Source organism: Pseudomonas sp. IB20 (assembly GCF_009707325.1).
Taxonomy (GTDB): Bacteria; Pseudomonadota; Gammaproteobacteria; order Pseudomonadales; family Pseudomonadaceae; genus Aquipseudomonas.
Genome location: NZ_CP046103.1, coordinates 2,868,115 through 2,925,785, shown reverse-complemented (window position 1 = coordinate 2,925,785; position 57,671 = coordinate 2,868,115). Strand labels below are relative to the sequence as shown.

Here is a 57,671-nt window from a genome sequence, read left to right as displayed (position 1 = left end):
GGCTGCGCCGCGTATCACCTTCAACTACCTGGGGCAGTTCGACCGCCAGTTCAACGAGTCGGCGTTGTTCGTGCCCGCCGCGCAAGGCAGTGGCCAGGCCCAGGACCCGGAAGCGCCGTTGGCCAACTGGCTGACGGTGGAAGGGCAGGTGTATGGCGGTGAGCTGTCGCTGCAATGGGGCTTCAGCCGCGAGATGTTCAACGCCGCCACTATTCAGCGCCTGGCCGATGACTACGCCACGGAACTCAAGGCCTTGATCGAGCATTGCTGCGCAACGCCTGCTGGGCAGGTGACACCATCGGACTTCCCGCTGGCATGCCTGACCCAGCAGCAGCTGGATGCACTGCCCGTGGCCGGGCCGGACATCGCCGACCTCTACCCGCTGTCGCCGATGCAACAGGGCATGCTGTTTCACACCTTGTACGAACCCGAGGCCCAGGCCTATATCAACCAGCTGCGCCTGGACATTGAAGGCCTGGACCTGCTGACCTTTGGCCGTGCTTGGCAAGCGGCGCTGGACCGCCATGACATCTTGCGTAGCAGCTTCCACTGGCTGGGCCTGGACAGTGCTCATCAGGTGATCAAGCGTCAGGTCGACGTGCAGTTGCAGGTGATCGAAGACGTGAATGCCGACCTTGATGCCCTTGCCGATGCCGAGCGCTCACGCGGCTTTGAATTGAATGCCGCACCGCTGTTTCGTCTGATGCTGGTGCGCGGCGTCGGGTCTGCCTGGCACTTCATCTTCACCAGCCACCACATCCTCATGGATGGCTGGAGTAATGCGCAGTTGCTCGGCGAAGTGATTGCCCACTATGCAGGCCAGGCCTTGGAGGCGCCGCTGGGGCAGTTCCGCGATTACCTGGGCTGGCTGCAACAGCAACCTTCGGGAGAGGCGTTCTGGAAAGCGGCCATGGCGCCGTTGCAAGCGCCAACGTTGCTGGCCCAAGCACTGCGTGCGCCGGTCGACGGCGTGGGCATGGCTGACCATCAAGTGACACTGGACGACGGCTTTACCCACGCGCTTGGCGAGTTTGCCCGCCAACAAAAAATCACGCTCAATACCGTGCTGCAAGCCGCCTGGGGCCTCTTGCTGCAACGCTACACCGGCCAGGATTGCGTGGCGTTCGGCGCCACCGTTGCCGGGCGTTCGGCGCCATTGCCGGGGATCGAGCAGCAACTGGGCTTGTTCATCAACACTTTGCCGATCATCAGTGCGGCCTCACCCGCTCAGTCGGCCAGCGCTTGGCTCGGTGAGCTGCAAGCCCTGAACCTGAGCTTGCGCGACCATGAACACGTGCCGCTCTACGACATCCAGGCGTGGGCCGGTCAACAAGGTGCGTTGTTCGACACCTTGCTGGTGTTCGAAAACTTCCCGGTGGCCGAAGCGTTGAAGCAAGGCGCGCCCGCCGGCCTGACCTTCGGCCGGATGCACAACCACGAACGCACTCACTACCCGCTGACCCTGGGCGTTGAGTTGGGCGCCAGCCTGCGTCTGGAATTCAGCTACGACCGTGCCCACTTCAGCGAGCAACAGGTCACGCAACTGGGCGCTAACCTGCGTCACCTGTTGACGCAGCTGGTGGCGGATGCGGGTGTGGCACTGGGCAACCTGCAACTGCTGGACGCCGCCGCGCAGCACCAAGTACTCAGCCTCAGCCAATCCGTTGGTGCTGCGCCGCGTCATCAGCGTGTGCACGAGCGCATCGCTGCCCAGGCCCATGCTACGCCTGACGCGCTGGCGGTACAGGCGGGCAGTGAGCGCCTGAGCTACGCCCAGCTCAATCAGCGCGCCAACCGCCTGGCCCACCGCTTGCTGGCGCTCGGCGCAGGGCCGGGCCAGCGCGTCGGCCTGGCCAGTCGGCGTGGCCCGCAGTTGATCGTCAGCCTGCTGGCGGTGCTCAAAAGCGGCGCTGCCTATGTGCCGCTGGACCCGAAATACCCAGCCGAGCGCCTGGCCTACATGCTCGCGGACAGTCGCCTGGACCTGCTGCTCAGCGAAACCGGGTTGCTCGCCGATCTACCGCTGCCGCAAGGGTTGATCCGCGTGGATTTCAGCGCCTGCGGTGAAGAACTGGACAGCTACCCGGCAACCAATCCACCCAGCCATGCGGCGGCCGCCGACCTGGCGTATGTGATCTACACCTCCGGCTCCACCGGCCTGCCCAAAGGCGTGGCCATCGACCATGCCGCCCTCGGTCAGTTCTGTGACAGCGCCGAGGCGTATAGCCGCCTGTGTGCCGAAGACCGCGTGCTGCAATTTGCCACCTTCAGCTTTGACGGCTTTGTGGAGCAGTGCTACCCGCCGCTGTGCGTGGGTGCTGCCTTGATCATGCGTGGCGATGAGCTGTGGGACGCCGGGCAACTGGCGCGCGAGATCGTCGAGCAAGACGTGACCCTGGCCGACTTGCCCGCCGCTTACTGGTATTTGTTGGCCAAGGAGTGCGCGGCCGACCGCCGCAGCTTGGGTAACCTGCGCCAAGTGCATGTGGGCGGCGAGGCCATGTCGGTGGAAGGCGTGCGTGCCTGGCATGCCGCCGGGCTGGGCGGCGTAAGACTGGTCAATACTTATGGGCCGACCGAGGCGACGGTGGTGTCCAGCGTGCACGACTGCCAACTGGCGGATGCCAGTGATGCGTTCGGTGTGCCGATCGGGCGGGCCATCGCTGGCCGCTCGCTGTATGTGCTCGACAGCGGTTTCGAGCTGCTGGCCACCGACGGCGTCGGTGAGCTATGCATCGGCGCCGAGGCGGGTCTGGCCCAGCGTTATTTCGACCGCCCGGCCTTGACCGCCGAGCGCTTCCTGCCCGACCCGTTCTCCAGCGAGCCGGGTGCGCGGCTGTACCGCAGCGGCGACTTGGCCCGTTACAACGCGGCGGGGGTGCTGGAGTACGTCGGTCGTATCGACCATCAGGTCAAAATTCGCGGCTACCGCATCGAAATGGGCGAGATCGAGGCCTGCCTGCAAGCCTTGCCGGCGGTGCGTGAAGCCGCCGTCATCGCCCAGCCGAGTGCGGTGGGCATGCAATTGGTCGCCTATGTGGTGCCCGCCCACGGTCAAACCCTGGACGGGCAAGCCCTGGCGGCAACCTTGCGCCAGTCGCTGCCGGACTACATGGTGCCCGCGCACTGGCTGGTGCTTGACGCCTTGCCGCTGAACAACAACGGCAAGCTTGACCGCCGTGCGCTGCCGGGGCCTGACCTGAGTGTGCGTCAACACGCCTATGTAGCGCCACAAACCCCGCTGCAAGTGCAGTTGGCGGTGATCTGGCAGGCGGTGTTGCAGGTCGAGCAGGTGGGCCTCACGGATCATTTCTTCGAGCTGGGCGGGCATTCGTTGTTGGCCACCCAGGTGGTTTCCCGCGTGCGGCATGAACTGCGCCTCGAAGTGCCCCTGCGGGCGCTCTTTGAACACCCGACGTTGCAAGGGTTTGCGACGGCGTGCGCAGCGTTGCAGGTGCAAACCTCGCAACCTTTGGTCGCGGTGGAGCGTGGGCAACCGCTCGCACTGTCCTACGCCCAAGAGCGCCAGTGGTTTCTCTGGCAGCTGGACCCCGCCAGCGCTGCCTATCATGTGCCCAGCGTGCTGCGCCTTAAGGGGGTTCTGGATAAGGCCGCGTTGCAGCGTGCCTTCGATACGCTGGTGGCGCGCCATGAAAGCTTGCGCACCCATCTGCAACAAGAGGCCGGGCGTACCGTACAAGTGATCAGCCCGCGCCCATCCCGTGCGTTGACGTGCAAGAACCCGACGTGCAGGCGCACGTTGAAGCCGAAATCGCGCGGCCGTTCGACTTGCAAGCAGGGCCGTTGCTGCGTGTGACGTTGCTGCGCGTGGCAGCGGACGAGCATGTACTGGTGCTGGTGCAACATCACATCGTCTGCGACGGTTGGTCGATGCAGGTGATGATCGACGAGCTGGTGCAGCTCTACCAGGCGTTCAGCCAGGGCCAGTTGTTGCAATTGCCGGTGATGCCGATCCAGTACGCTGACTTTGCCGTATGGCAGCGTACTTGGATGGAAGCCGGGAGAAGGCGCCACTGGTACTGGCGGACGTTGGGCGGTGAGCAACCAGTGCTGGAGTTGCCGTTGGACCACCCACGGCCGGCGGTTCAGAGCTACCGTGGCGCACGCCTGGATGTCAGCGTGGAGGCAGCGCTGGTCAATGGTCTCAAGGCATTGGCGCAGCGTGAGGGCGTGACCCTGTTCATGCTGTTACTGGCGTCGTTCCAGACGCTGTTGTATCGCTACAGCGGCCAGTCGGATATCCGCGTCGGCGTGCCGATTGCCAACCGCAATCGCGCAGAAACTGAGCGTCTGATCGGGTTTTTCGTCAACACCCAGGTGCTGAAAGCGGATATCGACGGGCAAATGACTTTCAGCCAGGTGTTGGCGCAGGTGAAGCAGCGCGCCCTGGAAGCGCAGAGTCATCAGGACTTGCCATTTGAACAGTTGGTCGAGGCCTTGCAGCCCGAACGCAGCCTGAGCCAAACCCGTTGTTCCAGGTGATGTTCAACCACCAAGCCAAGACCCAAACCGCAGAGCCGCAACTGCCGGGCCTGAGTGTGGCCAGCCTGGAGCTGGACACTCAGAGCGCTCAGTTTGACCTGAGCCTGGACACCCAGGAAACCGGCGACGGTATCTGGGCATCCTTGACCTACGCCACCGACCTGTTCGGTGCGGCCACCGCCGCGCGCATGATGGGTCATTGGCTGAGCCTGTTGCGCGCGGCGGAGGACCGTTGCCCAACTGAAGCTGCTGGACTATGACGAGCAGCAGCACATTCTGCAGCTGTGGAATCGCACTGACTCGGGCTTCTCGGCCGAGCGCCTGGTGCATGAGTTGTTCGCTGATCGTGCACGGGAAAACCCGGATGCCGTGGCGGTTAAATTCGATGCGCAGACCCTGACGTACGGTGAATTGGACCGCCAAGCCAATCGCCTGGCTCACGCGCTGATCGCCCGTGGTGTCGGCCCGGAAGTGCGCGTGGCGATTGCCATGCCGCGCAGTGCCGAAATCATGGTGGCGTTTCTCGCCGTGCTCAAAGCCGGTGGCGTCTACGTGCCGCTGGACATTGAATACCCGCGTGATCGCCTGCTGTACATGATGCAAGACAGCCGCGCCAAACTGCTGCTGACCCACACCAGGCCTTGCAGCAACTGCCGTCGCCGATGGCCTGGCTACCTTGGCCATTGACCGAACAGAGGAGTGGAGCGGTTACAGCGACACCGCGCCGCAAGTCGACCTGGACGGCGACAACCTCGCCTATGTGATTTACACCTCCGGCTCCACCGGCATGCCGAAGGGCGTGGCCGTTTCCCACGGCCCGTTGGTGGCGCACATCATCGCCACCGGCGAGCGCTACGAAACCAGCCCGGCCGATTGCGAACTGCACTTTATGTCCTTTGCCTTCGACGGTTCCCACGAAGGCTGGATGCACCCGCTGATCAATGGCGCGAGTGTGCTGATCCGCGACGACAGCCTGTGGCTGCCGGAATACACCTACGCACAAATGCACCGTCACAACGTAACGATGGCCGTGTTCCCGCCGGTGTACCTGCAACAGTTGGCTGAGCATGCCGAACGCGACGGTAACCCACCGGCGGTACGCGTTTACTGCTTTGGCGGCGATGCCGTCGCTCAAGCCAGTTACGACCTGGCATGGCGCGCGCTGAAACCGACTTACCTGTTCAACGGCTACGGCCCGACCGAAACCGTGGTCACGCCACTGCTATGGAAAGCCCGTCGAGGCGACCCATGCGGCGCCGTTTACGCACCCATCGGCACACTGCTGGGCAACCGCAGCGGCTATGTGCTGGACGCACAACTCAACCTGCAACCGATTGGCGTGGCCGGCGAGTTGTACCTGGGCGGAGAGGGCGTGGCCCGTGGTTATCTGGAGCGCCCGGCCCTCACCGCCGAGCGTTTTGTGCCGGACCCGTTCGGCAAGCCCGGCAGTCGTGTGTATCGCAGCGGCGACCTGACTCGTGGCCGTGCGGATGGCGTGGTGGATTACCTCGGCCGTGTCGACCATCAAGTAAAAATTCGCGGCTTCCGTATCGAACTGGGCGAGATCGAAGCGCGCCTGCGTGAGCAGGACAGCGTCGGTGAAACCGTGGTTGTGGCCCAGGAAACCCGAGTGGAACAACTGGTGCGTATGTGTCGGCAACGCCCACGTCAACGAAACCGAGTTCCGCGACCTGCGCCGGCCTGAAAACCGTGCCGGACTACATGGTGCCGACCCACTTCATGTTCCTGGCACAGATGCCACTCACCCCCAACGGCAAACTCGACCGAAAGGGCTTGCCCGAGCCGGACGCGAGCTTGATGCAGCAGCATTACGTAGCGCCCGAAACCGAGCTGGAGCAGCAAATCGCCGCGATCTGGGCCGAGATTCTGCACCTGCCGCGGGTAGGCCTTGACGATAACTTCTTCGAGGTTGGCGGCCATTCCCTGCTGGCGATCCAGATCACGTCGCGGGTGCAAGCCGAGCTGGGGCTGGAGGTGCCGTTGGTGGAAGTGTTCCAGACCGAAACGTTGCGAGCTTATGCCCAGGCCGCTGCCACCTTCCGCGCCGGTAGCGCGGAAGATTTTGATGATCTTCGTGACTTTTTGAGCGAACTAGAGGCGATTTGAACCATGCTTTCCAACCCTAATATCGATCTGGTTTCGCGCTTTCTTCGTCTGCCTCTGGAACAGCGCCAGCAGTTCTACCAACGCCTGCAAAGCCGGGGCATGAGTTTCGCCCAGCTGCCGATCGCCTCGATTCGCGAAGCGGGCCAACACGCCCCGTTGTCTTATGCCCAGGAGCGCCAGTGGTTCCTGTGGCAACTGGACCCGGACAGCGCGGCCTATCACGTCCCCGGCGCCCTGCGCCTGAATGGGCGGTGGAAAGGCCGCGTTGCAGCGTGCCTTCGATACGCTGGTGGCGCGCCATGAAAGCTTGCGCACCCATCTGCAACAAGAGGCCGGGCGTACCGTACAAGTGATCAGCCCGCAGGCGCGCATCGAGCTGGTCTTGATCGAGTCCGTTGAGGCCTCTCTCAAAGCCCAGGTGCAAGCGCAGATCGCCGAGCCGTTTGATTTGCGCCAAGGCCCGTTGATGCGTGTCAGCCTGTTGCGCCTGGCCGAAGATGAGCACGTGTTGGTGCTGGTGCAGCACCACATTATCTCCGATGGTTGGTCGATGCAGGTGATGGTCGACGAACTGGTGCAGCTCTACCAGGCGCACAGCCAGGGCCAGTTGTTGCAACTGCCGGCGCTGCCGATCCAGTATGCCGACTACGCTGCGTGGCAGCGCAGTTGGATGGACGCGGGGGAGAAGGCGCGTCAACTGTATGGCGGAACTGTTGGGTGGCGAGCAGCCGGTGCTGGAGTTGCCGTTCGACCACCAACGCCCCGCGCAGCAGAGCCATCGCGGTGCGCGTCTGGATGTGCCATTGCCCGTCAGCCTGGCCGAGAGCCTTAAAGCTCTAGCTCAGGCCCAGGGCGTGACGATGTTTATGCTATTGCTGGCCTCGTTCCAGACGTTGCTGCACCGCTACAGCGGCCAACAGGACATTCGCGTCGGTGTGCCGATTGCCAACCGTAATCGGGTCGAGACCGAGCGCCTGATTGGCTTCTTCGTCAACACCAGTGCTCAAGGCCGACCTCGAGGGCACCTACGTTCCAGCTGTGGCCCAGGTCAACAGCGGCCTGAGCCAGGCCATCAGGACCTGCCGTTCGAGCAACTGGTGGAAGCCTTGCAGCCGGAGCGCAGCCTGAGCCTCAACCCGTTATTCCAGGTGATGTTCAACTATCAGAGCGAAGGGCGGCTGGGCGCCCCGTCGCAGACGCTGTCGAATTTGCACATTGAAGGCCTGGAGTGGGAGCGCCGTACCGCGCACTTCGACCTCGACCTGGATGTGCATGAAAGCGCAGAAGGCCTGTGGGCCTCGTTGGGCTACGCCACCGATGTTCACGCACCGTTGAGCGCATGGCGCAGCATTGGCAGGCACTGTTACGGGCGGTCGTCGCGCGCGCGGGAAATCGCGTCGCGCAACTGGCGATGTTGACCAAGGATGAGCAGCGCCGCGTGTTGCACGATTGGAATCACGCTGCTGCCGCGTTCGTAGAGTCGACGGGCGTGCAGAGCCTGTTTGAGGTGCAGGCGCGGCAACGGCCGGAGGCTATCGCCCTGTGCCTGGGTGAGCAAACCATCAGCTATGCCGAGCTGAACCGGCAAGCCAACCGCCTGGCCCATTATCTGATCGACCAAGGCGTCGGCGCCGAAGTGATGGTGGGCGTGGCGGTGGAGCGCTCGTTTGCGATGGTGGTTAGCCTGCTGGCGGTACTCAAGGCCGGTGGTGCGTATGTGCCGTTGGACCCGCAATACCCGCGCGAGCGCCTGTTGCACATGCTTGAAGACAGCGCTGTGCGCCTGGTGGTGTGTCAATCGTCAGTGCCGTTGCCGCTGCCGGAACACATTGAGCGGCTGGATCTCGATCGCCTCGATGGCGACCTGCAAGGCCGCTTTGAGCACAACCCCCAGGTCCAGGTCGATCCGCAGAACCTGGCTTACGTGATCTACACCTCCGGTTCCACCGGCAAGCCCAAGGGCGTGGCGATCAATCACGCGGCACTCACTGAATTCTCCAGTATTGCCGCCGGTTATTCGCAGTTGACCCAGGCAGATCGCGTGCTGCAGTTTGCGACCCTGAACTTCGATGGGTTTGTCGAGCAGTTGTACCCGGCACTGACCCACGGTGCCACGGTGATTCTGCGCGGCCCCGAGTTATGGGACAGCGCGCGGCTGTATGAGGAAATCATCACCCAGGGCATTACCCTGGCCGATCTGCCAACCGCCTACTGGAACCTGTTCCTGCTCGATTGCCTGGCCACCGGGCCGCGCGCTTACGGCGCGCTTCGCCAGGTGCATATCGGTGGTGAAGCCATGCCGCTGGAGGGACCGGCGCAATGGTTAAAAGCCGGCCTGGGCCATGTACGATTGCTCAATACCTATGGCCCGACTGAAGCGACGGTGGTGTCGAGTGTGCTGGACTGCACATCCGCCAGTGAAATCATCGGCGCCACGGCCAGCCCGATTGGCCGCGCGTTGCCAGGTCGTGCCCTGTACGTGCTGGACCGCGACCTGAACCTGGCGCCGTTGGGCGCAGTGGGCGAACTTTACATCGCCAGCCACCGTGGCTTGGCACGCGCCTATTTGAACCGCGCACTGCTCACGGCTGAACGCTTTGTGCCGGACCCGTTCGGTGACACCGGCGAGCGCCTCTACCGCACCGGCGACCTGGCGCGGTGCCGCGCCGACGGCGTCATTGAGTATGTCATGAGTTTCGCCCAGCTGCCGATCGCCTCGATTCGCGAAGCGGGCCAACACGCCCCGTTGTCTTATGCCCAGGAGCGCCAGTGGTTCCTGTGGCAACTGGACCCGGACAGCGCGGCCTATCACGTCCCCGGCGCCCTGCGCCTGAATGGGCGGTTGGACAAGGCCGCCCTGCAACGCAGCTTCGACACCTTGGTAGCGCGTCACGAAAGCTTGCGCACGCGTTTGCACTTGGAGGAGCGCGTGTCAGTTCGCCCGGCCGAGCCGGTGCTGATTGCGCGGGTAGATGCCCTTGAAGCTACGCTACAGCAACAGGTGGAAGCCGAAATTGCGCGGCCTTTCGACCTGCAACAAGGGCCACTGCTGCGCGTCACGCTGATGCGCCTGGCGCAGGACCTGCATGTGCTGGTGCTGGTGCAGCACCATATCGTCTCCGATGGTGGTCGATGCAGGTGTGGTCGATGAGCTGGTGCAGTGTAGCGCTACGCCAGGGAGGGCATCCGCGTTGCGTCATACGATAGCGCTGGCAGCGCAGTTGGATGGAGGCGGGGAGAAGGCGTCAACTCGATTATTGGCGTGAAACGCTCGGTGGCGAGCAGCCGGTACTGGAGCTGCCGTTCGATCATCAACGCCCGGCGGTGCCGACACATCGCGGTGCACGCTTGAATATTGCGCTGCCCGCGCCGTTGCTGGGCGAGCTCAAAGCCCTGGCCCAGCGGAAGGTGTGACGTGTTCATGCTGTTGCTGGCGTCTTCCAGGCTTGTTGTATCGCTACAGCGGCCAGCAGGACATCCGCGTCGGTGTGCCGATCGCCAACCGCAATCGGGTCGAGACCGAACTGATCGGCTTTTCGTCAACACCCAAGTGCTCAAGGCCGACCTCGATGGCCAGATGACCTTCGCCCAACTGCTGCAACACACCAAGCGCCGCCTGGAGCCCAGCCACAGGATGCCGTTCGACATTGTCGAAGCGTTGCAGCCGGAGCGCAGCCTGAGCCATAACCCCTTGTTCCAAGTGTTGTTCAACCACCAGAACGATGCAGGCCTGGCCACCCAGGGCCGACACTTGCCTGACTTGCGTGTGGAAGGCTTGGACTGGGGCAGCCAGACCGCGCAGTTCGACCTGACCTGGACCAGATCCGCGGAAGGCCTGTGGGCCTCGTTAGCTATGCCACCGACTTGTTCGAGCCTGCGACCATCGAGCGCATGGCGCGCCATTGGCAGAACCTGTTGCAGGCGATGGTTGCTGACAGCAGCAAACCGTTGCCCAACTGAAGCTGCTGGACTATGACGAGCAGCAGCACATTCTGCAGCTGTGGAATCGCACTGACTCGGGCTTCTCGGCAGCGTGGTGCATGATTGGTCGCTGATCGTGCACGGGAAAACCCGGATGCCGTGGCGGTTAAATTCGATGCGCAGACCCTGACGTACGGCGAATTGGACCGCCAAGCCAATCGCCTGGCTCACGCGCTGATCACCCGTGGTGTCGGCCCGGAAGTGCGCGTGGCGATTGCCATGCCGCGCAGTGCCGAAATCATGGTGGCGTTCCTCGCCGTGCTCAAAGCCGGTGGCGTCTACGTGCCGCTGGACATTGAATACCCGCGTGATCGCCTGCTGTACATGATGCAAGACAGTCGCGCCAAACTGCTGCTGACCCACACCAGTGCCTTGCAGCAACTGCCGGTCGCCGATGGCCTGGCTACCTTGGCCATTGACCGTACAGCGACACCGCGCCGCAAGTCGACCTGGACGGCGACAACCTCGCCTATGTGATTTACACCTCCGGCTCCACCGGCATGCCGAAGGGCGTGGCCGTTTCCCACGGCCCGTTGGTGGCGCACATCATCGCCACCGGCGAGCGCTACGAAACCAGCCCGGCCGATTGCGAACTGCACTTTATGTCCTTTGCCTTCGACGGTTCCCACGAAGGCTGGATGCACCCGCTGATCAATGGCGCGAGTGTGCTGATCCGCGACGACAGCCTGTGGCTGCCGGAATACACCTACGCACAAATGCACCGTCACAACGTAACGATGGCCGTGTTCCCGCCGGTGTACCTGCAACAGTTGGCTGAGCATGCCGAACGCGACGGTAACCCACCGGCGGTACGCGTTTACTGCTTTGGCGGCGATGCCGTCGCTCAAGCCAGTTACGACCTGGCATGGCGCGCGCTGAAACCGACTTACCTGTTCAACGGCTACGGCCCGACCGAAACCGTGGTCACGCCACTGCTATGGAAAGCCCGTCGAGGCGACCCATGCGGCGCCGTTTACGCACCCATCGGCACACTGCTGGGCAACCGCAGCGGCTATGTGCTGGACGCACAACTCAACCTGCAACCGATTGGCGTGGCCGGCGAGTTGTACCTGGGCGGAGAGGGCGTGGCCCGTGGTTATCTGGAGCGCCCGGCCCTCACCGCCGAGCGTTTTGTGCCGGACCCGTTCGGCAAGCCCGGCAGTCGTGTGTATCGCAGCGGCGACCTGACTCGTGGCCGTGCGGATGGCGTGGTGGATTACCTCGGCCGTGTCGACCATCAAGTAAAAATTCGCGGCTTCCGTATCGAACTGGGCGAGATCGAAGCGCGCCTGCGTGAGCAGGACAGCGTCGGTGAAACCGTGGTTGTGGCCCAGGAAAACCCGAGTGGCAAACAACTGGTTGCGTATGTGGTGCCGGCAATCGCCCACGTCAACTCGACTGGCCCAAACCGTGGTCAGCCAACTGGATGCCGAGCGCACCCGGCAACTGTTGCAACAGGCACCGATGGCCTACCGCACACAGATCAACGACCTGCTGCTCACTGCCCTGACGCGGGTGATGTGTCAGTGGACCGGGCATGCAAGCAGCCTGATCCAGCTGGAAGGCCATGGTCGCGAGGACCTGTTTGATGACATCGACCTGACGCGCACGCTGGGTTGGTTCACCAGCCTGTTTCCCGTCCGCCTGACACCGGCCGAAACGCTTGCGTCCTCAATCAAGCAGATCAAGGAGCAACTGCGTGCCGTGCCGGATAAAGGCCTGGGGTTCGGCGCTTTGCGTTACCTCAGTGATGCCGCCACGCGTGAGGCGTTCAGTGCCTTGCCGGTGCCGCGTATCACCTTCAACTACCTGGGGCAGGTCGACGGCAGCTTTGACCAGCCGGACGCGTTGTTCGCTCCGGCGACCGAAAGCGCGGGGGCCGAGCAAAGCCCGGATGCGCCGCTGGGCAACTGGTTGACGCTCAACGGTCAGGTGTACGGCGGTGAGTTGCAGCTGAGCTGGACCTTCAGCCCGTTGATGTTCGACCCCGCTGTGATCGAAACGCTGAGCGCGGCCTATACCCGCGAACTCAACGCACTGGTAGAGCATTGCTGACCCCGAACACGGCGTGACCGCCCACGAGCAAACTAACTTCCCGCTGACGGTGCTGGTGGACCTGGGCGAAACCCTGTCGGTGCAGTTCAGCTTTGCCCGCGCGCACTTCAACGAAGATACCGTGCAAGGTTACGGCCGCCACCTGGTCAACCTGCTGCAGGCCATGCTTGAGGAGGGGCAACAACGCCTGGGTGATCTGGCGATGATGGACGTGGCTGAGCGTCAGCAAGTGGTGCAGGATTGGAACGCTACCTCGCGCGATTACCCGTTGCAGCAAACAGTCCACCAACTGATTGAAGCGCAGGCTGCGCGTACGCCGCACGCACCAGCACTGGTGTTTGCCGAGCAGCGCTTGAGCTACGCCGAGTTGAACCGGTGCGCCAACCGCCTGGCTCATCGCCTGATGCACGGTGTGGCCGGAGTGCTGGTGGGCTGGCCGTGGAGCGTCCTCGAAATGGTCGTCGGCCTGCTCGCGGTGCTCAAGGCCGGTGGCGCTATGTGCCGCTGGACCCGGAATACCCGCGCGAGCGCCTGGCCTACATGCTGGAAGACAGCGGCGTGAAGCTGCTGCTACCCAGGCGCACTGCTGACAATACCGATTCCACAGGCTTGGAAACCTGGTGCTGGGCGAGTCGGTTTTGAACACTACAGCGAGAACCCGGCATCGCTGACGGCGAAAACCTGCCTACGTGATCTACACCTCCGGTCCACCGGCCAGCCCAAAGGCGCCGGCAACGCATTCGGCCTGAACCGCTGCAATGGATGCAGGAAGCCTACGCTGGACGTCAGCGACAGTGCTGCAAAAGACCCGTTCAGCTTGAGTGTCGGTTGGGATTTTCTGGCCCTGATGACCGGGCGCGTGGTGTGCGCCTGGGGACCACGTGATCCGGCCAAGCTGGCAGCTGATCAAGCCGAGCACATCACCACGTGCACTTTGTGCCTCGATGCTGCAGGCTTCCTGCAGACCCGCCGTCGACCTGTCAGACTGCACGCATCGTGTGCAGCGGCGAAGCGCTGCCGTGGATGCGCAGCAGCAGGTTTGCCAAGCTGCCCAGCCGGGCTCTAAATGTACGGCCCACCGAGCGCCATGAGTGACCCACTGGACCTGCTCGATGAAGGTCGTGATGCGGTGCCGATTGGCCGTCCGATCGCCAACCTGGGTTGCTACATCCTCGATAGCCATTTCGAGCCAGCCCCCGTTGGCGTGTTGGGCGAGCTGTACCTGGGCGGCGTTGGCCTGGCGCGTGGTTATCACCGTCGTGCGGCGTTGACGGCCGAGCGCTTTATTGCCCACCCTTTTCAAAGGCACGCCTGTACGCACCGGCGACCTGGCGCGTTACGCGACAGGGTGATCGAGTACGCCGGGCGTTCGACCATCAATCAACTGCGTGGCCTGCGCATCGAGTTGGGCGAAATCGAAGCGCGCCTGCTGGACAGACGGGTCCGCGAACGGCGTGCTGGCGTCGACGGCAAATACCTGGTGGGCTACTGGTGCTGCAAAACGCCGTGACGATTGGCGGAGTGTGCCATCTGGCCGCACCTGCCGGACTACATGGTGCCCGCGCAATGGGTGTTGCTGGAGCAGATGCCCCTGAGCCCCAACGGCAAGCTGGATCGCAAGGCGCTGCCCAAACCCGAAACCGCGCAGCATTACGAAGCCCCGCAAAGCGCCCTTGAGCAGCAGATTGCTGCGATCTGGGCCGATGTGCTGGGTATCGAACACGTGGGCTTGAACGACAACTTCTTCGAGCGCGGTGGCGACTCGATCATCTCGATCCAGGTGGTCAGCCGCGCCCGGGCTGCCGGTATTCATTTCACTGCCAACCGCGTTCGTGCAGAGCTTTGCCGATGCAATGAAGTAACACCCCGTGTAAAAGCAATGCCCCTGGACAGGTGCCCAGGGGCGTTTTTTTATGCGGGTTATTCAGCACAGGGCCTTTTCAGCGGGCAATAAAAAACCCCTGGTCATCCGCGATGACCAGGGGTTTTGTGCTAGATCAGAAGTTCCAGCGGGTGCTGAGCATCACGTTACGCGGGTCACCGTAGTAGGCCGAGTTGTAGAAGCCGATGTTGGTGTAGTACTTCTTGTCGAAGATGTTGTTGACGTTAAGGGTCGCCGAGACATTCTTGGTCACCTGGTAGCGGGCCATCGCGTCCACTACCCAGAGCGGGTCCTGGGAGAAGTTTTCCGTAGTGCCTTTGGCGTAGTTGTTCAGCAGTTTCCAGCCGGTACCCTGCCAGCGCACGCCGGTGCCCAAGGTCAGCTTGTCCAGTGGGCCGGTCAGTTTGTAGCTGGTGTAGAGATTGACCTGATCTTCCGGTTCCCAGGTGGAGAGCTTCTGGCCTTGTTTGTCGCGCATGATCTTGTGGGTATAACCCGCTTGCAACTGCCAGCCCGGCGCCAGTTCGCCAGAGATTTCCGCCTCGTAGCCTTTGGTCTTAGCTTCGGTGCCCAGAGATGCGTAATCCAACCCTGGGTGGCTGTTGGGAATATAGGCGACGTCGCATCAGCATGATAGCCATTGATCTTGTGGTCCAGTTGCAGCTTGCCGATCCAGCCATCACCCAAATCATGTTCCAGCATGGCGAACACCGTGCGGGTGTATTGCTCCCAACTGCTCCAGTCGGCAGCATTGTTGAACGAGCGCTTCGCACTGTTGCGATCGCCGTTGGAGTTGATCAACGGGAAACTGCCGGACCACGACGAGGCCGTCGGCAGGCTGTCTTGATAGTCGCCGCCTACGGTCAGCAAGGTGTCGGGTGACAGGTCGAACTCCATGATGCCGTAGTACGTCGGGCTCTTGCGCGAATAACGGTCCATGAACGAGCGCTTGTCCTGATAGGCCGCAACCGCGCGGCCACGCACATTGCCGCTGTCGGTCATTGGGCCGCTGACGTCCAGTTCACTGCGGTAGTTGTCCCACGAGCCCGCGCCGAGGGTGGCGTGACCCTGGAAGTCCGCGGTGGGTTTCTTGCGCACCAGGTTGATCGTCGCCCCCAGCGAACCGGCGCCGGTGAGCAGGCCGGTGGCGCCCTTGAGCACTTCGACGCGGTCGTAGATCGCCATGTCGCTCAGGGTATTGCCCGCTGAGTAGGCAACGTTACGCGCCGTCGAAGGAATGCCGTCGTACTGGAAGTTATTGATCGAAAAGCCTCGCGCATAATAGTTGCTGCGCTCGGTGTCGAAGGCCGACACCGTGATACCCGGCGTATGGCGCATCACGTCATCGACGTTGTTCAGGCCGAAATCATCCATGTGCTGGCGGGTGACCACGCTGACGGACTGCGGGGTTTGCTTGGGGGTCAGTATTAGCCGGGTGGAAGTGGCGATGGTGCCGGGCGTGTAGGAACCGGTGCCTTCGGTGACGTTGCCCAACTGGGTGGCGGTGACCGCGGTGGGGCCCAGCTCCATGGCGCCGTTGCTGGCAGTCGGGATGCGGGTCGTAACTGATACCCGTGTCGGTCAGCAAGGTGGTCATGGCCTGGCTGGGTTGTAACTTGCCCTTTATCGGGTGGCTGCGTTTGCCTTCTACATCGGTCGGGCTGTACAGCACCTGCAAATTGGTCTGGCGGCCGAATTCCTGAAGCGCGCTCCCCAGCGGCTGTGCAGGCACGTTCAATTCGATTTCCTGAGCCTGCACATAACCCGCCACCGGCAACGCCATTGCAAAGGCAAGGCTGCTGGGCAGGATAGGGATGTTCAAGAGGCGGCGCATGGAGAGTGCCTTGCTCAAGGGACTCAGACCGAACGTTGCTGGCATGGATGCATTCTCTTCTAGGTGTTAAGTGGGCAGTTCTTAGTGTTTATTGAGGTCAATTCTCATTACCACTAGTGAGACGTTCCTATCCGAAGAAACCGGAAAAGAAATTTCACGCCGGTTCCATCTCGTGCACCACTTTGCCCGCACGCAGGCGCACCAACTTGTCGGCGACATCGAAATAGCGGTCGTCATGGCTGATCACAATGATGGTTTTGCCCAGGCGTTTGAGGTCTGGGAGCAGCTCGGTGTAGAACACGCGGCGGAACGCCGGGTCCTGGTCGGCCGCCCATTCGTCGAACACCAGCACGGGGCGTTCTTCGAGCCACGCATTAACCAGCGCCAGGCGTTTGCGCTGGCCGGTGGAGAGGTCGGTGGTGCTGAATACGCCGTCTTTGACGCTGACCTTGTGCGCGATTTCCAGGCGCTCCAGGTACTTGGCGGCGCTGTCCAGCGATTGCGTGGCACTGCCCTGGACCAGGTCGTCGAACAGGTAGTAGTCGGCGAATACCGTGGTGAACAATTGGCGATAGTCATCGCGCACGGGGTCGGTCACGGTGTCGCCGTTAAGCCGGATTTCACCGGCGTCGGGTTGGTACAGACCGAGCAATAGCTTGATCAGTGTGGTCTTGCCGCAACCGTTCTCGCCGACGATAAACACGATATCGCCCTGCTTGATGCTCAGATTGATCGGCCCCAGGTGGAACGGCTCGCTGCCTTCCACCGGCGGCGGGCTGTAGCTGATGCCGCGCAATTCAAGGCTGTTGACCACCGGTGTCGGCGCTTCGCTGCCGTCCATCAACAAGTGTGGCTCGGGGGACGAGAAGCGATCCGACAACTCGGTGATGCGCGCAAAGGCAATCCGCGCCTTGCCGATGATCGGCAGGTAACCGACCACGTGTTCGAGCGGGCCTTTCATGTACAGCAGCACCAGCACGAAGCCTGTGATCACTGCAGGGTCCGGGTTGGGGTTGTAGGCCTGCATGGCCAGGGCCAGGCCGATGACCACGAAGAACAGCATCGAGCCGAAGGTTTTCGCCACGATGTAAATATTCACCGAGCGCACCTGGATAGCGCTGATCTGGTCGGCGGTTGCCTGGATGCGGTGGGTGTTCATCCGGTAGCGTCGTGGCCGGTGGATGCGCAGCTCCTTAGCGCCCGAGGCAATCGCTGAATAGTAGCGTTGCAGTTCGTCTTCCAGGTCGCGGGCTTCGTCAAAACCGCGGATGCCCTTGTGGCCGGCGATGAACTGCACGCTGCTGCCGATGACGATGGCCACGATCATCATCAGGAACATCGGCACCGACAGGTAGGCCAGGTAGCCCAGGCAGCCGAGGGTCACCGTGGTGGCGATGGCCAGTGGCGTGAACGCGAAGGAGAAGTCGCTGATGGTGTCGACGTCGTGGGTGAGGACCGGAATCAGGCGGTGGGCGCGGTAGCGCTCGATCTGCTCGATGGGCGCCGACAGCACTTTCTCGCCGAGGTCCTTGCGCAAGGCGGCGATGATCCGTTGGCCCACATAGTTGGTGCCGATATCCGAGACGATGGAGCTGGTCAGCGCCAACAGGCACAGCGCGGCAAAGGTCAGGATCACGCCCTGGGTCATGCCGGTGGTGGAATGCAGGGCGTTATTGATCGTCGCCAGCAGCAACGTGATGGCCAGGCCGCCGGCCATGCCCAGGGCGACGGAGACCGTCACGATAGTGCGAAAAGGCCTGAGCAATGCGAGCAAACCTTTGAAGGCGCCGCGCTTGGGGTCGGTCATAAATACTTCCCGGAAAGTCAAAAAGAGGGGGCTGGGCACACAGACCCTTACCCATGACAAACGAAGCGCCGGCGCGAGTATTTAGCGCGGCGTGCCCTTTGCTGGCGGCGCGGGATAAATTGCCGCCGGGCTGGTTCGTTCTTGTGCTGTAGGCGCACGTGTATCGACACGGCGCGCAGTCCATTCAGCGAGAGCGAAACAATGACGAAAAAGAACCTGGTGTATGTCTGGTCCCTGAGAAATGCCGCCGCCGACAAGGCCGGGCAGCCGGTGGCCTACAAGGACCACGAGCGCTACATGAAGTCGGTGCTGGAGTTTCTGGTGGGTTCGCTGAACGACACGCCGTTGGGCGAGGCTTACAACCTGGTCGGCGTGGTGTACGACGATGACGAGCAGAACCCGCGTGATCAGCAACTGGTCAGCGATTACGGTTTTGCCTATAAGCCAGGCCGCCAGTGGTTGTACCCGGCGGACTTGCAGGTGCAGGGGCGCTTGGTCAACGACCTGTTGCTGAGCGTGCCATCCACCTATCGCCGCCTGCCGCGCGGCAGCGCCGAGCACATTGCGGGCAAGCAGGATTTCGAGCGTCGCCTGCATGACACGCTGGTGGAGTTAAAGGCCGATATCGTCGTGCTGGATGGTCTGCTGGTGATTCTGGATGAGCTGGTGCGCCCAGGGGCGCCGTTTGCACGGCGGATCATGAATATCCACCCAGGCATCACCCGCATCGAATCGCCTTACGAACGCCGTGGCGCTTACGCCACTTGGAATGCGTTGTACGGCGCGCGCGGGCAAACCGTGGTGGACTGGGCGACCAAGGCCACCACACCGTCGGAGCCGCTGTACCTTACCGGGGCGTCGTTCCACTACGTGGATAACGGCATCGACTCCGGTGAAGTGTTCCACGATGTACTCAAAACCGAGATTTCGCCCGAGGACACCATCCTCGAACTGCGCTGGAACAACTTCAACAACAGCCTATTCCCGGCGCTGCATGAAGGGTTGGAGTTGTTGGCCAAGCAGGCCTGAACCTAACCCTATTGGGTGCATACAGATCAAAATTTGGGAGCGGGCTTGCCTGCGAGCGGCAGATGCATCAGGTGGCTGACACACTGCCTTCGCGAGCAAACCCGCTCCCACCTTTGAAAGGTGGTGGTCTTAGAGTTCGCGCACGACCCTGAACCCAATCCAGTCACCGCGCGTGTGCGGGTAGATGTTGTTGCGGTTGCCCGAGCGCGAAAACACGGGTGCCTCGCCCCAGTCGTTGCCACGAATCTGGTAGCTCTCGCAGTTCGGCTCTACCCAGGCGCTGCCGTCGGTGGGTGCGCCGATGTAGTTGGGATGCTCGCAATCGGCAACCCGCTCGTAGACATTGCCGTGCATGTCGTACATGCCGAATGCATTCGGCGGGTAGCTGCCCACCGGCGAAGAGTAGCTGTAGCCATCCGCCGGGCCGTAGGTGTTGGCATGCTCGGCGATGCTGTAGCCCTTGCCTTCATCGAAGGGGAAAGGGAAGGGCCCGGTTGAGCCGGCGCGGGCGGCGTATTCACGTTGTGCTTCGCTGACCATCTGGTACTTCTGCCCGGTCTTTTTCGACAGCCAGGCCACGTAGTTCTTGATGTCGTCCATGTCCATGCACACCGCCGGCTGGCGCGGGCCTTGGGGGTAGCGCGGCTTGCTGGCGATGCATTCGCGGCCTGGGCGGTCGTCGCCATTGGCGATCTTGACCCCGGTCTGGCGCAGGTAGCTGTCCCACTCTGCGGCGGTGACGTGGAAGCGGCTCATGGCGAAGGGTTTGGCGAAGGTCACCGCATGCATTGGGCCTTCATCCGGCTCGCGGCCGACTTCGTCTTCAGGGGTGCCCATGGTGAAGGTGCCGGCAGGCAGCACGACCATTTCGGGGCAGTCCTTGCAGTCCTTGAATACTTTGCCCGGCTGTGGGGTGGCGGCCTGGGCCAGGCCGGGCAACAGCGCGCCGCACAGGGCGGTCAGCGCCAGGGCAGTGAGGGGCTTGAGTCGGGATGGAGTCATGTGGGCATCTCGTTCAAAGGGAAAGTGGGGTCACAACCGTTGGCTCAGCAAGGTCATGAAGCGCTGGATCTCATCCGAGCTGTTGAGCAGGCCGGGTGAGGTGCGAATCACCGGGCCGACATCGCGGTCCACTGCATCGATCACCACGCGGTTTTTCATCATGTGCGCGACCACGGCTTCGCTGTCCTGGCCCTTGACCCGGAAGAAGGTAAAGCCTGCCGAGAGCTCGGGGCTGCGCGGCGTGACCAGTTCGATCTGCGGGTGGGCCAGCAATTGGTCTTTGAGCTCGGTGTTGAGTGCGTGAATACGCGCCTGCACCGGCGCCTTGCCCAGTTGCAGGTGCAGTTTGAAGGCTTCGTCCGCCGCCCAGCGATGCTCAAAGGCGTGGTAACCGCCAGGGGTCATGGTGGTGGCGAAGTTGGTGTCTTCGGAGAAGGTCGGCACCATCGGCGTGACGTATTTGTTCTCGGCGTCACGCGCGCAGACCAGCCCGGTACCGCGCGGGCCGAACATCCATTTGTGGGTGCCGGCGATAAAGAAGTCGCAGTGCATGGCCGGGAAGTCGAGGTTTTCCACGCCGAAGCCATGCACGCCATCGACCACGTAGAGAATGCGGTCCTGCTCGTCACGGTTGCGGTTGAGTTCTTCGACCAGCGTGCCGATCTCGCCGATGGGCAGCTTCACGCCACTGCCCGATTGCACCCAGGTCATGCCCAGTACGCGGGTATTGGGGCGAATGGCACGCTTGATGTTGCCCAGTACTTCGTCGCTGGAGACCTGGCTGGTATTCTCAAACAAGCGGATTCGACGCACCTGCGTGCCTTGCCGGGCGACGCGAAAATCCAGCACGCTCTGCGTGGCGTAGTGTTCGTGCTCGGTGGTGAGAATTTCCTGATCGGGCCCAAGCTTGATGCCGCCGTAGATCATCGCCAGGCCTTCCGAGGTACTGCCGGTCAGCGCGATCTGTGGCGGCTTGGCGTTCAGGTAGCGGCCGGCCCATTCGCGCACCTGGCCTTCGCGTATCCAGGTTTCTTCAAGGCCCCAGTCCATCGCCAGGCCGGGGTTGCGGTCGATCTGTTGGCGGTAGCGGTCAATCGCTTCGCGCACGGGCCGGGGATGTGAAGTGACCAGGAAGTTGGAAAAATGCAGGTAATTCGGGTCCTGGGTGAACAGTTGTTTGAGCCCCGTCCATGGGTCGTTTGTAGTGGGTGCCGGCTCGGCGGCCAGGGCCTGCGGGAGGAGGGCGGCGCCCATCGGCAGGCTGGCGGCGAATACGCCGGCCTGCTTGAGAAATGTACGGCGGTCGGTCATGGACTTGCTTCTAAGTGGTTAGCGGTTGGCCAATGGCTTGGCGGCTTTTTGTACTTGGTCCCACACCCGCAGGAAGTTGCCTCCCCACAGTTTGGCGATATCGGCTTCGGAATAACCGCGCTGGATCAGTTCGGCGGTGACGTTGCGCACCTCGCCGACGTTCTCCCAGCCCTGAATGCCGCCGCCGTCGTTGAAGTCTGACGAGATGCCGACGTGATCAATGCCGATCTTGCGCACGGTGTAGTCGATGGCATCGCCCCAATCCTTGAGGGTGGCCTTGGGTTCTTCTTCAAGAATGCCGTACAGGCCTTGGGCGTACTGGCCGAACTTCTGCTCGGACCAGGCGGCGATAATCGCGTCGCCGGGCATCAAGGCCATGGCCAGGTCTGGCAGCGGCGGCAAGTCGAAACGCGCGCGCAGGGCGTTGAGTTTTTCCTGGGTTGGCTGGCTCAGCGGGCGCAAATAGGTCGGGAAACCCACCACCTGCACCACGCCGCCGCTGTTCTTGATCAGTTGCAGTTCTTTGTCGCTGAGGTTGCGCGGGATATCCACCGAGGCGCGCGGTGCCGAGTGGGACGCCACCATCGGTGTGCGGCTCAGTTGCGCCACCTGTTCCAGGGCCTTGGTCGACATTTGCGACACATCGATGATCACGCCCAGGTCATTGAGGCGATGCACCGCTTGCTGGCCGATGGGCGACAGCCCTTCGAGGGCGTCGGTGGTGTCATTGAAAAACGGCAGTGGGCGGGATGAGTCGGACCAGGCGTTGTTGCCGATATAGCTGAAACCGAACATGCGCATGCCGCGCGCCGCCCACAGGTCCAGCTGGTTCAGGTCATCGCCCAGCGGGTAGGCGTTGAGCATGCTGATAAATACCGCAAACTTGCCCTCGCCATGCAGGCGCCGGAAATCGTCCGGGGTGTAGGCAATGCCGACCACGTTGGGAAAGTCGCGGACCATGCCGGAGATGATCTTGTAGCGCACCTCCTGCTCATGGCGGGCCTCCTCGACAAAACCGTCAGTGGGTTTGTGCGGCGCGTTGGGCCCGTTCCAGATTTCCGGCCAGCCGAAAATCGTCAGCGCGGCGCCCGACAAGCGCCCGCGTGCGGCCTTGGCCAAGTCGAATTGGCCGCTGCCATCTTTGTCGGCCTCGTTGCCTGCGGTGCCAAAATCCATCGGCACGGTGATGTGGCTGTCGAACGACAGCAGGCGGTCCTGCATTTCATTGGCTTGCTTGATCACCTCCAGCGGGTAACCGGCATTGCCCCGGAACCAGTGGTCCCAGATCAGAAAGCCAGCCCCGGCGCCGATGGCCAATGCCAGCGGCAGGCCGATTAACAGCGCCTTTTTCGAACGTGGTTTTGTCATTGCCATCTCAGTCAGTTGAGGCCTTTGCTATCAGGGAAGAACGAGCCATGGCGGGGGAAATTTAGGCCTGGTGGGCGCTGCGGTAAATTTCCCGGGGCTGCAAACGTTCTAGCTCTGATTAAGCCGTTTCCTAAGGTAGACAATGACGATCTCTCGACGTGGGTTCATCGCAGGCCTGGCGCTGACAGGCGCCGCCGTGCCGGCGGCCTTTTATGCCCATCGCGAGCTGACGCGTGAAGAAGAGTTCCCCATCACCCCGGGCGAGGCCACGGTGGAGTTGGCTAACACCGAAGGCCAGCACTTGGCGAACATTTTGCGCGGTGTGTGGAGCCTGCGCCTGGAAGGCCGCGACGCCGGGCTAAAGGGCCTGCCGTTGCAAGGTCTGGAACTGCTGCTGGACATTGCCCCGCGTGGCCGTGGCTTGCGCGGCTACCTCGACACCGCACACAACCTGCGCGCCGAAGGTGAGCCGCGCTACCGCGTACTCGGTGATGTGCTGACAGGCGAGGGCGCCTTGCTTTACTGGCGCCTGATCGACCGCGATGCGGCCGACGGCGCACCGGCCTATGAGTTCAAGATGACCCTCGATGAAGTCTGGGCCGACTTCGCCAACGCCGGCAGCAGTACCCTCAGCGGGCAGATTCTCAACCTCGATCGGCCGTTGGCGTTGACCGAACGCGACAACCGCTTTATCGCCCACAAGCAGCTGTTTCCCGAAGCCCGCCAACGCATCGGCCTCAACCCGACGCTGCTGGCCTGGCTGATTTCGCCCGAGCACCGCCTGTTTCACCAGCTCTGGCATGCCACCCGTGACCAGTGGCACAAACTCTCGCAAGAGAAGCGCGACGCCTTGCGCGGTATCGGCTGGCAGCCTGGCCCGCGCGGCCAGGAACGCGACGCACGCGGCAAGCGCAAAGACCGCAACGGTTCGGGTATCGACTTCTTTTTCATGCACCGCCACATGCTCGGCACCGCACGCTCCATGCAAGATTTGCCGTCGTGGCCGCAATTCCCCGAACCGCAGCCGGCGCTGGAACGCGATCGCCTTGGCTTTGTGCGTTATTTCGATAACCACGACGGCTTCGCGCTGCCGCCGTGTTGGTCGGCGCCGGATGACAGCGACTACACCCAATGGGTCAGTGATATCAAGGCGGCCGAGGCCTACCACAGCAACTTCCAGGTCTGGGAATCCCAATATCGCGATCCGCGTTACTTGGCCAAGCTGACCTTGGGGCAGTTGGGCTCGGAGATGGAACTGGGCCTGCACGACTGGCTGCACATGCGCTGGGCCTCGGTGCCGCGTGACCCGTCCAACGGCGCGCCGGTGCCGTTCGCCCGCGATCCGTCGGACTTTGCCGCGCGCTGGTATGCGCCGGAAAACGACTTTCTCGGCGACCCGTTTTCATCGCATGTAAACCCGGTGTTCTGGCATTTTCACGGCTGGATCGACGACCGCATCGAGGATTGGTATCGCGCCCACGAGCGCTTTAATCCAGGCGAGGTCAGCCGGCTTGAGGTCAATGGCGTGAACTGGTTCGCGCAGGGGCGTTGGGTGGAAGTGGGCGATCCGTGGCTGGGGCCGGACACCCACGGCTGCAGCACCACGCCGGGGTTACAGATGGGGCGCTCGATGGAAATGGACCCGGAGACCATGAAGCTGGCGCTGCGTATTACATTTGCCGCTGAGGACGAAGGCTTGCAGGCATTGTTCAAGCGTGTGCCGAGGCGGCCCTGGTATGCACGGCACTTGAAGGTCAAGTAACGCCTGGGACGTTTGGCCAGAGATCGGCTACCAGAAACAGGCGTTCGGCTTCCTCCCAATCCTCGCCATTTTGCACAAGGCGCACCAACAGTTGCGCCGGTGCCATCGGGTCCAGCGCTGCCAGCCAGCCGTGCATCTGCTCCCCACTCCACACTTGCGCCTGCGGGTAGTGCGCCGGCGCCAGCCAGGCGTGCCGGGGCAGCGGTTGCCAGCGCCCCGGTAGGCTGGCACTGACCAGCGCCGGCCAATCGCGCTGATGCAGCCAGCGCCCACGCAAATGCAGCGGATGGGCGCCGTGGGGCGGCTCGGCCTGGCCGGGCCAGGGGTAGAGCAAATACCCGCCGAGCCACAAGTGCGCGTCGAATTGCTGGATATCCAGCGCTGCGAGCGCCTCGCGGCTTTCCGGGCGTGCTGAAATCGGCAGTTGGTGCTGGGCCAGATGCGCTAACTTGCGGTCCAGCCGATCATGACAGCCGGGCCCCAGCCATTGCGCGGTGTCCAGGCTATTGCCGCTCTGCGGCCCCAGGTAGAGTTTGATCGCCAGTTCCAGGTGGTGCACGCCATCGCGGTCGCGCAGCAGCATATCCAGCTCGCCCAAGGTATGCCCGGCACGGCGGATCGGCAGGTTGGCAGCCAGCAATTCCACGCCCGGCGCATGCTGTACGGCAAATTGCCACAGGCGTTCGTAATACAGGCCCAGGCGGCGGGTGCGTGACAGGCTGAGCCAATGCTGCAAGGCGCGGCTGTCTTGGTCGAGAGTGCGCAACCAGTGTTCCAGCAGGTGCGGTGCCTGCACCCAGTCGCTACCGGCCAGCGGGTGGCGCTGTGGCCAAGGCGTTTGCGCGAGCATCGGCGGGGCCAGCATCACCCACGCCAGGTCGCGCACCTCGGGGTGCCGCAACTGGCGGGGCAGGTTGTGCAGATCCGGGAACACAGTCATGGTCCGAGCATAGCCTTTTAAGCGCAGGACAGGTGGCTGAGAACCATTGTCATCAAGGCTTCATGGCGACAAAGGATTTTGCCTGAAGCGGCCTTTCGCCCATAATCGTTGTTTTTCGCCACACCCAACATCCCGCAGGAGCCCCATGGAGCAATTTCGCAATATCGGCATTATCGGTCGCCTGGGCAGTACCCAGGTGCTGGACACCGTCCGCCGACTGAAAAAGTTTCTGCTCGAGCGCCACCTGCACGTGATCCTCGAAGACACCATCGCCGAAATCCTGCCGGGCCACGGCCTGCAAACCTCGTCGCGCAAAATGCTCGGCGAAGTCTGCGACATGGTCATTGTGGTCGGCGGCGACGGCAGCCTGCTCGGCGCCGCCCGGGCCCTGGCGCGGCATAACGTGCCGGTGTTGGGGATCAACCGCGGCAGCCTGGGGTTTCTCACCGACATCCGCCCGGATGAGCTGGAAGTCGAAGTGGCCAAGGTGCTCGACGGCCATTATCTGGTCGAAAACCGCTTCCTGCTGCAAGCCGAAGTGCGCCGCCACGGCGAGGCCATCGGCCAGGGCGATGCACTCAATGACGTGGTGCTGCACCCGGGCAAGTCCACGCGGATGATCGAGTTCGAGCTGTATATCGACGGCCAGTTCGTGTGTAGCCAGAAGGCCGACGGCCTGATCGTCGCCACGCCGACCGGTTCCACGGCGTATGCGCTGTCGGCAGGCGGCCCGATCATGCATCCCAAGCTGGATGCCATTGTGATCGTGCCGATGTACCCCCATATGTTGTCCAGCAGGCCAATTGTGGTCGATGGCAACAGTGAGCTGAAAATCGTGGTGTCCAAAGACATGCAGATCTACCCGCAAGTCTCCTGTGACGGGCAGAACCATTTCACCTGCGCCCCCGGTGACACCATCACCGTGAGCAAAAAGGCGCAGAAGTTGCGGTTGATCCACCCGCTGGATCACAACTACTACGAAGTGTGCCGCACCAAGTTGGGCTGGGGTAGCCGCTTGGGGGGTGGAGGCGACTGATGCTCGATCCCGCGCGTAACTACGACCTGATTGGTGACGTGCACGGTTGCGCTCATACCCTTGAGCATTTGCTCGACCGGCTGGGTTACCACAAGCAGGGTGGCACTTGGCGCCATCCGTCGCGAATGGCCGTGTTCCTCGGCGATATCATCGACCGTGGCCCGCGCATTCGCGAGGCGCTGCATATCGTCCACGACATGGCCGAGGCCGGTCAGGCGCTGTGCATCATGGGCAACCACGAATTCAACGCGCTGGGCTGGAGCACAGCCGCGCCGCCGGGCAGCGGCAAGCAGTTCGTGCGCGAGCACAACCCACGCCACGCGCGATTGATCCACGAAACCCTGACCCAATTCGAACAGCACCCGGGCGACTGGCACGATTTTCTCGGTTGGTTCTACGACATGCCGCTGTTTGTTGATGCGGGGCGTTTCCGCGTGGTGCATGCGTGCTGGGATGATGGGTTTATCCAGCCGCTGCGCGCGACTTTCCCGGATGGCTGCATCGACCAGCATTTCCTGCAGGCCGCTGCCGTGCCGGGCAGTTTTGCCTGCAACGCCTTCGACCGCTTACTGCGCGGCACCGATATGCGCCTGCCGGATGGCCTGACGCTGACCGGTGGCGATGGGCTGACGCGCTCGTTCTTTCGCACCAAATTCTGGGAAGACGACCCGAAAACCTACGGCGACATCGTGTTCCAGCCCGATGCGCTGCCGGAGCCGGTGGCGCGTACGCCATTGTCGTCGACCGAAAAAAACTCCCTGCTGCGTTATGGCGTCGACGAACCGTTGTTGTTCGTCGGCCATTACTGGCGCAGCGGCAAACCGGCACCGATCCGCCCCAACTTGGCCTGCCTGGACTACAGCGCCGTGCTGTACGGCAAGCTGGTGGCCTACCGGCTGGATCAGGAAACCCAACTGGATCCGCGCAAGTTTGTGTGGGTCGATGTTGAACGGCCGGAGGTGATCGCATGAGCCTCTGTGTGCCGTCACTGAACTTTTAAGGAAGCACCATGGATGATTCGACGTTCGACCAGTTGGAGGCCGCGTTGTCTGCGGCGCCCGGCAATGTCGCGCTGCTGACGCTGCTGCTCGGCGCCAGCCTTGAGCGCGGCGAGCATGAGCGGGGGCTTAAACTGCTGCCGGCCGACCTTGAACAGTGGCCCGATGCTGCTCAGATGATTGATTGGGTGTGGCTGGCGTTTGCGGCCTATACCTTCGCGGCGCCGCAGATCTTCCGGCGCTTGCTGGAAAAGGAGCTGGCCCAGGTCAAGTTGTCCAAGGAATTCTGACGCGCCGGTATCGCGCCCGGCCGTCAATTGTCATCATTGCATTCGCTGAACCAGCGACCGTTATCTAGAGGTTGTGCACATGTCGTCTTTTGCTGAAATGATCGAAAACATCACCCCGGACGTCTACGAGAGCCTCAAGCTCGCCGTGGAAATCGGCAAGTGGTCCGATGGCCGCAAGCTCACTGCTGAGCAGCGCGAACTGTCGCTGCAAGCGGTGATCGCCTGGGAAATCCAGAACCTGCCAGAAGAGCAGCGTACCGGCTACATGGGCCCGCAGGAATGTGCGTCCAAGTCGGCGCCGGTGCCGAACATTCTGTTCAAGTCGGATGCGATCCATTGATTGAAATTGGTCGCGGTGCAGTCAGCAAAATGTCGGCGCAACTCGGTGAGCCGACCGTTCAATACGCGTTTCGCCTTGGCGATACCGAGGTGCCGGTCAACCCATTGATCGGCACTCACGTGCGCCTGGAATACCTCGGCGCCATCCATTGCAGCCATTGCGGTCGCAAGACCAAGACCAGTTTCAGCCAGGGTTACTGCTACCCGTGCATGACCAAACTGGCCCAGTGCGACCTGTGCATCATGAGCCCCGAGCGTTGCCATTACGACGCCGGCACCTGCCGTGATCCGGGTTGGGGCGAAACATTCTGCATGACCGACCATGTGGTGTACCTGGCTAACTCGTCGGGCATCAAGGTCGGCATCACCCGTGCCACCCAGTTGCCAACCCGTTGGTTGGACCAGGGCGCCAGCCAGGCGCTGCCGATCATGCGCGTTGCGACTCGCCAGCAGTCAGGTTTCGTCGAAGACCTGTTCCGCAGCCAAGTGGCGGACAAGACCAACTGGCGTGCTTTACTCAAGGGCGACGCGCAATCGGTGGACCTTGCGCAGGTGCGCGATGAGCTGTTCGCCTCGTGCGCCGAAGGCCTGTTGAATTTGCAGGAACGCTTTGGCCTACAAGCCATCCAACCGGTAACCGACATCGAACCACTCGAAATCCGCTACCCGGTGGAGCAGTATCCCGCCAAGATCGTCAGCTTCAACCTGGACAAGAACCCGATTGCCGAAGGCACGCTGTTGGGGATCAAGGGCCAATACCTGATCTTCGACACCGGCGTTATCAACATTCGTAAGTACACGGCCTACCAGCTCGCCGTGCATCAGTAGAAGGATGCCACCCATGCGCACCGAACAACCGAAGATGATTTACCTGAAGGACTATCAGGCGCCGGACTACCTGATTGAAGAGACGCACCTGACCTTCGAGTTGTTCGAGGACCACAGCCTGGTCCACGCGCAGCTGGTGATGCGCCGCAACCCCGAGCGCGGCGCCGGCCTGCCGCCGCTGTTGCTCGATGGCCAGCAGTTGGAGCTGTTGAGCGTCACCCTGGGCGACCGTGAACTGAGCGCAGCCGACTACCAGCTGACCGACAGCCACCTGACCCTGCACCCGACCAGCGAGACCTTCACGGTCGACACCAGCGTGCGCATCCACCCGGAAACCAACACCGCCCTGGAAGGCCTGTACAAATCCAGCGGCATGTTCTGCACCCAGTGCGAGGCTGAAGGCTTCCGTAAAATCACCTATTACCTCGACCGCCCGGACGTGATGAGCACCTTCACCACCACCGTGATCGCCGAGCAACACCGCTACCCGGTGCTGCTGTCCAACGGCAACCCGATCGCCAGCGGCCCGGGTGAAGACGGCCGCCACTGGGCGACCTGGGAAGACCCGTTCAAGAAACCGGCCTACCTGTTCGCGCTGGTGGCCGGTGATTTGTGGTGTGTTGAAGATACCTTCACCACCATGACCCACCGCGAAGTGGCGCTGCGCATCTACGTCGAGCCAGAAAATATCGACAAGTGCCAGCACGCCATGAACAGCCTGAAGAAGTCGATGCGCTGGGATGAAGAGACCTACGGCCGCGAGTATGACCTCGACATCTTCATGATCGTGGCGGTCAATGACTTCAACATGGGCGCCATGGAGAACAAGGGCCTCAATATCTTCAACTCCAGCGCCGTGCTGGCCCGCGCCGAAACCGCCACCGACGCCGCGCACCAGCGGGTCGAGGCGATCGTCGCCCACGAATATTTCCACAACTGGTCGGGCAACCGCGTGACCTGCCGCGACTGGTTCCAGCTGTCGTTGAAGGAAGGCTTCACCGTGTTCCGCGACTCGGGCTTCTCGGCCGACATGAACTCGGCCACGGTCAAGCGCATTCAGGACGTGGCGTACCTGCGTACCCACCAGTTTGCCGAAGACGCCGGCCCCATGGCCCACGCCGTGCGCCCGGACAGCTTTATCGAAATCTCCAACTTCTACACCCTGACCGTGTACGAAAAGGGCTCGGAAGTGGTCGGCATGATCCACACCTTGCTCGGCGCCGAAGGCTTCCGCAAAGGCAGCGACCTGTACTTCGAACGCCATGACGGCCAGGCCGTGACCTGCGACGACTTCATCAAGGCCATGGAAGATGCGAACGGCGCCGACCTGACGCAGTTCAAGCGCTGGTACAGCCAAGCCGGCACGCCACGCCTGGTGGTGAGCGAGTCCTACGACGCCGCTGCCAAGACCTACAGCCTGACCTTCCGCCAGAGCTGCCCGCAAACCCCGGACAAGGTTGAAAAACTGCCGTTCGTGATTCCGGTTGAGCTGGGCCTGCTGGACGCGAATGGCGCCGCTATCGCCTTGCGCCTGGCCGGTGAGGCAAGCGCTGGCGCCACGTCCCGGGTGATTTCGGTGACCGAAGCCGAGCAGACCTTGACGTTCGTTGATATCGCCGAACAGCCGTTGCCGTCGCTGCTGCGCGGCTTCTCGGCGCCGGTGAAACTGAGCTTCCCGTACAGCCGCGACCAGCTGATGTTCCTGATGCAGCATGACAGCGACGGCTTTAACCGCTGGGATGCCGGCCAGCAACTGTCGGTGCAGGTGTTGCAGGAGCTGATCGGTCAGCATCAGGCGGGTCAGCCGCTGAAGCTGGATCAGCGCTTGATCGACGCGCTGCGCACGGTGTTGAGCGATGAAAGCCTGGACCAGGCGATGGTCGCCGAGATGCTCTCGCTGCCAAGCGAAGCCTACCTGACCGAAATCAGTGAAGTGGCGGATGTGGATGCGATCCACGCTGCCCGTGAGTTTGCCCGCAAGCAACTGGCCGACAACCTCTATGAATCGCTGTGGCTGCGCTACCAGGCCAATCGCGAGCTGTCCAAGCAGACGCCGTACGTGGCGGCGGCCGAGCACTTTGCCCGTCGCGCCTTGCAGAACATCGCGCTGTCGTACCTGATGCTCAGCGGCAAGCCGCAAGTGCTGGTGGCGACGCTGGACCAGTTTGACACCAGCGACAACATGACCGAACGCCTGACCGCGCTGGCGGTGTTGGTGAATTCGCCGTTCGAGGCCGAGAAGGCCAAGGCGCTGGCGGTGTTTGCCGAGAACTTCAAGGACAACCCGTTGGTCATGGATCAGTGGTTCAGCGTGCAGGCTGGCAGCACCTTGCCGGGCGGGCTGGCGCGGGTCAACGCGTTGATGGAACACCCGGCGTTCAACATCAAGAACCCGAACAAGGTACGGGCACTGGTCGGCGCGTTTGCCGGGCAGAACCTGATCAACTTCCACGCGGCGGATGGCTCGGGCTACCGTTTCCTGGCGGACTTGGTGATCCAGTTGAACGCCTTCAATCCACAGATCGCCTCGCGCCAGTTGGCGCCGTTGACCCGCTGGCGCAAATACGACAGCGCGCGCCAGGCGCTGATGAAGGCGCAGCTGGAGCGCATTCGTGCCTGCGGTGAGCTGTCCAGCGATGTGTTCGAGGTGGTCAGCAAGAGCCTTGCGTAAGTTCTGCGCTTGAAAAAAAACGGCCTGCTCAGGCCGTTTTTTTTCGTCTCAGATAACGGTTGCCAGCAGCGAAGATAAAATGTGGGAGCGGGCTTGCCCGCGATGACGTCGGCCCAGCAAACATGGATGTTGACTGACCCACCGCTTTCGCGGGCAAATCGAATCGTCGCACCGCCGCTCCCACAGGGGATCTGCGCTTATTTTTTCGTCTCAGATAACGGTTGGCCGAGGGCGCGCGCCGGTATTTAGTAAGTTGCCACCCGCTGCGAGGTCGCCATCGAAAACAAAATGATCTGCGTCAGCTATTCAGTCAGACGGCTTTTTTACTGCTGACATTTTCTGACAGGGGGCTCTGCTAAGCTGCGGCACATTTTCGTTTTTCAGGCGGGATCAACGTGTCGCGTACCACTCGTCTACTGACTTTGCTCCAAGCCCTGCGCGGCAAAAAACGCCCGGTAACAGCCGCCGTACTGGCTGCACAGCTGGAAGTTTCCGAGCGTACGCTGTACCGCGATATCGCCGAATTGACCGCCTTGGGCGCACCGATTTTCGGCGAGGCCGGGGTCGGGTATGTGTTGCGCAGCGGCCTGTTTTTGCCGCCATTGATGCTCAACGCCGACGAAACCGAAGCCATCGTGCTGGGCTTGCGCTACGTCGATCAGCGCGGTGATGAGGTATTGAGCCGCGCCGCCGCGAACGCTTTGGCGAAGATTGCCGATGTGCTTGACCCGACGGCGCAGGAAGCCCTGCGTAACCCGACGTTGCTGCCGGGCCCGCCAGGGTTTGGCTACCCGGAAAACCGTGTGCCGCTTAATGTGTTTCGCGAGGCCATTCGCAATCAGGCCAAATTGCATATCGATTACGCAGACGCGAGCCAAACCCAGAGCCAGCGCCTGATCTGGCCGCTGGCCCTGGGCTTTCTCAACGAGGTACGGGTGATCGTGGCCTGGTGTGAATTGCGCGGTGCCTATCGCACTTTTCGCACCGACCGGGTGGCCGCCGCCCAAGCCCACGGCGAGCGTTATCCGGGGCGACGCAGCGACTGGCTACGCGCCTGGCGCAAGTTGATGGAGCAGAATGAAGCCGGGCCGTTTACTCCTGACAAAAACTGACACAGCCCTGGCTTAGCATGGTGTTACAAATCACCAAACAAGGAGCTGTGCCATGTCTACTGCTGAATTGGCGCCGGCCATCGTGGCCTATATCACTGCGACGAATACCCGCGACATTTCGTCCGTTTCCGATTGGTTTGCCGAGGACGCCAACGTGTTCGATGAGGGCGAGCATCAGGCCGGCAGTGCCGCCATTGCCCGCTGGATGGAAGACACCGGGCGTCGCTACCAGCCGCGGGTCGAAGTACTCAACGTGCAGCATCGCACCGGCAAGGTGTTGGTCAGTAATGTGGTTTCCGGCAATTTCCCCGGTAGCCCGCTGGAGCTGCGCTACACCTTCCGCCTGAACGGGCAGGGCAAGATTTCACGGCTGGATATCTCCTTGTAAGTCATACTGGCACGCATGACTTTCGACTCGCCTCTCGCCGCTTACCAACACGCCATCGCCCAGCAAGGGTTCGTCCCCGACGACGCCCAGTGCCAGGCGGTGCAAGCCCTGCAAGCCTGCCACGAGGCCTTGCATCAAGGCCGCGCGCCCATCACCGGGGTTTATCTGTGGGGGCCGGTGGGGCGCGGCAAAACCTGGTTGATGGACCAGTTCTACCAAAGCCTGCGGGTGCCCGCGCGACGCCAGCATTTCCATCACTTCATGGGCTGGGTGCATCAGCGCTCGTTCCAGCTCAGCGGTATCCAGGACCCTTTGCAGGCCTTGGCCCGGGAGCTCGCCCGGGAAGTGCGTGTGCTGTGTTTCGATGAGCTGTTCGTGAATGACATCGGTGACGCGATCATTCTCGGCCGCTTGTTCCAGGTGATGTTCGAGGAGGGCGTGGTGGTGGTCTGCACGTCGAATCAGCCGCCCGACCAGCTCTACGCCGGCGGCTTCAATCGCGAGCGTTTCCTGCCGGGCATTGAGGCGATCAAGCAGCACATGCAAGTGGTGGCGGTAGACGGTGGTGAAGATCACCGGTTGCATCCTGGTGTGGGCCTGCAACGCTACTGGGTGAACCAGCCGGATGCGCTCGCCACGGTATTCAAGCAGCTGAGTGAAGGGCAGGCGGTGAGCGGCGGGGCGGTTACGGTTGGTTATCGTTCGATTGTGGCGGTGCAGTCCAGCGACACGGTGCTATGGTGCCGCTACTGTGATCTGTGCGAACAGCCGCTGGCGGCCATGGACTTTATGCTGCTGTGCGACCGCTTCAAGGCGATTCTGCTGGGTGAAGTCCCCAACCTGAGCGCGCAAAAACGCCCGGCGCGCATTGCCCGGGGCACCGAAGATGCTGCCCAGCGCGTCGTGGCCGGTGATCGTGAGTTACCTGAATTGTCGCTGCATGATGACAGCGTGCGGCGTTTTATAGCGCTGGTGGACGAGTGTTATGACCGTAAAGTGCCGTTGTTCATCGAGGCCCGCGTGCCGCTGCAAAACCTCTACACCGAAGGCTATCTTGAGTTTGCATTTCGACGGACCCTGAGCCGCTTACAAGAGATGCAACTTCAACGTTTCGGCGCATAGGACAAATCCGAGGCTGATGGTGCCTGTTAATGCGCACAACCTTCGCGCTTTCTATCGGGCATTTGTAGTTAATCTCCTTCATCTACTGCCTGCTCCGCGCTTACAATTGTTCCCCTAAAAGGGAGCCTATTCCCTTGTTGTCGTGATTGAGGAAGGACATGGACACCCCAGACATCCTGGTGCTGCAAGCCAGCTACACCAACCCCGTTCATGCCGAGGCCATCGGCCTGGTGCTTAACCATTACGCCGAAGACCCAATGGGCGGCGGCCATACGTTGCCTGCGGACTTGCTGCAGCAACTGCCCGCCGAACTGGCCAAGCGCGCCCACGCGTTCAGCGTACTGGCGTTTGTCGGCGGCGAGCCGGCGGGGTTGGTTAACTGCTTTGAAGGGTTCTCGACGTTTGCTTGCCGCCCGTTGGTCAACGTTCACGACGTGGTGGTGATGAATCAGTTTCGGGGCCTGGGGTTGAGTCAGAAAATGTTGCAGAAGGTCGAAGAGATCGCGCGTCAGCGTGGTTGCTGCAAGATCACCCTGGAGGTGCTCGAGGGCAATGAGGTGGCTCAGTCGGCGTATCGCAAGTTCGGTTTTGATGATTCGATTTTTGACCCGGCTCACGGGCGCATGTTGTTCTGGAATAAACCGCTTTAATAGTTGCGGTTATTAAACTCAAAAAAAAGGCGCCATTAAATGGCGCCAAGTTAACCTTTGCCAACGGAGCGGAATGGCGCAGGGTAGTGCGGATTAACTAAGTATTAAATTAGCTGTTCGGTTTTTGCTCGGCATCCGGTTGTTCGGTAGTGCGAGGCTTTACAGTCTTGCCATCGGCAATCGCTGTTTTGTCAGCCGTGCCGTGTGTCTTTTGCTGCATGAATGTGAAGTCGTTGTAAAACTGCTTGGAGCGCTCTGAACCGCCTTCTGCAAAGGCGGCAGCGGAGGTCAGGGTCATCAGGCTGGCAAGCATCAAGGTCGAGAGTTTCATGGCAGTATTCCCATTAAGAGTGATAGGTTTCCGGTCGCTCCTTGATCAGATTCATGGGGCGAGTTTGGAGGGGCCTTATTAAGAGGGAATTAACGGGGCGCGCCCCAAAAGTTAACGATTGTGTTAACTTCGGGGGCGTGGCTTAAAGCCTCCAGTCCAGCGCGAGCGTGATAGAGCGCGGGTCTCCCCAATACACGCCATTATAAAAGCCGACACGTTCGTAATATTTTTTATCAAATAGATTATTGACGTTAACTGATGCCGAAACATGCTCGTCGAACTGATAACGCGACATCAGGTTGACCACGGTGTAGGCCTGTTGGGTGATCTTCGCCCGCGTGGTGATCAGGTTGCCCTCGCCATCCCGGGCGCCCGTCGGGCGGTTGCTGAAGTCATACGTGTCGCTCTGCCAGTTGACCGCGCCACCGACGGTCAGCTTGTGCCACGCGCCAGGCAGCCGGTAGGCGCTGGAGACCTTCAGCAGGTTGAGTGGCTGTTCGGTATTGTTGCGTTTGCCTGAGCCATTCAGCGAGTGGGTATAGGTGTAGCCGGCAGTCACATTCCAATCGCGCATGACTTCACCGGCGACCTCCAGTTCGAAGCCCTTTACCTTGTTACCTTTGCCACCGGATTTGTAGTACTCCTCGCCTGTGGTCGGGTTCGGTGGTACCGAGTCGTCCCGTTCTGCCACGTTGTCCTGGGTGCTCCAGAAATAAGCCGCGGCCACATTCAAGCGCTGTTCCAGCAGGCTGCCTTTGAGGCCCACCTCGTAATTGCTACCTACGACGGGTTCCAGGTACTTGTTCCGCATACCCCACCATCAGCTTGTGCTCGCGACCGGCAAGCGCATAAGTCCCGGCGAGGCTGAGGTCAATGGCCTCCATTCTGGAGGTGCCGAGCATATGGCTGCTCCAGGCGTTCATGCCGCTGCGATTTTCATTAGGAAAGCCGGCGCCGCCATAGTAGACCTTGCCGTCCGTATCGCTTTGACGATGGGTATAGGCCGCTTTCAGGTGCCAGTCACCCGCGAGCCGATGGTCCAGCGTCACGAAGGTGGTCTTGTCCGTCAGTGGCCAGGAACTCCAATCCGCCGCCATGTTGGTGGAACGCGAGAGCTTGGCCTTGCCGCCTTGGCTGTTCCAGTAAGGCACGGTGCCCCACGAGGTACCTTGCACGTGCTTGTCCTGGTAATCAAAGCCTACGGCCAGCACGGTGTCGTCTGAAAGATCGCCCTCTAGAATGCCGTAGCCGACGGTGCGCTGTAGCCCGTAGTTGTCACGGATCGACTTGCTGTCGCGGTAGGCCAGCACGCTGCGCCCGCGTAAGCGACCGTCAAATGCCAGTGGGCCGCCCACATCCACGTAGCTGTAGTAGTTGTCATGGCTGCCAGCGCTCACGCCGGCCTTGGCCTGCCATTTTGCGGTAGGGCGCTTGCGTACCATGTTGACGGTGGCCGAGGGGTCGCCTGCACCGGTGGTCAGCCCCGTGGCACCGCGGACGACCTCGATGCGGTCGTAGATGATGGTGTCGGCGTCTGACTTCATATACCCGAAGGTACTGAGCATACCGTCAACCTGGTAGTTAGTAATGCCATAGCCACGGGAGGTATAGGAAACGCGGTCGGAGTCGTTGTGCTGGACGTTGACACCCGTGGTCTGGCGCAGCACGTCGGTCAGGGTGTTGAGATTGAAGTCGTCCATCTGTTGGCGGGTGATCACCGAGATCGACTGCGGGGTTTCTTTAATGGACAGGTCGAGCTTGGTCGCCGTACTCATCGAGCCCGTGGTGTAGGCCCCGGTGTGCTCGGTGTTGGCGCCCAGGCCTTCGGCGGTGATGCTTGTGGCGCCCAGCTCAAGGGCTTTCGCCGGAGGGTGTTCGGGGTCGGTTTCAGCCAGCAGGTCCGGGCTTAAAACAGCGCCAAACAGGCCAAGGGTGAGGGTCATGGAACGGGTAAAAGGCGCGAACATCGCGGTAGACTCCTTGTCGTCTTTGAGGCCGCCCCGGAAAGGGAAGGCCATGGCTCAAAGACGAAAGGAGGCGGGGAACTTTAGGCTTAAACGAGAATGATTGTTATCTTTCTGTTGCAGAGCCCTCAACTATTTGGCAACCACCTCAGCCGCATCCGGCTTCTTCGGCTTGATCAAGCTGAAATCGATCAGGCCTTTTTTCTGGGCGATATAGGGGTCGCCAATCATCAATGGGCGCGGCTTGAAGTTGTCATTGACCAAGCTTTTGCTGCGGTCCCATTCATCGAAGCTCAGCCCGGCGAGGTCTGCCCAGGTGTGAATCAATTGCGAACTGCTGGAGGGCCGCTGCAGGCTGCTTGCGAAGCTCCAGTTGTGGGTTTCGCGCCATTTCGGTGAGGCGTACGCCATGAAGGGAATGGTGTACATCGGTGCCGTCGGCTTGCCCTCGTTACGCCCCAGGGTGCTGTGGCCGACCGAGTCGTACACGTCTTCGCCGTGGTCTGACAGGTAAAGCAGGAAACCGTTGGGATCGGTCTTGGCGTAGTCCTTGATCAGGCTTGATACCACGAAGTCGTTGTACAGCACGGCGTTGTCGTAGCTGTTGTAGACCGGCAGCTGCGCGTCGCTGATGCCCGGCGGTACGCCCTTGCGATCGGTGAATTTGTCGAAGGTCGGCGGGTAGCGGTACTGATAGCTCATGTGCGTACCCAGCAGGTGCACCACGATGAACTTGCGCTCGGTGGGATCGGCCATGGCCTTGGCAAACGGTGCCAGCACGTCGCCGTCGTATTGGCGGGCGTTCTGGTTGCGGTTGTTATTGAGATACACCTGCTCGTCGGCCTGTTCGGAGAAGGTCGTGAGCATGGTGTTGCGCTTGGTCATGGTCTGCTGGTTGGTGATCCAGTAGGTCTTGTAGCCGGCCTGTTTCATCACGCTGATGATTGACGGCGTCTTGAGGTACAGGTCCGGGTTCTCTTCATCGGCGAAGGTCAGCACCTGTTGCAGCGCTTCAATGGTGTAGGGGCGCGGGGTGATGACGTTATCGAACACCGCCAGTTGGTCGCGCAGCTTGTCCAGTTCCGGCGTGGTGTTGCGCGGGTAGCCGTAAAGGCTCATGCGCTGACGGTTGGTGGATTCACCGATGACCAGCACCAGGGTCGACGGCTGGCCGGCCATGCTGTCCTTGAGGTTCTTCAGGGGCGGGATCTGGCTGGCGCTGGTCAGCATGCCTTGCATACTGTTCAGCTGTTCGGTGTAACGGCGGTAAGCGACGATCATCTGCCACGGCACCGCAGGTTCGATGCGGGTCTCGAAACCGTCGATGGCGTGTTCCATGCTGTCATTGGTAGCAATCTGTTTGACCAGCGGGTAACCGACCACGGCCACTACGATGGCGGTCGCCGCCAGTATCGACTGGCCACGCGGCAAGTAAACCGGACGCACGCGGGTCCACAGAAAAACAGCCAGGGCGGTATGGGCGATGAACGCCAGCACGATCCACCAGGCAAAGTATTGGGTGGCGTATTCGCCGGCTTCAGAGATGTTCGACTCGAACATGATGAAGATGACGCTTTGCGAAAATTCCTGCTGGTAGATGAAGAAGTAACCCAGGCTGGCCATGGAACAGGCCCACAGCACCACACCGATCAAGGCGGCGAGCAAGCGTGTACGCCGTGGGAATAGCAGCATCGGCGCCAGCCACAGCGCACTCATGAAGAACGCTTGGCGAAAACCGCTGAAACCGGAGGTGCCGGTCAGTTGGATCAGAAGTTGGGTAATACCCGAGAAGTACCAGAAAAACAGGAACAGCCAGCCAAGGCCAGCCCAATCAAAGCCTTTCGCAGACTTCGTGCTGCGTTTGAACATCGCCATCCAGCGCTCCAACCCGATAATTGCCAGTCGTCGCGCAGGAATGCGCGCAACAGAGGGCCACCGCACGTGGGCGGCCCTTTTCGGCGGGAGTATCGGGAGGAAGATGTGAAAACTTTGTGAGTTATTCCTGAACGGTTCGTTCAGCTTACGTTCAGCAAAGGGCGGGCTGGGTGCCGGAGGCTAGGTTGATTTGGGCTTGAAGGTGTGAGCGCAGGCGCAGCACTTCCTGCTGCAACTGATCGCGCTCGTCTTTCAACTGGCGCAATTCATCGCGTCGGACGCTGACGTAGAGGGTCTGTGGCGGGCGGGTCATCTGTGCTGTGCTCATTGCTTACCTCGCAAATAGCCGGTAGATCGCGGTGCCGGAACGCTTGAATCAAGGTTCTCGACAACAGTCGGAAGCAATTCTGAATTCTTTTTTGAATCAAGGGAACTTTTTTATTTTTGATGGTCTTGTGACTTTTTGGGCCGTGATGCTGAAACGATGGCTATTTTTTTGTCATGAAACTACACGGATCTGCTCTGGACTAACCCTCATTAGCCTCATTGCGCTATAAACTATGTCACACATTTTTTAGCAGTTAGGAGCATCAGCACATGCAACTGGGGATTATCGGACTAGGCCGCATGGGCGGTAACATTGCGCGGCGCCTGATGCTCAATGGGCATACCACCGTTGTATACGACCGTAACGAAGCATTTGTAAAAGGCTTGAGCGAGGAGGGCGCCACCGGCGTCGCCGACTTGAAAGCCCTGGTAGCCGGCCTGCAAAAGCCGCGCGCCGTTTGGGTCATGCTGCCTGCAGGCGACCCGACTGAAAACACCATCAATGAACTGAGCGAACTGCTGGAAGACGGTGATGTGATCATCGACGGCGGCAACACCAACTATAAGGATGACGTACGTCGCGCTAAAGCGCTGTCGGAAAAAGGCCTGCACTATGTCGACGTCGGCACCTCTGGCGGCGTTTGGGGCCTGGAACGTGGCTATTGCATGATGATCGGTGGCGACGCCGCGACCGTGCAGCGCCTCGACCCGATCTTCGCCAGCCTGGCTCCGGGCCTGGGTAATATCCCACGCACCAAGGACCGTTCCGCCCAGGCTGACAGCCGCGCCGAGCACGGCTACATCCATGCTGGCCCGGCCGGTTCCGGGCACTTTGTGAAGATGATTCACAACGGCATCGAGTACGGGATGATGCAGGCCTTTGCCGAAGGCTTCGACATCCTCAAAACCAAGAACTCGGAAAACCTGCCGCAAGACCAGCGCTTTGACCTCAACGTCGCCGACATCGCCGAAGTCTGGCGCCGTGGCAGCGTGGTCTCGTCCTGGCTGCTGGACCTGACTGCCGACGCCCTGGCTACCGACCCGAAACTCGACGGTTACTCAGGCTCCGTGGCCGACAGCGGTGAAGGCCGCTGGACCATCGAAGCGGCCATGGAGCAAGCGGTGCCGGTACCGGTATTGTCCACCTCGTTGTTCGCGCGTTTCCGTTCCCGCCAGCAGAGCACCTACGGTGACAAAATGCTGTCTGCCATGCGTTTCGGCTTTGGCGGCCATGTGGAGACTTCCAAAAAATGACCGTTAACGGCAAGAAACCCAAGGCCGAACCCGCTCCACCCACCACGCTGTTTCTGTTTGGCGCCCATGGCGACCTGGTCAAGCGCCTGCTGATGCCTGCGCTTTACAACCTGAGTCGTGACGGGCTGCTGGGCGATGGCCTGCGCATTGTCGGCGTTGATCACAACGCCATCAGTGACGCCGACTTCGCCAAGAAGCTCGAGGATTTCATCCGCACCGAGGCCGCGAGCAAGGTCAAGGGCAATGCCGACAACGCCCTGGACCCTGAGCTGTGGGCGCAGTTGGCCAAAGGTATCAGCTACGTCGAGGGTGACTTCCTCGACGACAGCACCTATGCCGACATCAGCAAGAAAATCGCCGACAGCGGCACCGGTAACGCGGTGTTCTACCTGGCCACTGCACCGCGCTTCTTCAGTGAAGTGGTGCAGCGCCTGGGCAGCGCCGGTTTGCTCAACGAAACCGATGACGCGTTCCGTCGTGTGGTGATCGAAAAGCCGTTCGGCTCTGACCTCGCCACCGCTGAAGCGCTGAACGCGTGCCTGCTCAAAGTGATGAGCGAGAAGCAGATCTATCGCATCGACCATTACCTGGGCAAGGAAACGGTGCAGAACATTCTCATCAGCCGTTTCTCCAACGTGCTGTTCGAAGCGTTCTGGAACAACCATTACATCGACCACGTGCAAATCACCGCGGCGGAAACCGTCGGCGTGGAAACCCGGGGTAATTTCTTCGAAAAAACCGGCACCCTGCGCGACATGGTGCCCAACCACCTGTTCCAGCTGCTGGCGATGGTCGCCATGGAGCCGCCGGCAGCGTTTGGCGCCGATGCGGTACGCGGTGAGAAAGCCAAGGTCGTCGGGGCCATCCGGCCCTGGTCACTGGAAGATGCGCGGGCTAACTCGGTACGCGGCCAGTACACCGCCGGCCAGATCGGCGGCAAGGCGCTTCCCGGTTACCGCGAAGAAGCCAACGTCGCGCCCGACAGCAGCACCGAGACGTTCGTGGCCCTCAAGGTGATGATCGACAACTGGCGCTGGGTCGGCGTGCCGTTCTACCTGCGCACCGGCAAGCGCATGAGCATTCGCGACACTGAAATCGTGATCTGCTTCAAGCACGCGCCCTACGCGCAGTTCCGCGATACCGAAGTGGATGAGCTCAAGCCCACCTACCTCAAAATCCAGATCCAGCCGAACGAAGGCATGTGGTTCGACCTGTTGGCGAAAAAACCTGGGCCGACCCTGGAAATGGCCAATATCGAGTTGGGTTTCGACTACAAGGACTTCTTCGAGATGCAGCCGTCTACGGGTTACGAAACCCTGATCTACGACTGTATGACCGGTGATCAGACCCTGTTCCAGCGCGCCGACAACATCGAAAACGGCTGGCGTGCGGTGCAGCCGTTCCTGGATGCCTGGAAAGAAGACGACGGTATCCAGGCCTACAAGGCCGGTGAAGATGGCCCGGCCGCTGCCGATGCCTTGCTGGCCCGCGATGGCCGCACCTGGCATAGCCTCGGATGAGTGACGCCGCGATCCATCCCATCCGGTTTGTACTGAGTGATATGGACGGCACGTTGCTGCGCGCTGACCACACGCCTAGCCAGCGCACCATCGACACGGTGCGCGCTTTGCGCGAAGCCGGGGTGTTCTTCAGCTTGGCCAGCGGGCGGCCGCCCAAGGCCATGATGCAGATGGTCGAAGCGTTTGGCATTGATGTGCCGGTAGCGGGCTTTAATGGCGGTACGTTGGTCAACCCCGATGGCAGCATACTGCTGGCGCATCATCTGCCGGCAGACGCGGCATTGGTTGCGCTGGCGCTGTTCAGCGCAGAGCCGGACGTAGAAGTCTGGCTGTTTGCCGACGGTGATTGGCTGCGCCGTGACCCGCCTGGCCCTATGGTCGCGCGGGAAGCGGATGGCTTGGGCTACGGGCCGGTGGTGGTCGAGAGTTTCGAGCCGTACCTGGATCGAGTCGACAAGATCGTCGCCGCCAGTCACAACACGCAATTGCTCAAAGAGCTGGAAGCACAGCTGCAACCCAAGGTCGAAGGGTTGGCGCATGTGTCGCGCTCACAACCGGTGTACCTGGACGTGACCGCCATGCTCGCCAACAAGGGTGAAGCCCTGAAGACCCTGGCGGCGCACCTTGGGGTGCCGCTTGAGCAAACGCTGGCCATCGGTGACGGTGGCAACGACCCGGCGATGTTTCACGTGGCAGGGTTGTCGATTGCCATGGGCCAGGCCGAAGAAGTGGTCAAGCGTCAAGCCAGCGTCGTCACCGGCAGTAATATCGAGGATGGCGCAGCCGAAGCTATCGAGCGGTTTATTCTCGCGCAGAAGTAACTGCGCCAGTTTGAATTGGCCACGCTCTAACAGCGAACTTGCGATCATTGTTTCTGCTTGCAGACAATGATCGCAAGTTGCTGCCTCGCATTACTTCGGCATTGCCCACGATTGCAACTGATGGCCATCTTTGTCGAGTTCGGCGCGCGCCTGCAACAACAAATCTTCCAGTTGCGCCGGGTCGGTATAGGCACTCGAAGACAGTTGTTTGCTGCCGATACGGGTATTGGTACGGTCGATGACGCTCAGGCTGAGGGCGCCATTGCCATCGTGCCAGGCCACGCACTGAAAGGGCTGGAAAGCACGGTCTGCGATCAAAAGAGCTTCGTTGATGCGGAGCGGGGCGTTCATGTGGGTGTTCTCTCTAAATGCCCATTCAAGTGAGTGCCGTCGGTTGGGCGAGCCAAACGGCTAGTTACTTGTACTGATGCACGATGGCGGGGTACGGGTCACATCCTAGAGCAAGAAATTTTAACTTTCCGTGATTAACGTCATGTAAGCGGCTGTTTTGGAAGCTGAATGAACGTTTCGGCGCGCCTCTAGTTTTTAGTCGAAAAGTCCGGGAGGTGGCTTTTTGCCAACACTTATAGCGAAACGGTACAAGTCGCGCGTCAATACCTTGCTAGTGTTAGCGCCAGGCATCACAAACCATTGTTTCTAAATAACTTTAATAATTCTGGCGCCAAGGAATAGTCATGGTTGTTACACCTGCCCAACGTCGCCTGCTGGTGGTCGATCCCTGTGACGACTGCCATGGGCTATTGCCCGGCCTGCGCACCGCCGGGTGGGAAGTGGACAGCTGTGCCCTAGGTGCGGTGGGCGATCGCTCGTGTGATGTGGGCTTGCTGCGCTTGCAGCCCGAGCACCTTGAACGCCCAGAAGCGGTCAAGGAATTGATCAGCCGCAGCGGTACCGAATGGATCGCCGTGCTCAGCCCGGATGTTCTGCGTCTGCAAAAAGTCGGTGATTTTGTCTGCGAATGGTTTTTCGACTTCCACACATTGCCTTTTGATGTGGCACGCGTGCAGGTCACGCTGGGGCGTGCGTTCGGCATGGCACGCCTGCGCGGCAAAGGCTACGCGCTGGTCGACGAGCCGGAACATGAACTGCTCGGCGACAGCCGACCCATCCGTGAACTGCGTAAATTACTGGCTAAGCTTGCGCCCACCGAATCGCCGGTACTGATTCGCGGCGACAGCGGCACCGGTAAAGAGCTGGTGGCCAAGACCCTGCATCGTCAATCCCAGCGGCATGCCAAGCCATTTGTCGCGATCAACTGCGGCGCGATCCCCGAACACTTGATTCAGTCCGAGCTGTTCGGCCATGAAAAAGGTGCGTTTACCGGCGCGCACCAGCGCAAGGTCGGGCGCATTGAGGCGGCCCACGGTGGCACGCTGTTCCTTGACGAGATCGGCGATTTGCCGATGGAACTGCAAGCCAACCTGCTGCGTTTTCTGCAGGAAAAACAAATCGAACGCGTCGGCGGCAGCCAGCCCATCCCGGTGGATGTGCGCGTACTGGCGGCGACACACGTCGACCTGGAAGCGGCGGTAGCGAAGGGCACTTTTCGTGAAGACTTGTATTACCGGCTCAATGTCCTGCAGGTGATTACCGCGCCGCTGCGTGAGCGCCATGGCGACGTGGCGATGCTGGCCAATCACTTTTCGCGCTTTTACAGCCAGGAAACCGGGCGTCGCCCACGCAGTTTCAGCGAAGATGCGCTGGTGGCGATGGGGCAACACCCGTGGCCGGGCAATGTGCGCGAGTTGGCCAACCGTGTACGCCGTGGCTTGGTGCTGGCGGAAGGGCGGCAGATCGAAGCCGTTGATCTGGGGCTGCAAGTTGAGCAGGCAATCGCGCCACCGATGGCTACACTGGAAGATTACAAGCACCGCGCCGAACGTCAGGCGCTGTGCGATGTGCTCAACCGGCACAGCGACAACCTGAGTGTCGCGGCCCGTGTGCTGGGGGTTTCCCGGCCGACCTTCTACCGGTTGCTGCACAAACACCAGATCCGCTAGGGCGGGTAAACCGAAAAGCCCCGCAACGACCCTTATCGTTGCGGGGCTTTTCTTTGTGGCCAGGGACGCTCCGCGCCCGGCTGTCCCTAGAAGTAATACGGTTACAATGGACAGGTTCGGCACAATCGTCAGGTTCTCCGACGCCGCAATGGTCATGCCGACGTTGAAATAACCGGCGTTCGCATCGCTGGAGACCACCGATTGCCAATCCTGGCCACTCTGCTTGACCCTGCTTTTACGTTGCACCAGGTCGGACACCGAGAACGACATACTCATCTTCTCGTTGAGGGCGAAAGCGACGCCCACACCGAACTGGAAGCTGTCACCCAGGCTGACTTTACCGGGGGTTTTCTGGTTGACGTTGGGGTTGATGTCGCTGAACGAATCCTCGAAGTTATGGGTGTAGGACAGCGAACCGAACAGCACCGCGGGATCGAACGTCTTGACCAGGGAAATGCCCGGCGTCACCGACCACACACCGTTACCGGTTGGCAGGCTTTCCGGTATCGCGAGGTTATCGTTGCCGGCTTGCTCAATCAGCTTGATGCCATACGGTTCCTTGCCGGTCGGCGCCTTGACCCGCAATGACACCACCGCGTCCGGCAGGTTGGCACTCTCATCGAGGAACTTATACGCAATGCCGAAATTGACATCGCCGATGGTTGGGTCTCGGGTGACCGAGCCTTCCGAGGTGTTTTTGGCATCGCCGCCGGCACCACCGGACTGGTAGGTCGCTTCGCGGTACACCACCGGCACGTTCAGGTCGAACTGCCAGCGGTTGTCCAGGTTGTAGCGGCCGGTGAGGTCCAGGGTCCAGCTGTCTGACTTGATCCGGTCCAGGTTGATATTGCCGAGGAAGATCGAGTCCAGTGCCAGAAAGCCGTTGAGCGACAACTGGCGCGCGTCGTAGCGCGCATAGGTGATGCCGGTTTCAAAGCTGAACTTGCCGTTGCCGAAAAAGCCGCTGGCCTCGTTGTACAAGTTGCTCACACTTTGTGCCGGCGCCGAGTCGTCCTTCAGGTTTTGCCCGTAGGAACTGCCACCCGCTGCGCCGCCAGAAGCTGCAGCAGCGCCGACCCCGCGTGTATTGCCGGCGACAGTGGTGCCGCCTTTCTGGAAGTCGGCAGGTGATTTGGCCAAGCGTTTGGGTGCCGGCGTGGCAGGTTGATCTTCTACTTGTCTTACGCGTTGCTCCAATACGGCCAGTGCTTTTTGCTGCACTTCATAACGCTGTTTGAGCTCCAGCAGTTCCTGTTTCAACGTCTCGATATCCGTATCCGGCGCGGCATACAGCACGGATGCGGGTAGGAGCGTACTCAAACAAATCACGGCACGTAACGATAACGATCGATGCATGAAATAAGCCGTCCCTTTCTAATGCGTAAGTGTCGTGGCTCAGCGTAGTTCAATAACCGGCAGGGCGTAGGCCTTTGAGTTGATCAAGATTCAGGTTCTGGGTGATGTTGTTCAAACCGTTGTTGCCCAGCACCACATTGAGTTGGGTCAGGTTGTTCACGAAATTGCTGTTGCCTTGAATAACCGTGCCTTGCAGGACATTGCCGCCGCCAATTTGCTGCACCACATTGCCCTGGTTGTTGTTGGCCTGAAGCGCCATTTGCAGCCCGCCATTTTTAGCCGTGACCGTGACTTGGCCGGCCGCCGTGCCGCCGGTAATCGGCTGGCCGGCAACGAGGGCCTGCCCGGATTGCACGTAATTGGCCGGCGCCAGGCCGTTTTTCGTCACATTGATGTCGACGCCGTTATTGGCGGTGTTACCGTCACCTGCCGCCCGCACGCTTTGCGTGACGCCTTGGCCCGTGCCCAGGCCCGCACCGCCCACCACAGTGCCGGTGCCGTTAGGCTGCTTGACCACGCCGGTGCCGTCGTTGCCGGTAATCTGCACGTAGAACTGCGGGGTGATGGTGGAAGCGTTGACCTGCATATTGGCGGTACCGGTGACGGTTGCACCGGCGGCGTTGGTCCAGGTGCTGCTCATCACCAGGCCAAAGCTGACGATCCGTCCGGGCATCACATAACGACCGCGCAGGTCAGCCATTTCCGAGTCTTTGAGTTCGATCGGCGTGAACGCGGAGGATGCGTAAGCCGGTGCTGAGGCTGCCAAGCACATGACCGTCAGCCAACGGAGAGTGTTCATCGTTTGCTCCTGGAGCATCCTGCTCCTTATTGCGCCTCTAGAAGAAGTCGCTCTGGATGAAACCGAAGTCCATCAATTCACTGTCGCGCACCGGGCTGAACTCGTTCAGCTGGTTCTTGGCGGTCAGCGGGGTGGGCGGCGTGAGCAGGGCGTTGGCCTTGTCATAGCCCTCGCCGATCACCGCGAACACAATGCCGTTCCAGCCCTTAACGAAGTCGTCCTTGGCATAGCGCTTGTTACCCAGCACGGGGTCGCCGATATACACCCACTCCTTGTCGGCACGCTGCAACACCACGAAGTGCTTGTAGCCGCGAATTTCCAGCAGCACGACCACGGGCACTTTCACGGTGATCAGCACTTCAGGCGTAATCCGGTAGCCCTTGGCGCGCATGTGGATGCTTTCCAGATAGCGCTTCATGTCAAGCATGGAGAAGCCCTGGGTGCGGACCAGATCCTGGTCCGCGTTGATCAGCATGCCCTTGATGACGTGGTCTTCATCCACGTCCATCCAATAGGCTTGGCGCAGGATGGTCGCCAGTGCGGCGGCACCGCAGCTGAAATCGGTTTTCTGTTCCACCAGGTTGGCGAATTTGCGCTCGCGGATGCTTTCGACCTTTTTGTACATCAACCCACCGCCGGGCATGACGATTGCCACTTGCCCCGCCAAGGCGTGGCCGGTGAGTGCGAGCAAAAGAAGGACGGCAACGAGGCGCATGATCGTATGACCTGCTGGACACTGGAAATAAAAAGGGCCTTGTTGCCAAGGCCCAATCAGGATCAGAAGCGAGTGATTGCTACGTTGTTCTGACCTTGGTTGTTGCTGCCCGACAGAACGTTGGAGTTCGACACCCCAGAGCTGTAGTTCATCGAGTTGTTCACGCTGGCGTTGTTGACCACCGGTTTGGTGTTCCAGCCGTGGCCGCTGGCCAGGTTGAGGGTCAGGTTGCCCGATACATCTTGCACGCCGGTAACGGCGGCGGCGCCGCTGTTGCCATTGCCCGAGGCGATTGCAACGCTGTTGCTGCCTTGGTTGGAGGTGCCCGAGGCGGCGTTCAGTTGAATCACACCCGAAGCGTGGTTGCCGCTGTCGTTGAGCGAAGCATTGTTTTTGGTGCCGCTGTTGACCACCAGGTTGCCGGTATTCGATTGTGCGGTGCCGGTGGTGGCAAACACGAAGTCGGCATCGCCGGCAACGATAGCCACATCGTTTTTACCTTGGTTGTTGTCGCCGCTCAGCACGTTGCCGTTGGCCACGCCGCTGATGTGGTTGTAGGAGTCATTGGCGGAGGCGTTGTTTTTGGTTTTGTCATTGATCACTACGTTGCCGTGGTTGCTTTGACCATCCATGGTGGCGACCATCCAGTGTGGTTGCCGCCGCCGTGGTAGGAGGTTGACCCGCTTGAGCAGCAACAGCCATGAGCGCAGCGAGAGCGAAAGCCAGTGGTTTAAGAGCCATTGTAGTTTTCATGGTGTATCTCCTTGCTTCTAATTAGTTGGTTAAGTGTTGGTACGGTCTATCTAGCGACTCAGCTCCATCAGTTGAGTCGTACATTCAGGGTGTTAGCCACTCGGTTCCCCACCCCGGCGCTCTGGTTGACCTGAACCACTCCACGGCTGCCGGTGAAGGCCTGGTCGCTGGTAACGACCTGGCGGCTGCCAGTGGTAGGGGTCAACGCTGAGTCGGTTGCAAGCGCAACGTTCTGTTGCGACATGACGCTGTCGTCGATGCTTTGCGGGCCAGCGCTGAGGCTGATACGCACGGCATTGATCATCTGGTTCTGGGCCCCGGCCGACTGGTTGACGCTCAGTGCACCGTTGCCATTGCTGAAAGAGTTGCCCTGGATCGCGGCCTTGGCGTTCAAGGCGCGGTCGGCGGCGGCACCGCTGATTCTCTGGGTGACGGAGATGTTGGCCTGGGCGTTGTGGCCCACGGCGATGGCGACGTTATTGCTCAACTGTTGCTGGTCGCCGGCGGCCTGGTTGATCGAGGCCACGCCGTTGTACTGGCTGCCCGAGTTGTCGATAGTTGCGTTGTTGTTGCTGCTGTCGGCCATCGCCGCTGTGCAGCTGAACGCTGCGAGAAGCATCCAGGAGCGATTCATTTCATTGCCCCCCCGACCATGCCGCTGATGTTGTTCAACGGGGCGAGTCCGCTGGAGATCGCGCCGTTGACGGTGCCCGCAATTGCGCTACCACCCCCGTGGCCGGCTGCACTGGCCGCACCCAGGTTGTTGGCGCTGCCGATGTTGTTCAAACCGGTGATGTCACCATTGGGCATGATGCTGCGGGTAATGCTTGAGCCACTGCTGATACCGGCGATGTCGTGGTCGCTCAGCTCATTGCTGGTCGCGCGGAAGACTTGCGCAGAGGGGTTGGCATTGACGGTGGTGGGGTAGGGGTCGACGCCGCGTGCACGGCCGATCGAATAAGGCTGGACCTGACGTTCGACCACGATCACACCGTCGCCCGCCGCGAGCACTGGAAAGCTCACGCTGGCACTCAATGCACAGCTGATCAGCAGGAGGCTCAGTGAGCCTGGATTGTGTGTGTCCACGGCAGTGTTCCTTATTCTTCGCGCTGACCCTAAACAGCGCTGTAAGGGAAAGAGCAGAACGCGTGCCGCTTTTGGTTTTGTGTTGATATTCAGTGGGTTGTGATTAAGGCGGGGCGAAGTGATGGCCAGGGTGTTTCAGCGTTGAGACACCCGCCGTATGGCTGGGTATGCCCAGCCCCACCGCAGGGGTGTCTCAGCGATGTAACAGTGCCCATGACAAAAGCATGAGTCCGCACCGGGTGGGCGGTTCAGGCCAGGCAGGTGTATCAAAAATGGACACTGCGGGCGCAAGCACGCCCATGGGTGCAACAAAGGCTTAGCCTTTGGGCGTTTTACGCGGGATGGAGTTGAGTACGGGGTTGCCGTCCTGGTTCTGGGTCAGGTAGACCGGCAGCACCTTGGGCAGGGACGGGATGAGGTTATTGACCTCATTGATGTTGTAAATGCCGCCGATGCGAATCGTCCCGGTTGTGGCGTCGGCCAGCATCACCGGTTTGTTCAGGTAGCGGTTGATCAGCGGCAGCGCATCGGCCAGGGCCAGATTGTCGAGCACCAGCTTGCCCTGGCGCCATGCCAGGCCTGCGTCGTTGGGGTGGGTGACGGCGACCTGCGGGGCGGCATCTCCCGTGTGGTAACTGGCCTGCATGCCGGGGCTGAGCGGCACGCTGGCGTGCAGCGCGTCGCTGGCAATCTGCACTGAGCCTTCAAGCAACGTGACCCGCACCTGGTCTTCATACTTCCAGACGTTGAACTGGGTGCCGGTGACCCGAACCTGCCCTTCGCCCGCGCGCACGATAAACGGGTGATTGCCGTCATGGCTGACTTTGAAAAACGCTTCGCCCTTTTTCAGGGTCACCCGGCGCTGGTTTTTGTAGTTGCTGTAGACCAGTTCAGTACCCAGGTTCAGCTCGACCTGGCTGCCATCGCCAAGGGTGACCTTGCGCAGGCCATTGGCGGCGTCAAAGTGTTCATAGGAACTGGGCAGCCAGCCCGCTTCCCAGCCGGTAAAGGCCGCCAGCGGCAATGCGGCGAGGCACACTGCGGCGGCCACTGCGTAGGTGCGCAAGCGGCTGCGCGGCTTGAACGGCACCACCACTGCCACAGGTTCGCTGCGCGGCAGGTGATCGGCCACGTCCCAGATTTCCAACATGGCCGCATATTCGAAGGCATGCAGCGGGTCGGCATCGTGCCATTGCGCAAAAGCCTGACGTTCGCCCGCCATGCAATCACTGGCATGCAGGCGCATGCACCAATGCGCGGCGGCGTCGGTGATGGCGTCATATTCGGCTTCTGAAAGGGACTTTTCGCTCATTAACTCATCCTGATTTCGCGCATTCTAACCTCCTGAGGCGGACCGCGAGAACAGCCATCATGGCGATTGCACATCAATTGGAACTTATTCTCGTTTGGGACTATCAGAAATTACAGGACACGAGTCCGTCATTCCCACAATGGAGTACGAACATGCTGAAGAAAACCTTAGTCGCCCTGTGTGCAACCACCGCCCTGCTCAGTGCCGGTGCAGCGATGGCTGATAAGCCGGGCGCGGGCTGGATTACCATCGAAAAGGCCATCGAAGTGGCCAAGACCAAGGCTGGATACGTCGAGGTTTACGCGGCCGAAGCGGACGACAACGGCTATTGGGAAGTTAAAGGCCGCAAGTCCGATGGCACCGTGTATGAAGCACGTATCGACGGCGCTTCCGGCAACATCCTGCGCGACCAGAAAGACTGACGGTGCCTCTGGGGGCTGCTCAAGCCCCCGGATCCAATACGCGGCCCAGGTGAGTAATCAAGCAGGTCGCCGAATCGGCGTTGGCCAAGAGGGTGTCCATGCGCGTGTCGGCGTCGCTCATGAATACCTGTCGGGCAGCTTTTAGGTGCTTGGCGCCGGTGGTACTGAGGATTTTTTGTTTAACCGAACTGGTTTCAGTGCCGCCACCAACGTCTTTCCAAACCCCCTTGCTGATGGTTCTAGTATTTACCCGGTTGAAAGAACCGAGTGTTGGCGCCGGTGGTACTGAGGATTTTTTGTTTAACCGAACTGGTTTCAGTGCCGCCACCAACGTCTTTCCAAACCCCCTTGCTGATGGTTCTAGTATTTACCCAGGTCCGGTTGAAAGAACCGAGTGACCAAAAACAGCCTGCGCTTATTGTCATCGCGAACAGTAAAGGCGAAGCCTCTTTGCGGATTCTGATGAGGCCGTGCGCAAGTTGACATCAGGCGCGGTGCGTGGTGTTTAATCAACGGCCTGAATGTCCATTCGTTGCCCCCTTCCAATCATAAAAACGGAGCTTCAAATGTCTGCGCAGTCTCCGACAGTTGCCACGGCGTCAATCTCTATCGGCTTCACTGAGTTGGTGGTATTGCTACAACAGGTCTTCGTCACGCACGGCACATCGCCTGAGGTGGCCGCCATCCTGGCGCACAACTGCGCCAGCGCCGAACGCGATGGCGCGCATAGCCATGGCATCTTCCGCATCCCCGGTTACCTCAGCACCCTGGCCAGCGGCTGGGTCGACGGCAAGGCCGTGCCGGTGGTCACCGATGTGGCGTCCGGCTTCTTACGGGTAGACGCCTGCAATGGCTTCGCCCAACCTGCGCTGGCGGCGGCTCGCGCGTTGCTGGTGGCCAAGGCTCGCAGTGCGGGTATTGCATTGCTGGCTATTCACAACTCCCATCACTTTGCCGCGTTGTGGCCGGATGTCGAACCCTTCGCCGAAGAAGGCCTGGTGGCGCTGAGTGTGGTCAACAGCATGACCTGTGTGGTGCCCCATGGTGCCGATCGCCCGCTGTTCGGCACCAACCCCATCGCCTTTGCCGCACCACGGGCAGACGGCGCGCCCATCGTGTTTGACCTGGCCACCAGCGCCATTGCCCATGGCGACGTGCAGATTGCCGCGCGCAACGGCGAGCGCCTGCCGCCGGGCATGGGCGTCGACAGCCTTGGCCAGCCGACCCAGGACCCTAAAGCCATCCTTGAAGGCGGTGCATTGTTGCCGTTCGGCGGGCACAAGGGCTCGGCACTGTCGATGATGGTCGAGCTGCTGGCGGCGGCGTTGACCGGTGGCAACTTCTCGTTTGAGTTCGATTGGTCGGATCACCCGGGTGCACGCACGCCCTGGACCGGGCAGTTATTGATCCTGATCGACCCGAGCAAAACCGCCGGGCAAAGCTTTGCCGAGCGCAGCCAGGAACTGGTGCGGCAGATGCATGCAGCGGGGTTGCGGCGGTTGCCGGGGGATCGGCGCCATCGCACACGGGCGAAGTCGCAGGAGGCTGGGGTTGAAATTGAAGCGAAGGATCTGCAGCAGCTACAGGAATTGGCCGAAGGTTGAACCGGGCTGCTGCCGCAGGCAGCAGCCCCAGTCGCTTAGTTGCGACGACCGAGCAACAGACCCACCACCAGGCCAAAGCCTGCGGAAATGGCCACGGTCTGCCATGGGTGGCCACCGATGTAGGTCTCGGTGGCATCCACCACCGGCTTGCTGCGCTCGCGCACGTTGGACACCGAGTCCAGCGCTTGCTTGAGCTTGATAGCGACCTGCTCGCGCAAGGTTTCGCCTTCCTCGCCTATCAGGGCGGCGCTGCTTTTGAGCAGCTTGTCCGATTCTTCGATCAACGCCGTCAGTTCACTGAACGCTTGATCCTTGATTTGATCTTCAACAGCTTGGGCAGTTTGGGCGACAGTTTTGCGGGCCATTGTGTGACTCCTTGCGAGTGAATGTGACAGTGAATAATGGAGTGTCGGGCCGCGCCAAAAGTTGCAGTTTTTTTGCTGGCGGCGCTGCGCTGAGTAAAATCCGAATCTGGAAGTTTCGACCTACAGTGTAAGATGTCGCCTATTTGTGCAGCAGGTAATTCAACATGAGCTTCAATCTGGCCAACAAAACCCTCGCCGAACGCGCCGAGCTGGAAGATGAAAAGTCCCGCCTCTACGACCTGTGGCAGACCAACCTGGGCAAGGCCAAGGGCGAAGCGGCGCGGTTGTTTGGCGAGCGCGCCAAGCGTAAAGGCAAGTGGGCCGAGTGGGTGCGCGCCGAGCTTGATGGCATGTCGCCGCCGGAGTTTTCCAACATGGTGCGCAGCGAAGTCAACAAGCTGATGGCTGCGGCTAAGTAAAGCACGCCACCACCGCCTCGCGGACTTTCAGCAGCAGCGGATCGCGCTGGGCCTGGGTACGCCAGCCCAGTTCCACCGGGTAGCGCGGCAGCGCCAGCGGGCAGGGCAGCACGCGCAAGCCGCTGAGCTGCGCAATGGCCTCGGCGGCATGCCCGGGAATCGTCGCTACCGCGTTGCTGCCCTTGAGCAGGAACGGCAGTGCGGCAAAGTGGCTGGTGGACGCGCACACCTGACGGCTCAACCCTTGGGCCGCCAACCCTTCATCGGTAATCCCGATAAACCCGCCCGACGACACCAACACATGTTCGCGTGCAACAAACGCTTCCAGGCTGATGCCGAGCTGGCCTGGCGCCATGCTGTGCGGGTCGACCAGGCAGCGGTAATCGCCTTCCCCCAACACGTGCCGGCTCAGCCGGCGCTCGGCAAAGCCGCCGGCGGTGATCGCCAAGTCCAGGCTGCGGTCGAGCAGGGCGCCCGCGACGATCTGGCTGTGGGTTTGCCGGAAGATCACCCGCAGTTTGGGCGCGCGCAGGGCAATTTCCTGCATCAGTTGGCGGCCATGGGCAATCTCGAAATCATCGGACAAGCCCAGTACCACTGACCGGCCCTGGTAGTCGGGGTTATCCGGATTGATCATCGCCAGACTCTGTCGGCAGCGGTCCAGCGCTTCGCTGATCACCGGTTTCAGCTGGTTGGCGCGCAAGGTGGGCGCCAAACCGCGACCAGTGCGTACAAACAATTGATCGCCATACAGTTCGCGTAAACGCCTCAGGCCTGCGCTGACCGCCGACTGGGTGACGCCCAGGCGCAATGCCGCGCGGCTGGCGCTGGACTCATCGTGCAAGGCTTCGAAGGTTTTCAGCAGGTTCAAATCAACCTGGGCGATATTCATTTGGCTCATATCATTTAGCACTGAGGTGGGCTTTATTCATGATCGAGGCTGGCCGGAGAATGGGCAACCCCTAACATTTGGAGTGATCGTGATGCCCATTTCTACCGTGGCCGCTTTGCAAATCGGTTCGTTGCCCGGCGGCAAAGCTCAGACCCTGGCGCAAATCCTCGCCTATGAGGACCAGATCCTGCGCAGCGGTGCGCAACTGGTGGTGATGCCCGAGGCCTTGCTGGGCGGCTACCCCAAGGGTGAGGGTTTCGGCACGCAGTTGGGTTATCGCCTGCCCGAAGGTCGCGAAGCGTTTGCGCGCTACTTTGCCAATGCCATCGACGTGCCAGGCGTGGAGACTGAGGCGCTGGCCGGGTTGTCGGCACGCACCGGCGCCAGCCTGGTACTGGGTGTGATCGAGCGCAGTGGCAGCACGCTGTATTGCACCGTGCTGTATGTCGAGCCGTCGGGCGGCCTGGTGGCCAAGCACCGCAAGTTGATGCCTACCGGCACCGAGCGGCTGATTTGGGGCAAGGGCGATGGCTCGACCTTGCCGGTGATCGACGCAGCGGTAGGCCGCCTCGGCGGCGCGGTGTGCTGGGAAAACATGATGCCTTTGCTGCGCACCGCGATGTACGCCAAAGGCGTGGAGGTGTGGTGCGCACCCACGGTGGATGAGCGCGAGATGTGGCAGGTGAGCATGCGCCATGTTGCCCATGAAGGCCGTTGTTTCGTGGTAAGCGCTTGCCAGGTGCAGGCATCGCCTGAGGCGTTGGGCGTGGAGATTGCCAACTGGCCGTCAGACCGGCCGTTGATCGCTGGCGGCAGTGTGATTATCGGGCCGATGGGCGACATTCTCGCTGGGCCGCTGCTGGGGGAGGCGGGGCTGCTGACCGCGCAGATCAATACCGATGATTTGGTACGCGCACGTTATGACTATGACGTGGTGGGGCACTATGCGCGGCCGGATATTTTCGAGCTGGTGGTGGATGAGCGCGCCAAGCCGGGGGTGCGCACTATCACTGACTAAAGCTTGCCGGCGATAGCGGTCTTTGGGGGGCGCTTCTTTAGGTAGATTGGGTACATATCCGTTGCTGCGGTAACCGCTTCGCGAGCAAGCCCCCCCCCATTAGATCTTCATTGTTTGGCTGATTTGAGTTCCAGCCACTCCTCGCGGGTCATCTCCCAAATGTCCCGCGGGAAGCTGCCTGCGACAAATTGGCCTGTCTGCGTCCTGATCAAGCGCATCCCGGCGCGTTCCGATATCCGCCGTGACCCTTGGTTGGGTGCGGCTTTGGGCACACGCATCAGCGGGCGCTTGAGCACATCAAACCAATACTCGGTCACCGCCGCGCTGGCTTCGGTCATCAAGCCTTGGCCTTGCCATTGCGGGCCCAGCCAGAAGCCCCGGTTATCGTCCTGCTCATCCATCAGGCAGATATTGCCGATCAACTGTTCTGGCGCACTTTTGAGGCGGATCGACCAATGCCAATGTTCGCCTCGGGCCATGGCCGGCAAGGCGACCTGTTCCAGGAAGCTGCGAGCGCCATCGGCTGGGAAGGGCCAAGGCACCTCGTCGCTGAGGTAGCGCACCACTTCCCAATGCGCGAATTGCTGCTGGACGGCCTCGACATCGTCCAGGGTCAGCGGGCGCAGGATCAGTCTTTCGGTGAACAAAGTCGGTTGCATGGCGTTTACCAGGTGGCCGTGTTCGGCAGGTTCAACGTACCGCGATCGACAAAACGCTGGGTTCCGAACAGGCCACCCGCGAGTTTGCCGCGCAGTACGTAAGGCAGCTTGTTCAAGCTTTGGGTCTGGCTCAGGCCCAGGGTCTGGCGCAATACAGAAAACGCTGAAACGCTGACCGGCACTGTCAGCACGGTCTCGGAAAAGCGTGGGATGCTTCCGGTTTGATCACTCACCCCAGACGCCAATGGCCGGCCATTGACGTCCAGGTCCAGGGCTACGCCGCTGTAGTCAATCGCCGTTTCATTGGGGTTTTGCACCCGCAGCTTCACGGCGAAGCGCACTTCCAAGTCCTGGCTTTGCAGCGGCTCGATCCCCACCACGGTGATATTCACCGGGTCGCGGTTGGGGAACAGCGCGCAGGCGCTCAAGGTCAGCAGCAGTAACGATAGAACCATGAGCTTGCGCATATAAAGGTGCTCCTATTTCGTGACGTCCGGATCCTGCATGACCTTGAGGGTAGAGGACTCCGGATCAAATTCATCTTCTTGCAGCTCTATGAACTCTTCCGGCAGGAAAATGTTCAGCAGGATTGCACAGAATGCGCCCACGGTAATCGGCGATTCGAAGATGTTGTGCAGCGCCTTGGGCAGGTCGCGCAACACTTCCGGCACGGCGGCCACGCCCAGGCCCATGCCTAGCGAGATCGCCACGATCAGCACATTGCGCCGGTGCAGCCCGGCTTCGGCGAGGATCTTGATCCCGGCCACCGCCACGGTGCCGAACATGATCAACGTGGCGCCGCCGAGCACCGGCTTGGGCATCAGTTGCAGCACCGCGCCGATCATCGGGAACAGCCCCAGCAGCACCAGCAGGCCGGCGATAAAGTACGCCACATAACGGCTGGCTACGCCGGTCAACTGGATCACCCCATTGTTCTGGGCGAAAGTCACCATCGGCAGGCTGTTGAACGTCGCCGCCATCGCCGAGTTGAGGCCATCGGCCAACAGGCCCGACTTGATGCGCTTGATATACAGCGGGCCTTTGACTGGCTGTTGGGAAATCATCGAGTTGGCGGTCAAGTCACCGGCGGCTTCCAACGGTGAAATCAGGAAGATCACCGCCA

General features: G+C 61.1%; 45 protein-coding genes and 7 pseudogenes (2 of these 52 only partly in view). 28 read left to right on the top strand and 24 right to left on the bottom strand.

The window, feature by feature from the left end; all coding sequences use genetic code 11:
* The 8 genes and pseudogenes from GJU48_RS25740 to GJU48_RS25875 all read left to right on the top strand — a co-directional run.
* Nucleotides 1-9,781 (top strand): annotated as a pseudogene (locus GJU48_RS25740) (non-ribosomal peptide synthase/polyketide synthase); it begins 4,262 nt to the left of the window's first position.
* Nucleotides 9,782-9,855: 74 nt separating this feature from the next.
* Nucleotides 9,856-10,044 carry a hypothetical protein gene (locus tag GJU48_RS25895; protein WP_452603450.1) on the top strand — a complete coding sequence of 63 codons (189 nt, stop codon included), beginning with the start codon at nucleotides 9,856-9,858 and terminating at the stop codon, nucleotides 10,042-10,044.
* Between the two features lie 7 nt (nucleotides 10,045-10,051).
* Nucleotides 10,052-10,387: pseudogene (locus GJU48_RS25890) on the top strand (hypothetical protein); the annotation flags it as partial.
* A gap of 80 nt (nucleotides 10,388-10,467) precedes the next feature.
* Nucleotides 10,468-10,590, top strand: a complete 123-nt coding sequence (locus GJU48_RS25885) for a hypothetical protein (RefSeq protein WP_452603462.1) — start codon at nucleotides 10,468-10,470, stop codon at nucleotides 10,588-10,590.
* A gap of 84 nt (nucleotides 10,591-10,674) precedes the next feature.
* Nucleotides 10,675-12,838 (top strand): annotated as a pseudogene (locus GJU48_RS25880) (amino acid adenylation domain-containing protein); the annotation flags it as partial.
* The gene (locus GJU48_RS25735; RefSeq protein WP_452603449.1) at nucleotides 12,722-13,228 is read left to right on the top strand and encodes an AMP-binding protein; all 507 of its coding nucleotides are present in this window, start codon (nucleotides 12,722-12,724) and stop codon (nucleotides 13,226-13,228) included. The pseudogene GJU48_RS25880 and the gene GJU48_RS25735, both read left to right, overlap by 117 nt.
* A gap of 525 nt (nucleotides 13,229-13,753) precedes the next feature.
* Entirely contained in the window at nucleotides 13,754-14,176 is a 423-nt protein-coding gene (locus GJU48_RS25730; protein ID WP_371923422.1) for a hypothetical protein, read from the top strand.
* 27 nt (nucleotides 14,177-14,203) lie between these two features.
* Nucleotides 14,204-14,485 (top strand): annotated as a pseudogene (locus tag GJU48_RS25875) (phosphopantetheine-binding protein); the annotation flags it as partial.
* 178 nt (nucleotides 14,486-14,663) lie between these two features.
* Here the strand turns inward: GJU48_RS25875 and GJU48_RS13395 are convergent.
* Nucleotides 14,664-16,382 (bottom strand): annotated as a pseudogene (locus tag GJU48_RS13395) (TonB-dependent siderophore receptor).
* A gap of 154 nt (nucleotides 16,383-16,536) precedes the next feature.
* Complete coding sequence (locus tag GJU48_RS13390) at nucleotides 16,537-18,189, bottom strand: cyclic peptide export ABC transporter (protein WP_094950652.1); 1,653 nt, start codon at nucleotides 18,187-18,189, stop codon at nucleotides 16,537-16,539.
* Between the two features lie 201 nt (nucleotides 18,190-18,390).
* Between GJU48_RS13390 and GJU48_RS13385 the strand changes: the two genes are divergently transcribed.
* Nucleotides 18,391-19,218: a N(5)-hydroxyornithine transformylase PvdF gene (locus tag GJU48_RS13385; protein WP_094950653.1), complete on the top strand. Its 828-nt coding sequence runs from the start codon at nucleotides 18,391-18,393 to the stop codon at nucleotides 19,216-19,218.
* A gap of 129 nt (nucleotides 19,219-19,347) precedes the next feature.
* Here GJU48_RS13385 and pvdO read toward each other — a convergent pair whose 3' ends face one another.
* The 3 genes from pvdO to pvdM are packed head-to-tail and all read right to left on the bottom strand — an operon-like array spanning nucleotide 19,348 to nucleotide 22,899.
* The gene (gene pvdO, locus GJU48_RS13380; protein WP_094950654.1) at nucleotides 19,348-20,220 is read right to left on the bottom strand and encodes a dihydropyoverdine dehydrogenase; all 873 of its coding nucleotides are present in this window, start codon (nucleotides 20,218-20,220) and stop codon (nucleotides 19,348-19,350) included.
* A 30-nt stretch (nucleotides 20,221-20,250) separates the two neighbouring features.
* Nucleotides 20,251-21,531, bottom strand: coding sequence for a pyoverdine-tailoring periplasmic protein PvdN (gene pvdN / locus GJU48_RS13375; protein ID WP_094950655.1), 1,281 nt, complete (start codon nucleotides 21,529-21,531; stop codon nucleotides 20,251-20,253).
* 18 nt (nucleotides 21,532-21,549) lie between these two features.
* On the bottom strand, nucleotides 21,550-22,899 hold the full coding sequence (gene pvdM / locus GJU48_RS13370) for a pyoverdine-tailoring dipeptidase-like protein PvdM (protein WP_094950656.1): 1,350 nt from the start codon (nucleotides 22,897-22,899) through the stop codon (nucleotides 21,550-21,552).
* A gap of 142 nt (nucleotides 22,900-23,041) precedes the next feature.
* Here pvdM and pvdP point away from each other — a divergent pair, with 142 nt between their 5' ends.
* A complete protein-coding gene (gene pvdP / locus GJU48_RS13365) occupies nucleotides 23,042-24,661 on the top strand; it encodes a pyoverdine maturation tyrosinase PvdP (RefSeq protein ID WP_094950657.1) in 1,620 nt (539 codons plus the stop codon).
* On the opposite strand, the gene GJU48_RS13360 is transcribed toward pvdP, so the two are convergent.
* Entirely contained in the window at nucleotides 24,654-25,601 is a 948-nt protein-coding gene (locus GJU48_RS13360; protein WP_094950658.1) for a DUF1853 family protein, read from the bottom strand. The two genes, pvdP and GJU48_RS13360, sit on opposite strands and share 8 nt — an antisense overlap.
* Nucleotides 25,602-25,746: 145 nt before the next feature.
* On the opposite strand from GJU48_RS13360, the gene GJU48_RS13355 reads away from it, so the two are divergent.
* The 10 genes from GJU48_RS13355 to GJU48_RS13310 all read left to right on the top strand — a co-directional run bounded on the left by GJU48_RS13355 (nucleotide 25,747) and on the right by GJU48_RS13310 (nucleotide 35,035).
* A complete protein-coding gene (locus tag GJU48_RS13355; RefSeq protein ID WP_003217892.1) occupies nucleotides 25,747-26,637 on the top strand; it encodes an NAD(+) kinase in 891 nt (296 codons plus the stop codon).
* Nucleotides 26,634-27,608 carry a metallophosphoesterase gene (locus GJU48_RS13350; RefSeq protein ID WP_371917674.1) on the top strand — a complete coding sequence of 325 codons (975 nt, stop codon included), beginning with the start codon at nucleotides 26,634-26,636 and terminating at the stop codon, nucleotides 27,606-27,608. Before GJU48_RS13355 ends, GJU48_RS13350 begins: the two co-directional genes overlap by 4 nt.
* Before the next feature lie 38 nt (nucleotides 27,609-27,646).
* Nucleotides 27,647-27,925 carry a hypothetical protein gene (locus GJU48_RS25265; protein ID WP_155296014.1) on the top strand — a complete coding sequence of 93 codons (279 nt, stop codon included), beginning with the start codon at nucleotides 27,647-27,649 and terminating at the stop codon, nucleotides 27,923-27,925.
* A 79-nt stretch (nucleotides 27,926-28,004) separates the two neighbouring features.
* Complete coding sequence (locus GJU48_RS13340) at nucleotides 28,005-28,265, top strand: YeaC family protein (protein WP_094950663.1); 261 nt, start codon at nucleotides 28,005-28,007, stop codon at nucleotides 28,263-28,265.
* Complete coding sequence (locus GJU48_RS13335) at nucleotides 28,262-29,092, top strand: DUF2797 domain-containing protein (protein ID WP_094950664.1); 831 nt, start codon at nucleotides 28,262-28,264, stop codon at nucleotides 29,090-29,092. The genes GJU48_RS13340 and GJU48_RS13335 overlap by 4 nt, the downstream gene beginning before the upstream one ends.
* Before the next feature lie 13 nt (nucleotides 29,093-29,105).
* Complete coding sequence (gene pepN, locus GJU48_RS13330) at nucleotides 29,106-31,763, top strand: aminopeptidase N (protein WP_094950665.1); 2,658 nt, start codon at nucleotides 29,106-29,108, stop codon at nucleotides 31,761-31,763.
* A 395-nt stretch (nucleotides 31,764-32,158) separates the two neighbouring features.
* Nucleotides 32,159-32,875 (top strand): helix-turn-helix transcriptional regulator, encoded by a 717-nt coding sequence (locus GJU48_RS13325; protein WP_094950666.1) that lies wholly within the window; start codon nucleotides 32,159-32,161, stop codon nucleotides 32,873-32,875.
* 52 nt (nucleotides 32,876-32,927) lie between these two features.
* A complete protein-coding gene (locus GJU48_RS13320; RefSeq protein WP_094950667.1) occupies nucleotides 32,928-33,263 on the top strand; it encodes a nuclear transport factor 2 family protein in 336 nt (111 codons plus the stop codon).
* Between the two features lie 15 nt (nucleotides 33,264-33,278).
* The gene (gene zapE, locus GJU48_RS13315) at nucleotides 33,279-34,385 is read left to right on the top strand and encodes a cell division protein ZapE (protein WP_094950668.1); all 1,107 of its coding nucleotides are present in this window, start codon (nucleotides 33,279-33,281) and stop codon (nucleotides 34,383-34,385) included.
* 158 nt (nucleotides 34,386-34,543) lie between these two features.
* Nucleotides 34,544-35,035 carry a GNAT family N-acetyltransferase gene (locus GJU48_RS13310; protein WP_094950669.1) on the top strand — a complete coding sequence of 164 codons (492 nt, stop codon included), beginning with the start codon at nucleotides 34,544-34,546 and terminating at the stop codon, nucleotides 35,033-35,035.
* Between the two features lie 109 nt (nucleotides 35,036-35,144).
* Here GJU48_RS13310 and GJU48_RS13305 read toward each other — a convergent pair whose 3' ends face one another.
* The 4 genes and pseudogenes from GJU48_RS13305 to GJU48_RS13290 all read right to left on the bottom strand — a co-directional run bounded on the left by GJU48_RS13305 (nucleotide 35,145) and on the right by GJU48_RS13290 (nucleotide 39,533).
* Entirely contained in the window at nucleotides 35,145-35,366 is a 222-nt protein-coding gene (locus GJU48_RS13305; RefSeq protein ID WP_094950670.1) for a hypothetical protein, read from the bottom strand.
* Between the two features lie 142 nt (nucleotides 35,367-35,508).
* Nucleotides 35,509-37,333, bottom strand: a pseudogene (locus GJU48_RS13300) (TonB-dependent siderophore receptor).
* A gap of 129 nt (nucleotides 37,334-37,462) precedes the next feature.
* On the bottom strand, nucleotides 37,463-39,205 hold the full coding sequence (locus GJU48_RS13295) for a phosphoethanolamine transferase CptA (protein WP_094950672.1): 1,743 nt from the start codon (nucleotides 39,203-39,205) through the stop codon (nucleotides 37,463-37,465).
* A gap of 151 nt (nucleotides 39,206-39,356) precedes the next feature.
* Nucleotides 39,357-39,533: a DUF6026 family protein gene (locus GJU48_RS13290; protein WP_155296013.1), complete on the bottom strand. Its 177-nt coding sequence runs from the start codon at nucleotides 39,531-39,533 to the stop codon at nucleotides 39,357-39,359.
* Between the two features lie 269 nt (nucleotides 39,534-39,802).
* On the opposite strand from GJU48_RS13290, the gene gnd reads away from it, so the two are divergent.
* Genes gnd through GJU48_RS13275 form a run of 3 tightly spaced genes read left to right on the top strand, consistent with a single transcriptional unit; the run spans nucleotide 39,803 to nucleotide 43,127 of the window.
* On the top strand, nucleotides 39,803-40,786 hold the full coding sequence (gene gnd / locus GJU48_RS13285; RefSeq protein ID WP_094950673.1) for a phosphogluconate dehydrogenase (NAD(+)-dependent, decarboxylating): 984 nt from the start codon (nucleotides 39,803-39,805) through the stop codon (nucleotides 40,784-40,786).
* A complete protein-coding gene (gene zwf, locus GJU48_RS13280; RefSeq protein ID WP_094950674.1) occupies nucleotides 40,783-42,306 on the top strand; it encodes a glucose-6-phosphate dehydrogenase in 1,524 nt (507 codons plus the stop codon). Before gnd ends, zwf begins: the two co-directional genes overlap by 4 nt.
* Complete coding sequence (locus GJU48_RS13275; protein ID WP_094950675.1) at nucleotides 42,303-43,127, top strand: HAD family hydrolase; 825 nt, start codon at nucleotides 42,303-42,305, stop codon at nucleotides 43,125-43,127. Before zwf ends, GJU48_RS13275 begins: the two co-directional genes overlap by 4 nt.
* Before the next feature lie 90 nt (nucleotides 43,128-43,217).
* On the opposite strand, the gene GJU48_RS13270 is transcribed toward GJU48_RS13275, so the two are convergent.
* Nucleotides 43,218-43,478, bottom strand: a complete 261-nt coding sequence (locus GJU48_RS13270) for a hypothetical protein (protein ID WP_083358686.1) — start codon at nucleotides 43,476-43,478, stop codon at nucleotides 43,218-43,220.
* A 344-nt stretch (nucleotides 43,479-43,822) separates the two neighbouring features.
* Between GJU48_RS13270 and GJU48_RS13265 the strand changes: the two genes are divergently transcribed.
* The gene (locus GJU48_RS13265) at nucleotides 43,823-45,148 is read left to right on the top strand and encodes a sigma-54 dependent transcriptional regulator (protein WP_094950676.1); all 1,326 of its coding nucleotides are present in this window, start codon (nucleotides 43,823-43,825) and stop codon (nucleotides 45,146-45,148) included.
* A 105-nt stretch (nucleotides 45,149-45,253) separates the two neighbouring features.
* On the opposite strand, the pseudogene GJU48_RS13260 reads toward GJU48_RS13265, so the two are convergent.
* The 7 genes and pseudogenes from GJU48_RS13260 to GJU48_RS13230 form a co-directional block, all read right to left on the bottom strand.
* Nucleotides 45,254-46,504, bottom strand: a pseudogene (locus tag GJU48_RS13260) (hypothetical protein); the annotation flags it as partial.
* Nucleotides 46,505-46,553: 49 nt separating this feature from the next.
* Nucleotides 46,554-47,303 carry a hypothetical protein gene (locus tag GJU48_RS13255; RefSeq protein WP_094950678.1) on the bottom strand — a complete coding sequence of 250 codons (750 nt, stop codon included), beginning with the start codon at nucleotides 47,301-47,303 and terminating at the stop codon, nucleotides 46,554-46,556.
* A 37-nt stretch (nucleotides 47,304-47,340) separates the two neighbouring features.
* Entirely contained in the window at nucleotides 47,341-48,018 is a 678-nt protein-coding gene (locus tag GJU48_RS13250) for a C39 family peptidase (protein ID WP_094950679.1), read from the bottom strand.
* 62 nt (nucleotides 48,019-48,080) lie between these two features.
* Entirely contained in the window at nucleotides 48,081-48,650 is a 570-nt protein-coding gene (locus GJU48_RS13245) for a heme utilization protein (protein WP_256671144.1), read from the bottom strand.
* Between the two features lie 188 nt (nucleotides 48,651-48,838).
* Nucleotides 48,839-49,405 (bottom strand): adhesin, encoded by a 567-nt coding sequence (locus GJU48_RS13240; protein WP_094950681.1) that lies wholly within the window; start codon nucleotides 49,403-49,405, stop codon nucleotides 48,839-48,841.
* Nucleotides 49,402-49,857, bottom strand: coding sequence for a hypothetical protein (locus GJU48_RS13235; RefSeq protein WP_094950682.1), 456 nt, complete (start codon nucleotides 49,855-49,857; stop codon nucleotides 49,402-49,404). Before GJU48_RS13235 ends, GJU48_RS13240 begins: the two co-directional genes overlap by 4 nt.
* 316 nt (nucleotides 49,858-50,173) lie before the next feature.
* Nucleotides 50,174-51,169 carry a FecR family protein gene (locus GJU48_RS13230; protein ID WP_094950683.1) on the bottom strand — a complete coding sequence of 332 codons (996 nt, stop codon included), beginning with the start codon at nucleotides 51,167-51,169 and terminating at the stop codon, nucleotides 50,174-50,176.
* Nucleotides 51,170-51,321: 152 nt separating this feature from the next.
* Here GJU48_RS13230 and GJU48_RS13225 point away from each other — a divergent pair, with 152 nt between their 5' ends.
* Nucleotides 51,322-51,591, top strand: a complete 270-nt coding sequence (locus GJU48_RS13225) for a PepSY domain-containing protein (RefSeq protein ID WP_094950684.1) — start codon at nucleotides 51,322-51,324, stop codon at nucleotides 51,589-51,591.
* A gap of 19 nt (nucleotides 51,592-51,610) precedes the next feature.
* Here the strand turns inward: GJU48_RS13225 and GJU48_RS13220 are convergent, their stop codons facing one another.
* Nucleotides 51,611-51,919 (bottom strand): hypothetical protein, encoded by a 309-nt coding sequence (locus GJU48_RS13220; RefSeq protein WP_155296012.1) that lies wholly within the window; start codon nucleotides 51,917-51,919, stop codon nucleotides 51,611-51,613.
* 238 nt (nucleotides 51,920-52,157) lie between these two features.
* On the opposite strand from GJU48_RS13220, the gene GJU48_RS13215 reads away from it, so the two are divergent.
* The gene (locus GJU48_RS13215; protein WP_094950686.1) at nucleotides 52,158-53,195 is read left to right on the top strand and encodes an Ldh family oxidoreductase; all 1,038 of its coding nucleotides are present in this window, start codon (nucleotides 52,158-52,160) and stop codon (nucleotides 53,193-53,195) included.
* A gap of 35 nt (nucleotides 53,196-53,230) precedes the next feature.
* Here GJU48_RS13215 and GJU48_RS13210 read toward each other — a convergent pair whose 3' ends face one another.
* Nucleotides 53,231-53,560 (bottom strand): DUF883 family protein, encoded by a 330-nt coding sequence (locus GJU48_RS13210; RefSeq protein ID WP_094950687.1) that lies wholly within the window; start codon nucleotides 53,558-53,560, stop codon nucleotides 53,231-53,233.
* Between the two features lie 164 nt (nucleotides 53,561-53,724).
* Between GJU48_RS13210 and GJU48_RS13205 the strand changes: the two genes are divergently transcribed.
* Nucleotides 53,725-53,979: a hypothetical protein gene (locus GJU48_RS13205; protein WP_003190904.1), complete on the top strand. Its 255-nt coding sequence runs from the start codon at nucleotides 53,725-53,727 to the stop codon at nucleotides 53,977-53,979.
* Here the strand turns inward: GJU48_RS13205 and GJU48_RS13200 are convergent.
* The gene (locus tag GJU48_RS13200; protein WP_094950688.1) at nucleotides 53,972-54,871 is read right to left on the bottom strand and encodes a LysR family transcriptional regulator; all 900 of its coding nucleotides are present in this window, start codon (nucleotides 54,869-54,871) and stop codon (nucleotides 53,972-53,974) included. The two genes, GJU48_RS13205 and GJU48_RS13200, sit on opposite strands and share 8 nt — an antisense overlap.
* Before the next feature lie 91 nt (nucleotides 54,872-54,962).
* Here GJU48_RS13200 and GJU48_RS13195 point away from each other — a divergent pair, with 91 nt between their 5' ends.
* Complete coding sequence (locus tag GJU48_RS13195; protein WP_094950689.1) at nucleotides 54,963-55,889, top strand: carbon-nitrogen hydrolase family protein; 927 nt, start codon at nucleotides 54,963-54,965, stop codon at nucleotides 55,887-55,889.
* A gap of 107 nt (nucleotides 55,890-55,996) precedes the next feature.
* Here the strand turns inward: GJU48_RS13195 and GJU48_RS13190 are convergent, their stop codons facing one another.
* The 3 genes in view from GJU48_RS13190 to GJU48_RS13180 are tightly spaced (at most 12 nt apart) and all read right to left on the bottom strand, a layout consistent with a single transcriptional unit that may run on beyond the window.
* Nucleotides 55,997-56,548 (bottom strand): GNAT family N-acetyltransferase, encoded by a 552-nt coding sequence (locus GJU48_RS13190; RefSeq protein WP_094950690.1) that lies wholly within the window; start codon nucleotides 56,546-56,548, stop codon nucleotides 55,997-55,999.
* A 5-nt stretch (nucleotides 56,549-56,553) separates the two neighbouring features.
* A complete protein-coding gene (locus tag GJU48_RS13185; RefSeq protein ID WP_094950691.1) occupies nucleotides 56,554-57,015 on the bottom strand; it encodes an LEA type 2 family protein in 462 nt (153 codons plus the stop codon).
* 12 nt (nucleotides 57,016-57,027) lie between these two features.
* On the bottom strand, nucleotides 57,028-57,671 hold the 3' portion of the coding sequence (locus tag GJU48_RS13180) for a nucleobase:cation symporter-2 family protein (protein ID WP_094950692.1). It continues 784 nt past the right edge of the window; only the last 644 of its 1,428 coding nucleotides appear in the window; its start codon lies beyond the right edge, outside the window; its stop codon occupies nucleotides 57,028-57,030.

Coding starts and splice junctions, on each gene's coding strand:
- GJU48_RS25895 (WP_452603450.1), top strand. CDS start 9,856: ATGGAGGCGGGGAGAAGGCGTCAACTCGATTATTGGCGTGAAACGCTC.
- GJU48_RS25730 (WP_371923422.1), top strand. CDS start 13,754: ATGAGTGACCCACTGGACCTGCTCGATGAAGGTCGTGATGCGGTGCCG.
- GJU48_RS13390 (WP_094950652.1), bottom strand. CDS start 18,189: ATGACCGACCCCAAGCGCGGCGCCTTCAAAGGTTTGCTCGCATTGCTC.
- GJU48_RS13385 (WP_094950653.1), top strand. CDS start 18,391: ATGACGAAAAAGAACCTGGTGTATGTCTGGTCCCTGAGAAATGCCGCC.
- pvdO (WP_094950654.1), bottom strand. CDS start 20,220: ATGACTCCATCCCGACTCAAGCCCCTCACTGCCCTGGCGCTGACCGCC.
- pvdN (WP_094950655.1), bottom strand. CDS start 21,531: ATGACCGACCGCCGTACATTTCTCAAGCAGGCCGGCGTATTCGCCGCC.
- pvdM (WP_094950656.1), bottom strand. CDS start 22,899: ATGACAAAACCACGTTCGAAAAAGGCGCTGTTAATCGGCCTGCCGCTG.
- pvdP (WP_094950657.1), top strand. CDS start 23,042: ATGACGATCTCTCGACGTGGGTTCATCGCAGGCCTGGCGCTGACAGGC.
- GJU48_RS13360 (WP_094950658.1), bottom strand. CDS start 25,601: ATGACTGTGTTCCCGGATCTGCACAACCTGCCCCGCCAGTTGCGGCAC.
- GJU48_RS13355 (WP_003217892.1), top strand. CDS start 25,747: ATGGAGCAATTTCGCAATATCGGCATTATCGGTCGCCTGGGCAGTACC.
- GJU48_RS25265 (WP_155296014.1), top strand. CDS start 27,647: ATGGATGATTCGACGTTCGACCAGTTGGAGGCCGCGTTGTCTGCGGCG.
- GJU48_RS13340 (WP_094950663.1), top strand. CDS start 28,005: ATGTCGTCTTTTGCTGAAATGATCGAAAACATCACCCCGGACGTCTAC.
- pepN (WP_094950665.1), top strand. CDS start 29,106: ATGCGCACCGAACAACCGAAGATGATTTACCTGAAGGACTATCAGGCG.
- GJU48_RS13320 (WP_094950667.1), top strand. CDS start 32,928: ATGTCTACTGCTGAATTGGCGCCGGCCATCGTGGCCTATATCACTGCG.
- zapE (WP_094950668.1), top strand. CDS start 33,279: ATGACTTTCGACTCGCCTCTCGCCGCTTACCAACACGCCATCGCCCAG.
- GJU48_RS13310 (WP_094950669.1), top strand. CDS start 34,544: ATGGACACCCCAGACATCCTGGTGCTGCAAGCCAGCTACACCAACCCC.
- GJU48_RS13305 (WP_094950670.1), bottom strand. CDS start 35,366: ATGAAACTCTCGACCTTGATGCTTGCCAGCCTGATGACCCTGACCTCC.
- GJU48_RS13295 (WP_094950672.1), bottom strand. CDS start 39,205: ATGGCGATGTTCAAACGCAGCACGAAGTCTGCGAAAGGCTTTGATTGG.
- GJU48_RS13290 (WP_155296013.1), bottom strand. CDS start 39,533: ATGAGCACAGCACAGATGACCCGCCCGCCACAGACCCTCTACGTCAGC.
- gnd (WP_094950673.1), top strand. CDS start 39,803: ATGCAACTGGGGATTATCGGACTAGGCCGCATGGGCGGTAACATTGCG.
- zwf (WP_094950674.1), top strand. CDS start 40,783: ATGACCGTTAACGGCAAGAAACCCAAGGCCGAACCCGCTCCACCCACC.
- GJU48_RS13275 (WP_094950675.1), top strand. CDS start 42,303: ATGAGTGACGCCGCGATCCATCCCATCCGGTTTGTACTGAGTGATATG.
- GJU48_RS13270 (WP_083358686.1), bottom strand. CDS start 43,478: ATGAACGCCCCGCTCCGCATCAACGAAGCTCTTTTGATCGCAGACCGT.
- GJU48_RS13265 (WP_094950676.1), top strand. CDS start 43,823: ATGGTTGTTACACCTGCCCAACGTCGCCTGCTGGTGGTCGATCCCTGT.
- GJU48_RS13255 (WP_094950678.1), bottom strand. CDS start 47,303: ATGAACACTCTCCGTTGGCTGACGGTCATGTGCTTGGCAGCCTCAGCA.
- GJU48_RS13250 (WP_094950679.1), bottom strand. CDS start 48,018: ATGCGCCTCGTTGCCGTCCTTCTTTTGCTCGCACTCACCGGCCACGCC.
- GJU48_RS13245 (WP_256671144.1), bottom strand. CDS start 48,650: ATGGATGGTCAAAGCAACCACGGCAACGTAGTGATCAATGACAAAACC.
- GJU48_RS13240 (WP_094950681.1), bottom strand. CDS start 49,405: ATGAATCGCTCCTGGATGCTTCTCGCAGCGTTCAGCTGCACAGCGGCG.
- GJU48_RS13230 (WP_094950683.1), bottom strand. CDS start 51,169: ATGAGCGAAAAGTCCCTTTCAGAAGCCGAATATGACGCCATCACCGAC.
- GJU48_RS13225 (WP_094950684.1), top strand. CDS start 51,322: ATGCTGAAGAAAACCTTAGTCGCCCTGTGTGCAACCACCGCCCTGCTC.
- GJU48_RS13215 (WP_094950686.1), top strand. CDS start 52,158: ATGTCTGCGCAGTCTCCGACAGTTGCCACGGCGTCAATCTCTATCGGC.
- GJU48_RS13210 (WP_094950687.1), bottom strand. CDS start 53,560: ATGGCCCGCAAAACTGTCGCCCAAACTGCCCAAGCTGTTGAAGATCAA.
- GJU48_RS13205 (WP_003190904.1), top strand. CDS start 53,725: ATGAGCTTCAATCTGGCCAACAAAACCCTCGCCGAACGCGCCGAGCTG.
- GJU48_RS13200 (WP_094950688.1), bottom strand. CDS start 54,871: ATGAATATCGCCCAGGTTGATTTGAACCTGCTGAAAACCTTCGAAGCC.
- GJU48_RS13195 (WP_094950689.1), top strand. CDS start 54,963: ATGCCCATTTCTACCGTGGCCGCTTTGCAAATCGGTTCGTTGCCCGGC.
- GJU48_RS13190 (WP_094950690.1), bottom strand. CDS start 56,548: ATGCAACCGACTTTGTTCACCGAAAGACTGATCCTGCGCCCGCTGACC.
- GJU48_RS13185 (WP_094950691.1), bottom strand. CDS start 57,015: ATGCGCAAGCTCATGGTTCTATCGTTACTGCTGCTGACCTTGAGCGCC.